Here is a 57,671-nt window from a genome sequence, read left to right on the forward strand (position 1 = left end):
CCACCTTCGTGACCTAAAATAACCGGGAAAATGCCTTCTGGATCATCACCTGATAACGTAAATGCATCGGTATGACATACGCCCGAGGCAATCACCTTCACTAATACTTCACCCTTGCGGGGTAACATTACATCGACTTCTTCGATAGATAACGGTTGCTTAGGACCCCAAGCAATAGCGGCTTTAGATTTAATAAATTTATCTGTCATATTTATTCTCACTTTTAATTGTTGATATTTTAATCGTTTCTTACAAAGGCTAACCTCTACTATGAAGCTAGTCTACTCTTCTTACTTAATGATGATAATACACCTAATAGGCAATTCACTTTTACCAGTAGGTAACAATAAAGCAACATTATTACCTATAACGCTTGCTTACGCCTCTTAACACGCTTATTGACTGGCGAGAGACAAAAATTCGTTTCGCTTAATGACTGTGTCCTTGAGAAATATTAATCATGGCAATGCCAATAGCGACTAATGCCATTCCAAGCCATGTTGTTAAGTCTAGATGCTGACGGTAAATAACGGTAGACAATAACGTCACGGTTATAATGGCTAGCCCTGCCCATAACGCATGCACAATACCAATCGGCATACCTTTCATCGCTTGCCCTAAAAACATAAATGCCGCTAAGTGCCCTAATAAGACTAGCGCACTGGCGCCTGGCTTGGTAAAGCCATCGGTTGCTTTTAACGCCACATGAGACATTGCTTCAGCAATAACCCCTAACAAAAGAAATATCCAACTCATCGCTTCGTCCTCTTATATTTTATGTACTGCAATAACTGCGCTAGCAATACGGTAAATTATTTAACTTTGCTTATACTTACTTATACACGTTCCACTTCAAGATGCAGTTTCGGAGCATATTGAGGTGGAGCCGGTATATGCTTTATTTATGTATGAAGTAGGCTTGACCTTTACTTAAGTAAGTCATGGCAAACTTGTTTTGATGCGGCTATTATATTTGTTTCCTACAAGATGATAATATGCTAATTTGTAAAATCACTTGTACATATAGGTAATAATCATGCAATGGGAAGGTATTAGCGAATTTGTTTATGTCGCCGAAAATGAAAGTTTTACCTTGGCTGCAAAGAAAATGGAAATATCAACCGCGCAAGTTAGCCGCCAAATCAGTGCTTTAGAAAAACGCCTTAATATAAAGTTATTTTACCGTACCACGCGCAAAGTCTCTTTAACGGAAGAAGGACGGGTTTTTTATCAACATTGTCGCAGCGTGCTCGATGGCTTAGATGCGGCAGAGCGTGCAATAACTAATTTACAGTCAAAGCCGCAAGGTAAAATTAAATTAACCGCTCCGGTAACCTATGGCGAGCAACGCATATTGCCACTGGTGAATAACTTTATAAAGCGCCATAGCGATGTGGAAGTGTCGGCTTATTTAAGCAACCGACAAATCGATTTATCAGAAGACGGTTATGATTTAGCTATCCGCTTAGGCAAGTTAAGTGACTCGTCAATGATGGCAAAAAAATTAGGCACACGCAGCAACTATGTTTGTGCATCTCCTCAATATCTCGACACCCATGGCATCCCCCACTCTATATCTGAGCTTAGTAAACATAGCTGTTTATTAGGCACACCTGATTATTGGCACTTTAGCGAATTAGGCAAAGAAAAAAGTGTCCGTGTAAAAGGTCGGCTACGCTATAATAATGGCCATTGTTTAACCGATGCGGCTTTGAAAGGCTTAGGCATAGTACAATTACCCGATTATTATATTGAGGAGCATCTACAAAGCGGTAAACTAGTGGCTTTATTAGACAATTACCGAGCTCCTGATGAAGGTATATGGGCGGTCTATCCACAAAATCGTCATTTATCACCGAGAATAAGGTTATTGGTAGACTACTTGGCTGAGCAGCTGCTTTGATGTTATTTATTTCGAGCCAGCACAATTAACTGAGTCAGTCCGTTTTAATGCACAACATCTCCTATAACATGGCGAAAATCAAAGGCGCGTTTATTTTGACAGCAGTTTAATGCTTGGCTATTGCCATATATAGCCAAACATATTCAGCCGTAAATCAACTCACGTAAATTACAATCAGTAGCTTAACTCCGCTGCCTTTGTCTGCATTAGCTATGGCTAATCTTAGTCTATCTGCAGATGACTCAACCGCTATACCTAAATAGTTACCTCAATAGTTACCTAAACAGTTAACTGTTACTATGCAGTAAAAGTAATTTTACATTTGGTGGGATTATAACTTATTAGAAAAGGTATATGATACCTCCATCGAAACGAACCGTAGCGATTTAAAGAAAATCTATCCGCTATATTCGATCAGAAAATAATTCACTTTTACTTTTATAAACGGAGAAATAAAATGAGCGTATTTACTCATGTAACTGTCGGTACTAAAGATTTAAACAAGGCTCGCGCTTTCTACGACAACGTTTTAAGCACTATTGGCCTAAAGCGCATTGCTGATTTAGATGAAAATGGTTCAATCTGGGGCGTAGACGCACCATCGTTCTTTGTTTTAAAGCCAGCGAATGGCCAACCTGCCAGTGTTGGTAATGGCGTTACGGTTAGCTTTGAAGCACCTAATCGTGCAGCTATCGATGCTTTTCACGCAGCGGCTTTAGCGGCTGGTTGTCCTGATGAAGGCGCACCAGGTACTCGCGATTGGGCACCTCATGCTTATGCAGCTTACACGCGTGATTTGGACGGTAACAAACTTGCTGTTTACTGCTTTAAAGCAGCGTAATTTATAATACTAGATCCAGTTGATCTTACATTATAATGACAACGGTCTGTTAGCCATTCTGGCTTTCAGGCCGTTTTCTCATGAATAAGTTATAGACTTTAGGTTATTTTAAATTATTTTTTAGGACAACATTATGAGTATTAGTACACCTAAAATCGTCATTATTGGTGGTGGTGCTGGCGGATTAGAGCTAGCCACCCAAATAGGCCACAAGCTAGGCAAAAAAAAGCACGCCGATATACTGCTGATTGATAAAAATCGTACCCATATTTGGAAGCCGTTACTGCACGAAGTAGCAACCGGCTCTATTGACCCCGATTTAGATGGTGTTGTTTATTCGGCTCATGCCGCTAAGCATCATTACCGTTTTCAACTGGGTACATTTTGTAATATTGACCAAAGCAATAAAACCATTACCCTCGCGCCACTTTATGACGAGTTAGGCCACACTATTTTACCCGAGCGCAGTGTATCTTATGATCATCTGGTTATTGCCGTAGGCAGCGTAAGTAACGACTTTAATACCCCAGGTATAAAAGAGCATTGCTACTTTTTAGATTCAAATCAACAAGCTGAGCGCTTTCAGCACTCATTACTCGACAGCTTTACTCGCCTACACCAAGACGATAATCAACAACAATCGCTCAATATTGCTATTGTTGGCGGCGGTGCCACAGGTGTAGAGCTTTCAGCTGAGCTCTATCATGTCTCTGAGTTGTTGAAGCTATACGGCTTAACGAATATGTCAGCTAATCGTTTACATATTCATTTAATTGAAGCCGGCCCCCGTATTTTACCAGCCTTACCTGAGCGCATAGCGACCAGTGCAAAACGCGAGCTATTAAAATTAGGCGTTAATGTACGTGAACATACACAAGTAAAAGAGGCGACCGAGCAAGGCTTTATTACCCAAGAAGACGAAATGATTAATGCTGATATTATGTTATGGGCCGCGGGTATAAAAGCACCTGACTTTATCAAAGACTTAGGTATTTTTGAGCTCACTCGCAGTAATCAAATACAAGTAAACCAATTTTTACAAAGCACGGTTGATGACAATATTTTTGTTTTAGGTGATTGCTGCGCCTTTACCCAAGCCGATGGCAAACAAGTACCGCCGCGCGCGCAATCGGCGCATCAAATGGCGCAATGTATTGAAAGAAATTTACTTGCGACATTAAAAAAACAACCTCTTCATGAATTTGAATATAACGATCATGGCTCGTTAGTTAACCTATCGCGCTATAGCACGGTGGGGAATTTAATGGGCAACCTGACCAGTAATAGCTTTTTTATTGAAGGTAAAATTGCTCGCTTTATGTATCTTTCATTATATCGCATGCATCAGCGCGCTATTCACGGCAGTGCTAAAACCATTGCCTTGTGGATCAGCGAAAAAATATTGCGCGTCGTGCGTCCTAAAATGAAGTTACATTAAGGTTATTTTAAAATTCCCTAAACGTTAACTAAACCTAAAGCAGCTTCTAAATAACGCCGCGGTAACTTGATCACCGCGGCGTTAATGCTTAAAAACGGTCCTCACTTTTCTCGTATTTTAACCCACCAGCTAAGCCACTCAATCACTGTACCACTTTATTCCTTGCCAAAATTCCCCCCGTTAACCTGATAAAACCCTGACATTCAATGTTTTTATGATTGTTACCTCCAAGTAAAAGTCATTTGATTTTTATGGTGGTTATCATTTCTCATAAACAATGTAAAGTAGCCGCCATGAGTCAGACAGCAGCAATGCATCGGCTCTATAGTATTAAAATCAACACACGATTTATAGATACTGATTTTTCAGTACACCATATTAGGATTAAAAAATGACTCTGTCTGTAAATGAAAATAATGCGACTAAACTAGCTCAAGAGCCGAGTATTCAACTGTTTAAAGCGGGTACGTTTAAGTTAAACGATCTAGCGGGCTTACTTGAAGTTAATAACCTAAAAAGTCAGATGGCAGAAGTGACTGTCACCGATAATTCAAATGGCTTAACCGTAGGCTTTTTTGCCATGCAACCTGGCGTTGAGTTCGAATTTGTTTATGAATTTGTCGAATATAAAGTCATCACCAAAGGCAAGATTGTGATGCGCGACTTACAAGGTAACAAATATGTAGCAGAAGTAGGTGACGTTGTTCTATTCACCCCTAATGTTACCGTTATATTTGATGCCGAAAGTGATGGTGAAGCCGTTTATACCGCACACCGCACCGCAGATAGCATGTTTACACCTAAATAACTTTTATTAATTTTTCTGAGGAATACACTATGAGCATATATACACATACAACACTTGGCACTAACGACTTAAACAAAGCCCGCGCCTTCTACGACACCGTTTTAAGCACCATTGGTCTTAAGCGCATTGCCGATTTAGATGAAAATGGTTCAATTTGGGGCGTAGACGCACCTTCTTTCTTTGTCCTAAAACCTGCCAACGGCCAGCCTGCAACTGTGGGTAACGGTACTATGGTTAGCTTTGAAGCACCTAATCGTGCGGCTATCGATGCCTTTCACGCCGCAGCTTTAGCGGCGGGTTGTCCTGATGAAGGCGCACCAGGTACTCGCGATTGGGCACCTCATGCTTATGCAGCTTACACGCGTGATTTGGACGGTAATAAACTTGCTGTATATTGTTTTAAAGCAGCGTAACGTTAGCGTAAGTTACTTATAGCTATTAAAAATAGTCGTGAGAAAAAACACCGATTTAATCGGTGTTTTTTACTTTAAAGACATATCATCATTTATACTGACTTATACCAGTGGACCTATATCGGGTATTACAGTGCAAGTCAGTAATTCACAGCGCTGACTTCCTCTTCACTTTGAGTGCCATAACAGCGATTCTTTTCTATTTTCAAATAGCCTAGTTACTTCTCGCACTACGACAACATGAAAGGCGCGGTTCGGCTGGTCTTCGACTTAGCGACTTTCGCTGGTGGACCTTGAGCAACAATCAGCCCACCTTCATCACCAGCGCCGGGGCCAATATCGATAACCCAGTCGCTGTTGCTGGCAACCTGCATATCATGTTCGACCATGATGACGGTGTTACCGGCATCAACGAGTCCGTTCAATTGCGCCATCAACATAGACACATCTGCGGGATGCAAGCCATTGGTTGGTTCATCGAGTACGTAAAGCGTATCACCACGTTGCGTGCGCTGCAGTTCAGTGGCGAGTTTGATCCGCTGCGCTTCGCCTCCCGATAATTCAGTTGCCGGTTGTCCGAGCCGTAAATAGCCCAGTCCAACTTGCAGCAATGCATCTAATGCCCGCAACACTGGCGCTTCATCAGCAAAAAAATGATGCGCAGCTTCGACGGTCAGATCAAGCACTTCAGCGATGTTTTTCTCCCGATAGGTGATCTCTAACGTCTTATCGTTATATCGCTGACCACGGCAAATCGGACAAGGTGAATAGACGCTAGGAAGAAACAGCAGCTCTACGCTAATAAAACCGACCCCTTCACAATTCGAGCAGCGCCCCTTAACCACATTGAACGAAAAACGCCCAACATCATAGCGACGGGCTTTCGATTTTCGGGTCGAGGCAAACAACTTACGCACGTGATCAAACAGGCTAGTGTAAGTGGCAAGGTTTGAGCGTGGCGTCCGACCAATCGCTTTCTGGTCAACGGTCACCAGTCTTCGTACATGCTGCATTCCATCAATAATCTGTCCGTCCGTTATCGTTTCAAGCTCCCGTTCCAGTAGTTCGGCCTCACCATTAGGTGCGTCAACAATATTTTTCTGTCCCAGCGCATCATAAACAAGTTCAACCAGTGCTTGACTCACCAAGCTTGACTTGCCCGAACCTGATACCCCCGTAACAGTCGTCATTACGCCCAGCGGAAAATCAACATTAAGCCCTTGAAGGTTGTTTCGCTCTATACCCGCTAACTTCAACCAATCTGACGGCTGCCGTGGTGTGTGTTTCGCTTTAGCATTAGGCCTGAAAAGGAAGCGGCTAGTGTGTGAGTTACTCATATCTCGAAAACCGTCAAATGGACCACTGTAAATGACTTCGCCGCCATGGCTTCCCGCTTCTGGCCCAACGTCCACAATCCAGTCTGCATGGCGAATAACACTGACGTCATGTTCAACGACGAATAAAGAATTACCTGCAAGTATCAGTTCATCCAACGCACCTAACAATGCTTGAGTATCAGCAGGATGTAAACCTGCCGACGGTTCATCGAGCACATAGACAACGCCGAACAGCTTCGATCGAATTTGTGTTGCCAAGCGCAAACGTTGTAGCTCGCCTGGCGACAAGGTTGGCGTACTGCGTTCGAGTGACAGGTACCCCAAACCTAGTCGCGTGAGTGCTTCAACACGGGATAAAATATCGCGGGAAATTCGCTGAGCAACAATGGCTTTTTCTGGATGTAGTTCACTGTCTGCCGGATTTACATTAGCGGCATCTCCCAACAATCTAGCGAGTTCGGTTAACGTCAACTGCGACAATTCACCAATATCGAGGCCAGCAAACTTCACCGATAACGATGCAGTTTTAAGTTTCTTGCCATGGCAATCTGGACACTCTGAAATTTGCATAAACTGGGCAACACGTTTTTTAGTGCGCAGGCTTTGTGTGGTAGCAAATGATTGTAAAATAAAGCTTTTAGCACTGGCAAACTTGCCCATGTAATGAGGCGCTTCACCGCTTTCTATTGCCGCGTTAATTTGTGCAAAATTGTACTCTGGATAGACAGGTACAACAGGTGCCTCCTCAGTAAACAGGATCCAATCGCGCGTTTTTTTCGGTAACAACTTCCACGGTTTATCAATGTCATAGCCGAGGGTAACCAATATGCGGCTCAGATTTTTACCTTGCCACGCCGGTGGCCAAGCAGCAATGGCGCGTTCTCGAATCGTCTTGGTATCGTCGGGAACGAGCAGCTTTTCCGTCACTTCAAAAACACGGCCAATACCATGGCAACGGGCACACGCACCTTCCGGCGTATTTGGTGAAAACGCATCTGCATACAATATATTCTGGCCACGGGGATACTTCCCCGCCCGCGAGTAGAGCATACGTAGCGCATTAGAAATCGTGGTAACACTACCCACAGATGAACGCACCGACGGCGTACCCCGTTGTTGTTGAAGTGCGACCGCTGGCGGCAGTCCTTCGATGGCATCGACGTCCGGTTCATCAACTTGGTCAATCAAACGTCGCGCATAGGGCGACACAGAGTCGAGGTAACGACGTTGTGATTCCGCAAACAAGGTGCCAAAAGCCAGCGACGACTTTCCTGAGCCAGAAATACCAGTAAAAACCACCAGTGCATTGCGCGGTAAATCAACGTCAATATTTTTCAAGTTATGAACACGCGCACCTCGCACCTGAATACAGTGGTCGGGATCACAGGAAATAGCTTTGATCTTATTTCGTTCGAGGGGGGAATTTTTTTTTGTGATGGCCATAAAACTGTTACTCCGTTTTATTGTGCTTTACAATTTTAATCCGCTTGGCTGCATTAACCAAACTCTAGGACTGATTTAATACGATCTTAACATACCCAAACCACTGTCGATGAATATATCTAGTAGCACACTTATACCAAGGGAATTGATCGCTTGCCTAATTCAAATGATATTAGCGAGTGTTTGTGATGGCGCATGGTAAGCATGACAATCTATTATCAAAATCGCAATTTCTCACCAAAAATCAGACTGTTTGTGGATTACTGAACTGTTGATATAAACTCATTGGATTAAAACATGGGTCATTAGCAAATGCTAAATAGCATGACTCATCATTAAATAATAAAAAAATAATAAAAGGCCAATCAGAGGTTGGCATTGTAATATTAGTTATGTTTTTCCTGATACATCAAAGCATCACCATCTTCAAGCAGTTCCTCTATTGATGCATGTTTTTCAGGGTCGAACATTACAATACCATGTGAAAATGTTATGTTGTACTCAGAACTTTCAGTGCTGTTTACTTGTTCTAATGAGTCCTTAAAACGTTGAATAAACTCTTTTGCAATTAACGTTGTTGTATTTGTTAACAAAACTGCAAATTCATCTCCCCCTAAACGAGCAAAGACATCTGAATCACGGCACGTACTTTTCAATATATCAGTAAATAATATTAAAGCATTATCGCCTGCTGCATGGCCATAAGTGTCATTAATTGTTTTAAATTTATCTAAATCAAAAAATATTAAGGTTGTAGCTGTTTCATGACGAAGAGAACCATATAAAACTTGTTCAGCTAATATCATAAAACCGCGCCGGTTAGAGATATTAGTCAGCTTATCCATAGTTGCCATTTGTAGTGCTGATAACTCACCTTCCACCATCGCAGCTAAGTCAATCAAGGCCTGAATATCATCTTTCTCAAATTTTCTTGGTATAGTGTCAATAAGACAAAGTGAGCCAATATTGCTGCCATTAACTGCTTTTAAAGGACAACCAGCATAGAAACGCACCTTAGGATCTTCAGTAACCCAAGGATTGTTTGCAAAGCGCTCATCTTCCAAGGTATTAGGAATAATGAAAACTTCTGTTCCTAAAATGGCATGCCCACAAAAAGAAATATCGCGCTGTGCTTCGCTAACAGGCAAGCCAACACAGGACTTAAACCATATGCGGTCTTTATCAACTAGGCTAACAACAGCCATTGGCAAATTAAACATTTTTTTTGCCATACGTGTAAGCCTATCAAATCTTTCTTCAGGCTGCGTATCTAAAATATTCAATAGCTGAAGCGTTTCAAGGCGTGCTTGTTCATCTTCAGGAAAGTCAGGCTTTTTCATTCATTGTCCGAAATTTTATTAAAAGTGATAGATTACGAGGAGAAAAATGCCTTTTTCGTAATGTCCTTGAATAATAGGCTATATGAAGCCCCAATCACAATAGCTTAGTGTAAAACATAAGTTCTCCAGTTATTGCAAGATCAGTTCAGCTCTCTAAAGATTAATACACCCTGTATCTAAAACTGAATTAAGTCCATCTGCAATATTATACTTGCTTAGTATTTCTTGGGATATAAAAATCATTAGATATTTCCCTGACTATCAGCACACCAATTATTACTGCTTTAGACCGGTAAATGCGGAAATAACCCTATCGCTTGTTTAATAATTTCGGTTTTTTGACTTTTCGCTAAATAAACAGCAAATATTTCTCGATGATAAACCGGAGCACTTTCTACCACAAATAACTTATTAGCTTCTACCTGTTCAAAAGTCATTTGCCTAGGCAAGTGCGCACTACCACCCGCTTGTAAAATATAATTTAAGGCGATACGTGGTTGGCTCATAAAGTGTTTAGCTGGTGCCCCATCTTGAGATTCACGCATATGTAGGGTATTAACCGACTCGCCATAATCCACCATAATGTAATTATCTACATTTACCCCTTCAATATGTTCAGGATCAGTTGTTACTAGGTGCAGAGGTACCGTGGCTACTTTTTCTGTCACCAAGTCTTCGATAAATGGTGGTTCAAATAAAAATGCAATATCAACGGTGCGGTTGATAACATTCTTTCTTAATTCCATTGGCGAATAAGTACTGGTAAATAAACTCACGCTGTCTAAATTACGATGAATTTTTTGCAACCAACCTTGTAAAACAATATCCCAAATGGAATTCATTGAGCCAATAGCAAGTTGCATAGCATCATGTTCAGCTACGCCAACATCGTGCTTGGTTTTTTGCCACATAAACAGAATTTCATTGGCATGCTTTATTAACCGGTGTCCTTCAGTGGTTAATTTTAAATGTTTATGACTGCGGTCGAACAGCAAAACACCCAAGTCATCTTCTAATAACTTTATTCTTGCGCTAACCGCTGATTGGGTAATAAAAAGATTTTCAGAAGCCACCCTAAAATGTAAAGTTCGGCTTACTTCTAAAAATGTTGTTAATAATTCAAATTTCATAAAAACCCTCTCTAATCAATTTTTTTGATTAAACCAGTCAAAATATTGCGTTTTATTATTTCAAAGCATGACTATACACTCTACTTACACATTTACCTCACTTTATTTATAAAAGTGGGAAAGTCGGACATATAATTATGAAAGTTGCAATTTTATCAAGAAATAAAAATCTATATTCTACAAAACGTTTAAAAGAAGCAGGCGAAGCAATGGGTCATGAAGTTGATGTTATTGACACTTTGCATTGTTATATGGATATCACTAGTAGCAACTCAAAAGTGCGTTATCACGGTAAAGAATTACCGATGTACGATGCTATTATTCCACGTATTGGTGCTTCAGTAACATTTTACGGCACGGCTGTTGCTCGACAATTTGAAATGATGGGCACCTTTAATATTAATGAGTCTGTTGCTATTAGTCGTTCTCGCGATAAATTACGTTCATTACAGTTATTGTCACGTAAAGGCATTGGTATGCCGCGTACGGGTTTTGCTAGCAAGCCAGATAACGCTAAAGATTTAATCAAAAACGTTGGTGGTGCACCCGTTGTAATTAAATTATTAGAAGGTACTCAAGGTATTGGTGTTGTTTTAGCCGATACAGCAAAAGCTGCAGAAGCTATTATCGAAGCGTTCATGGGCTTAAAAGCCAACATTTTAGTGCAAGAGTTTATTAAAGAAGCTGGTGGTGCTGATATACGTTGTTTAGTTATTGGCGGTAAAGTGGTTGCAGCCATGAAACGTCAAGGCGCTGAAGGTGAGTTCCGTTCAAACTTACATCGCGGCGGTAGTGCTGAAGTAGTTAAATTATCAAAAGCTGAGCGCGATACAGCGATTAGTGCGGCAAAAGCAATGGGCTTAAACATGTGTGGTGTTGACTTATTGCGTTCACAGAATGGTCCTATGGTGATGGAAGTTAACTCTTCTCCAGGTTTAGAAGGCATAGAAAAAGCAACAGGTAAAAACATTGCCGGTATGATTTTTGAATTTTTAGAGAAAAATGCCAAGCCACATGCTAATAAAACTCGCGGTAAAGGGTAATCATAATGAAGGACATTTTAAAAATTGGTGAGTTTGAAATATTACCCGGCGAACAGCGTAAAATTGAATTACCTGTCGCCAAGTTATACACCGATGCTAACGTTTCTTTACCTGTTCATATTATTCGAGCAAAAAAACCGGGCCCTACTATTTTTATAAGCGCTGCAGTGCATGGTGACGAATTAAATGGTATTGAAATTATCCGTCGCTTAATCAGCGAGAAGAAATTTAGGATCACCCATGGAACATTAATAGCTGTACCTATGGTCAATGTTTATGGTGTTGTTAACCAAAGCCGCTATATGCCTGACCGAAGAGATCTTAACCGATGTTTTCCTGGCTCAGCAAAAGGTTCACTGGCTGGTCGAATAGCACACATTTTTCTTAATGAAATTGTTAAACATTGTGACTACGGTATTGATTTACACACAGGGGCAATTCACCGTTCAAATTTACCGCAAATTCGCGCTGATTTGTCTTGTGCCGATACTAAAGAGCTCGCCATGGTGTTTGGCGTACCCGTAGTATTGAATTCCAACATTATTGATGGTTCTTTAAGAGAAGCAGCCGTAAAACATAAAACCAAAGTGCTACTTTATGAAGCCGGTGAAGCATTGCGTTTTGATGAGTATTCAATTCGTGCTGGCATGAAAGGCATTACTAACGTGTTAAAACATTTAGGCATGCGTAAGGCGTCAGTTACGCGTAAAAAAGTAATTGAGCCGTTTGTTGCTAACAGCAGTCAGTGGTTGCGTGCGAATGGCAGTGGTATTGTAAATCATCGTGTTAAATTGGGAGACCAAATTAAAAAAGGTGATATTTTAGCTGAAATTGGTAGCCCTTATGGCGATATTTTAGATGTAGTTAAAGCGAGTAGAGCTGGTATATTAATTGGTCAACAAAACATCCCTTTGGTGCAAGAAGGTGAAGCTATGTTCCATATTGCCTATTTTGAAGAAGATGATAAACATATCTCCCAACAAATAGAGAGCTCTCAAGATAACTTATTACCGCAAAGCAGCATGTAAAAGAAGGTAACGTAATATGACTAAAAAGCAAAAAGCAATTATTGGCCGTTTGGAAACTATTGCGCTACCTGAGTTAGCAATAACAGATATACAGGTACGCGTAGATACCGGAGCTAAAACCTCCTCTCTACATGTGGATAACATTGTAAAGTTTAAAAAAAATGGCAAAATAATGGTGAGGTTTGACCTACACCCGGACGCTTACAATGTTGATGAAATAGTTTCTTGTGAAGCGCCGATGCACGATATCAGAAGAGTTAAATCTTCAAATGGTACCTCTGAGCAACGTTATGTAATATCAACACCAGTACAACTGGGTGAAACACTTTGGCCAATTGAAATAACCTTAACTGATCGCTCAGACATGAGTTACTTAATGTTATTTGGCCGAGAAGCCATTGGTACTAAATTTCTAGTTGATCCATCAAAAGTATTTGTAAGTTCTTAACTTACTTCCATTTATTGAGGAGATAGTATGACATTTGAACAGATAGTAGAACAAATAACAGCATTACTGACATTTAACGTAGTTAATGTGTCAGATCAAGCTGTCACTTTGGGCGATATCCTCTTTATACCGCTAATGATTATGATCGGCTTGTTATTAAGTAAATGGCTAATTAAATTAATCAGTAAACGTTTGAGAAGTAAAAAAACTGATCCAAATGTCATTCATTTAATCGAACGTATTTTATTCGTTATCGCCATAGCGGTTATCATTATTAGCATATTAGATTTTATGAATGTGCCGATTGCCGCCTTTGCGTTTTTATCTGGCGCTATTGCCATTGGTTTTGGTTTCGGTGCACAAAACATTATCAATAACTTTATTAGTGGTTGGATATTAATGTGGGAACGCCCTATTCGCATTGGTGATTTTTTAGAAGTTGAAGATACCAAGGGTTTAGTAGAAGAAATAAATACCCGTTCAACACGTATTAAACGTATAGATGGTGTTCATTTACTCATTCCTAATAGTAAATTGCTCGAAAATACCGTTGTGAACTGGACCTTAGTAGACCAGTTTGTACGCTGTTCAGTTTCTGTGGGTGTTGCCTATGGTTCACCCGCAAAAAAAGTAGCTGAATTAATTCTGCAAGCTACTACTGAACAACCTGAAGCACTTACCGAACCTAAACCCTTGGTAACTTTCGATGATTTTGGCGACAATGCGTTAATGTTTCAAGTGACTTTTTGGATTAGTTCGCGTGCTGAAACAGGATTAAGGGTCGCAAAAAGCAATGTAAGATTTCGCTTGGAAGAGTTATTTGAACAAAATGATATCGTGGTCGCCTACCCACAACGTGACATACATATTGACGGTTCGCTAAAGTTAATCAAAAGTGAAGTACAAGCGGATTAACTAACGGATCACATAACGGTTCAAACAAAACGGTTTGACACCGTTTTAAGCACAGCTAATTAATATTTATTATTACCCAATAATTAGCGGTGAGATGAGATTGGTATAAATACATATGACTGTTCATCAGGATTTAATGATGGCCAGTCATATTTAGTTCATATTTAGCTAATAATAACTGAAGTAACTTTAGAACAGATATTGTTACAGGGTCTCAGTTAATCCTTTTTATTTTCGAACCACAATGCCATAAAATCAGCAGTCAATTTCTGCTCTATTCCAAGCGCTTTCTCTGTCGGACAAAAAATTGAAAACACCACCTGAGTATCACCCAGTTCAGAAGTAGATATTTGAATATGTGGCTCAGGGCCAGCAATCTTGATATCTAAACGATTTTCTATTAATTGATTGTAGCGCATAGCCACTTCTTTAAATTCAATACAATATAGATTTGCTTTCTCATGCAGCGTATCAATAAAAACAAAGGGGTTAACGCTGTCATCTCGCACGATGGTGAAGTGATGCATTGCATAGCGTTTTAAGAAGTTAAGGTTCTTTATAACAGAGGTAATTAACTGGCTATTAGGCACATATAACGTTTTACCTGTATATTGGTAATCGTGCTTATTAACCTCTAAAAGCGTCAGTTTTGCCCAGTCACTAGAGTGTACTTCACCATAATACTTACCTACTTGTATCCAATCGCCAATGCGAAAAGGACGACTTGATAAAATATATATAAAGCCAATAAAGCATTGAATAAATTCTCGGGTTGCAAGTACGATTGCGACAATAAAGGCGGCGATTGAAAAAGCAAACTTTTGTATTTCACTCGACCAAATATTAAAAATAAGAATAATAACTAATAACGTAAATATATTATTTACCATATTAATCTTTAATCTTTTACTTTTCTTCGATTTTCTTTTTATCAGTTTGATTATTATTGCTTTTACAGTAAAAAAAACAATAATAAAAAATACTGTTAATGTAAATTTATGTTGGATTAAAAATTCAACTATAGTGTCCAAATATAAAATAATAATGACCTTATCTGTGCTTGATAATTGTTAACGTTATTAACTGCCTAATATGAGTAAGCTAAATTTGTAATCAGCTAAACGTTAACTAACCATCAACCACTTTTTGATTGATTTTTTGTAAATGTAACAAGGTGCCTTCTACACCTAACTTGTTAAAACTTGCGTTTATTTCTGCTTGCTTAGTTTGTAATAAGCTTATGCCTTCAACCTCAATATCAAAAAACAGCCAGTTTTGCTCATTTGACTGTAATAATTTTACAACCGCCTTATTAGTTTTAGTTTTTCCAACAATAGTGACATCAACCATCGCCAATTTGCCACTTTTAGAAAGTGTACTTTGACCGACATTAATAACTTCATTATTGTATTTATTTAATAAGTTACTGTAGGTGTTAATAAGCTGCAGTGATAATTCACTTATAAAAGCTTCTTTGAGCTCATCTGGCACCTTAGGCATATTTTTATTTAGCACTTTGTAAGTAAAGTAACGAGCATCAACCTCGGGTAATAAATACTGACTTAAAACATCTCTAATATTTGCTTTGGTTAATGCTTCAGTTTGCTTTAATTTAATTAGCGAAACTTCAACCTGACTAAATACCGCCTGTACTTTGGATTTAGCATCTTCAGTTGACGCAAAAACAGTCGCAGAGATTAAAAGCGCCATAGTAATTATAACAACACTGATCAGATTAGTATTGATAGCCCGTTTGGATTTCATTTTGTTGCTCAATAAATAATATATACATACAATTATAAAGATTAGTGACACACAAGCAAACGCATTAATTCATTCAAGTTAATCAAATAAATTAATTAAACCATATGATTTAACAAATAAAACATCTAAAGTTTGATTTTAATGTTAAAACTTTCTATATTCCATTAAGTTAGACTTAAAACTGATTAAATAACTAAAAGCTAGGTTCGGGGTTAAGCGTTCTAAAAACAAAAGTAAGATTAATCTTACGCTATTTTTATGATCTTTAAGTTTACTGCGCTCGTACTAGTTATTAATAAAACATGTTAAACGTGTGTTGTGTTCAACATTCACATTCAACATTTACATTCAACAACTGGCAGTAAAGTATCATCAAGGTTAAATATCTCCCTAGCATTGTATTATAAAATCAATATTCTAGTAATACCCTGATTTATATATTATCTTAGTGATATAATTAGCTTTGTTACTGGTCTAATGTAGTCTACAAATTTGGGATTTGACATATCAACATCTTAACTACTCGTTAAGGTAGTCATAGTCATTAAGGTTGCAGTTTATTTATTTTTGTACCAAGGACAGGTGGGTATATTTACCTGAAGTATTTAACACTACATATCGAGAAACAATGAATGAAGAATAACGCGACACAAGTAACGCATTCTGACATTGAGCGGCAGAAACTCATTGACTCTAGCCGTTTTCACGGTATTCATTGGTTAATATTAGCGCTTTCTTCCATATTGACGATTGGTGCCTGGTATGTAGCTTCAGAGCAAGTAAATAAAAAAATAACTGAGCGTTTTGAACGCGAATCTTTACATGTAATATTACTTGTTAAAGAAAGAATGCAATTATACGAACACGCTTTATGGGGTGCGGTTGCTTTTGTAGATGCAAGTGAAGATGATATTACTGATCAGCAATGGAAAAGCTACAGTAATAGTCTTCGTATAGACAAGACCTATCCCGGTATCAATGGCTTAGGCATAATTTATAATGTTAAAACCGAGCAACGTAATAGCTTTATTGAAAAGCATCAGGAAAGCCGACCCAATTTTAGTATAAAACCCCCGCACAACGAACACGAACTTTGGCCGATTACTTATATTGAGCCAATAGCAACGAATATGCAGGCCGTTGGCTTAGACGTGGCGTTTGAAGAAAACAGATATTATGGTGTTAAAAATGCCAGAGATACGGGTATAGCGCAGTTAACCGGCCCTATTACCTTAGTACAAGACGCGAAAAAAACCCCTGGCTTTCTATTTTATGCCCCATTTTACAAAAAAGGAATGTTACATAACTCAGTAAGTACCCGACAAGAATCCATTCAAGGGGTAACATATGCTCCTTTTATCATGTCTAAACTTATTTCTGGTACGTTAGCTGTTGACAAACGTCATGTTAGCTTAAAAATTAGCGATACAGGCCAGTCTTTATACGACGACATGGATAATTCACTGGCTGATAAAATAGATCCAAAGCCTCAGTTTACCGACAAAATTGATGTCAGTTTTTATGGCCGACAATGGCAATTTACCATCAGTTCTAATTTAAATTTTCGTGAGGCTTCAGGTTCAAACCAGCCTTACTTTATATTGGCTGGCGGTATTGTGATTGATCTTTTGCTTTTAGCTTTGTTTGTTGTACTTTCTCGTTCAAACAAGCAAGCTCTTGTTTATGCTGACGAAATTACCCGAGAGCTAAAAATTAATACCCGACGTTTAATTAAGTCGAATCAAGATCTTGAACAATTTGCTTATATAGCATCCCATGACTTAAAGTCACCGTTAAATGCTATGCGAAAATTAGTCAGTTGGATCAGTGAAGATTGTGAAAGTATATTGCCTGATAGTTCTAAAGAGCATTTAAAATTATTAAATAATCGCTGTGAAAGAATGAATAAATTGCTTGATGATTTACTCGATTATGCCCGTATTGGACGCCAAGAATTTAAACCTAAGCCAATAGACTTAAAGGCAATAGCTCAAGAAATATTTAGTCTGCTAGATCACCCTACAACGTTTAATTTATCGGTTGAAAAGCAAGTATTACTTTTACCTCAAACACCAATAGAAATTGTGATACGAAATCTGATTTCGAATGCTATAAAACATCACGATAAGAAAACTGGGCATATCAAAATTCTCTACAAAACCGTTGACGACATGCACCACATTAGTGTGCAAGATGACGGTCCCGGTATCCCTAAAGAATTATTTGAAAAAGCAGTTGAGATGTTCCAAACTTTACGACCTAGAGATAAAGTTGAAGGCAGTGGTATGGGTTTGTCATTATCAAAGAAAACCATTGAACATTACGGTGGCCGTTTAATTATCGAGTCTGACGGTATTACAGGAACCACCATAGTGGTATTATGGCCAATTACCAAGGAACAATGACCACATTAAGCAACACCATTAAAATAAGACAAACGGATAATGAAATGAGTGATACACCAAAAGAAGTTACACTACTCTTGATAGAAGATGATGACATTGACGCTATGTCTGTTACACGGGCTTTTAACAAAATGTCTCTTGCCAACAAGATAATAAGAGCTACTGATGGCCTTGAGGGTTTGGAAATGCTGCGCAGCGGCGCAGTCCCCTCACCTTATATTATATTGCTTGATTTACAAATGCCGCGTTTAAATGGTTTAGAATTTTTAGATGAAATTCGCCAAGATCCTAAACTTGCAAAAAGCATTGTTTTTGTTTTAACCACATCAAAATCTGACGAAGATATGACCGCGAGCTACAAAAAAAATATTGCCGGTTACTTTGTAAAAGAGCAAGTAGGTGAAGGTTTCTTAGATATTGTAAAAATGCTCAAAGGTTATTGGAAGATAGTCCACTTTCCAGAAAATTAAATCAGTTAACTAAATCCCATTCTCATGACTATGACTATGACTAATACAAAAAAGAGAGTTACCTTTGAACATTTTAATTGTTGATGATGATATCGTCGATCGCGAAAGCATCAAACGAACATTAAATCAGTCAACTACCCACTGGGACTTCGTTGAAACTGAGTCTGTTGATGAAGGCTTGGCAGCGTTCGCCAAGCAAAAATTTGATGTAATTTTACTCGATTACCGCATGCCACAGCGTGACGGCATTGAATTATTACTAGAATTACGCAACGCACCATTAGAATATAGTGTTGCTATTATCATGTTGAGTAACTCTGAAGAAACCGAACTGGCATTAAAGTGCGTTAGGGCTGGCGCGCAAGATTTCTTATTAAAATCTGAAGTAACATCTTCAAGACTTAAGCGAGCCATTTTGCAATCTAAAGCCCGTTATGAGTTAGAGCAACAGCTTCATAGCAGTTACCAACAAGCAAAAAAATTAGCAGAGCATGACGCTTTAACTGGCCTAGCAAACCGTTACTCGTTTGAAGAAGCCTTGCAGATGAATATTACACAGAAGCCTCGTGACCAGTCAAAATTAGCCTTGACTCTTTTCGACTTAGATAACTTCAAGTTTATTAACGACACTCATGGCCACGCTGTTGGCGACGAAATATTAAAGCAAGTAGCACAAAGAGTAAGCCTATGTTTGCGTGGTAATGAAGTATTTGCGCGTTTAGGTGGTGACGAATTCGCTATTATATTAAGTAATTTACATTCTGTAGATAATGCGACTAGAGTAACTCAAAGGGTATTAAACAGTTTAGATGAGCCGTTTAATGTCTCAGGTATAGTCATAAAAGTAGGCGCTAGCATTGGCATCGCCATGTACCCTGACAATAGTATCAATGCAAATGATTTACTTAAATATGCCGATATAGCGATGTACCGTGCGAAAAAGCTGGGCAGAAATCAAATATGCTTTTTTGAAGAAGAAATGCAAGAGCAATTTTTACAGCGTTATCAAGTTGAAGCTAATTTAATTGGTGCAGTAGAACGCAATGAGTTTGTATTGCATTACCAACCGATATTTGAAACGGCGACAACTAATGTTATTGGCTTCGAAGCGTTAATACGGTGGAATTTTCAAAATAAACTGTACTTTCCCGAGAGTTTTATTGCAATTGCTGAATGTTCCCATGCCATGCTTGACATTGGCCGCTGGGTAATCGAACAAGCCATCTATCAAATATCAGTTTGGAATTTACGCAACCGTAAATCATTTTCCATGGCGATTAATCTATCGAGCATACAGTTAGCTGATAGAACAATTGTTAGTTACATCAAAAGCATGATGGAAAAATATCACGTACAAGCTGAGCTAATAGAATTTGAATTAACCGAAATTGCTTTACTTGAGAATAGTAAACAAGCGGTTAAAACACTTGAGGCGCTGAGTGATTTAGGTTGTCGTATCTCGTTAGATGATTTTGGTAGTGGATTTTCGTCAGTGGCACATTTACAAAATTTCCCAATTAACACCGTAAAAATCGATAAATCGTTATTGATAGCATCTGAGCAGCCAAAAACACGCGCACTCATAGAAGGTTTTTCTGCTATGTTGCACTCGTTAGCTCTTAATATAGTTGCTGAGGGTATTGAAAGTGAGCCTAGTTTACAGTTATGCCAAAAACTTAACATTCAACGTGCACAAGGTTACTTTTTATCTAAACCAATAGAGGCCGCGAGCATCGAGGAAAATTATCTCTGATACATTTTATTGCCCTATGCCATTGAGGTTATATTTCATCACTTTGGCAGCAATAATTAATTTGCAATTACCGGCACAAAAACATAATCTGAAGAATAAGAATAATTACGTTAAGTATATGATTTAATTTTCCAATAAGTATATTCAAAATATATATTTATTGAAGACTTTACAAAAATCAGAAGTCTTTACAAAAACATTTTTAAAAGGAAGTTATGAAAAATCGACTTTTACATACCTCAAGTATTGCTCTTTCGCTTTTTATGCTCTGCGCACACGCAAACGCCGACTCATTTTTAGTGCAAGATCAACAAGGTTTGCCGCTTAAAAATGTGGTATTAGAGTTTTCGGTACCCGCGCTTTCCACTTCAGCGGTATTAAAACCTAAGACGTTAATTATGGATCAGGTTGATAAACTTTTTAAGCCTGACGTATTGGTTATTCATCAAGGTGACTTTGTTGACTTTCCCAACAGTGACAATATCAGGCATCATGTTTACTCCTTTTCCTCCGTAAACCCCTTTGAACTCAAGCTTTACTCAGGAAGACCAGAAGCGCCGCTACAGTTTAATAATGCCGGTGTGGCTGTTTTAGGGTGTAATATTCATGACTCTATGGTGGGTTACATTTATATTGCCAGTTCAAAACATGTATTAATGACTGATGAGCAAGGCTTAGCAACATTGGACGATGGCATACAATACGACAGTGTTAATGTATGGCATAGCAGCGCTCTGACAAGCGTTAAAAGTATTAATTATGCCGATTTAACTAAAAAAACAAACAACAAAGCCCCATATATTATTAACTTAGTCGTTGACTCGCCAGAGCCAAGAAATACTTTCCAAAGCATATTTAATCAGAATGGCGAGTAATTCTTCCTTACGTAAGCAAATTACTTTACTGGGTGTGTCACTGGTTATTTTAACCGTGACTTGTCTTTTAGCTGTGTCTATATGGAAATCAATAACCTCGCACAGTCAGCAAATAAACCAAAGGATAACCAGTGCCGAACATGTACTCATAGAGTATTTAAAAGCCAAAGAAGAATTACTGCTTACTGCATCAAAAGTACTAACGGCAGACTTTGGTTTTAAGCAAGCGGTGGCGACACGGGACAAAGGCACAATAGCGAGTGTATTAGACAACCATAGTTCTCGAATTAACGCCAGTTTGATGATATTAAGCGACTTAAACGGCAATGTTATTTCTTCAAATAACAATCAAATCACCTTTGACCCGACCTTTACCGAGAAGCTAATTACCGTAAAGCAAAACTTAAATAAAACTCAGTTAATGTTACTCGCTGGCAATTTATACCAGCTGATTGTTTTACCCGTTGATGCACCAAGAACCATTGCTTATTCTATAATCGGTTTCCAGATAGATCAGGCTTTTGTTAATGAATTAAAAAGATTAATGGCGATTGAGGTGAGCTTTTTTTCCCAAGACAACCTGATTATATCGACTTTACAATATACTAATACCAGCCACAGCGATCATTTTAGAAAAACTGATAAATCATGGTTACTGTTCGAAAGAAAACTCTATGAAAATAAACCCATAATATTTACTAATACCCAAGGTCAGGAATATATCGCCCTGCTTTCTGTCGATTTAACACCAAGCTATATTGAACTTGATAAATTAGTTGCTCTTACTTTGTTTATATCGCTGTTGATTATTGCTATTACCGCGTTTGCTTGTAGTTTTATTGCCAGAAGCCTCACCAAACCCCTTTATGAATTAACGCGTTTAACGCGTAATTTTGCACAAGGAAAGTATGAGCATAACGGTATTATGTCTGAAGGCAGTGTTGAAGTTTTAAAGGTTTATTCCAGTTTTATTAAAATGGGTCGTAAAATTGAACAACGTGAAATTAAAATTAACTATCAGGCTAAACATGACTCGTTAACCGATGTTTATAATCGTGCTACCTTTCTGGAAATACTCTCAAAACATATTGAAGAACATGATCATGAACAACAAACTTCATTATTAGTCATGACAATAAACGTACGATATTTTAAACGTATAAACGACAGTTTAGGCTCTGAAATCGGCGATGAAGCACTTAAAGCTATTGCTCAGCGTATTAAAAATATTTATCAAGCAAAAACATTAATGATTGGTCGGTTTTCGGGAACTGAGTTTTGTTTGGTGATTAACTTAGCGCAGAAAGAAAGTTATGACGACATAGTGGAAAACTTTTTATCGCATTTAAAAGCACCTTTACAAGTTAATAAGCTCTGGCTGAATTTAAATTATCGTATTGGTACCTGCCTGTTCCCAGAACGCAGCAGCAACGCTAAAGAGTTAGTCAGAAGAACCACGATTGCCTTGGAAGCGGCAAGACATGAAAACACCACAATAAGAGCATACAAAGATGGTGAAGATGAGGCTTACCTTGAGCGATTAAACTTACTTGAAGAGCTTAGAGAGGCCATGACACGCGATAATGGCGAAATGTTCATGGTTTATCAACCTAAGCTAAATTTAGACAACGGTAAAATAGAAAAAGTAGAGTCCTTAATTCGCTGGATAAAACCTGATGGACAATTTGTTTCACCTGAATTATTTATTCATTTAGCTGAGCAGTCCGGCCTTATTATTAAATTAACCCATTGGGTAATTGATACGGTACTTAAACAGCAACAAGCGTGGCTTGCAAAAGATATAAAGCTCAAAGTAGCCATTAATATTTCAGCACAAGATATTTCTCATGCTGATTTTATTGATTATATTTTCGAAAAAATTTCGCAATACAATGTAGACCCTTATCTTATTACCTTAGAAATAACGGAACGCGACATTATGACGAACGAAGATCTCGTTGTGAGTCGACTTAAGCAGTTAAAACAAACCGGCATTCAAATTTCCGTTGACGATTATGGTATTGGGCAATCTTCTTTAGGTAAATTAAAACAATTACCGATAGATGAGTTAAAAATTGATAAAGCTTTTATATTAGAATTAGATAAATCTGAAAAAGATCAATTTATCGTTAAATCGACCATAGAATTAAGCCACCAACTAGGCTTAAGTGTGGTCGCTGAAGGTGTTGAAAACAAAGCGTCTCTAGATATGCTCAAAGCGATGAAATGTAATCATGTACAAGGTTATTTTATTTCTCGTCCAATTAAATCAGCAGACTTATTAACTTGGTTGAATAGTTATGAATAAATTTACCCCTTTATTTTATGCCTGTATTTTCATCGTATTTTCAGCTAACAGTTTAGCCGAAGGTAAAATTCTTGCTACGCCTGGCGTTTCCCAAATAGAAGGTTCTGGTGGTGGTGGTATTGTGCCTTGGGCACAGTTAGCGGGCTATGCTACTGAAGATAGTATGTCGGTTAGTGCCGCATGTAGCCGCGTAACCGTTAAAGACTTTTCATTAGATAGCTGTGGTGTACAAGCAAACATATATGACAAAATAGAATTGTCGTATGCCAAACAAACCTTTGAAGTCAACCCGCTTAAACTTGATTTAAAACAAACGATTATTGGCGCTAAAATTAATTTATTTGGTGATCTGGTTTACACTAGGTTACCGCAAGTTAGTTTAGGCATTCAGTCAAAAAAATTGAAAACTAGTGATGTCGCATTCGCTCTAGGCGCAGAAAAAGACTCTGGAACTGACGTCTATATCGCCGCGAGTAAACTCCATTTAGGCTTTATTAACGGTTACAACTGGTTGTGGAACATTACAGCAAGGCACACTAAGAGTAATCAAATGGGTTTACTCGGTTTTGGTGGTGCTAATGAAAAGCGTAAAATTCAATTAGAAGCATCTACCGCTATCTTATTAAATCGACACTTAGCTGTTGGCGTTGAGTTTAGGCAAAAGCCTGACAACTTAAATTTGGGCGAAGATCACTGGAAAGATGTTTTTGTTGCCTGGTTTCCAAACAAACATTTCAGCGTTACGTTGGCTTATGTTGATTTAGGCCGTATCGCTGCCATTGACAAGCAAACTGGCTGGTATTTATCAACTATGTGGTATTTATAATGAAAATAAAAAAAGTCACTCAATCGTTAATTTTAATACTTATTACCGGCTGCATATCTTGTTCTTCACCTAACAATATTAGTAGCGACAGCAACCCAAGCCTGTATCAAAAAATAGGCGAAAAGCCGGCAATTGATAAGATTATTGATAACTTAGTCAATATTATTGGTAAAGATAAAGTTATTTTCTCTCACTTCGCCCAAAGTAATGTCACCCATTTTAAAGAGAAACTTTCGGTGTATTTATGCCACATAACCGATGGTCCTTGTGAATATAATGGTGATACGATGCAAGATATTCATCGAGGCATGTATATCGATACCAACCAATTTAATCACTTTGTTGAACTTTTTATCGGCGCTATGGACGCATCAGATATTAGTTACCCTACCCAAAACGAATTATTAGCACGATTAGCTCCGCTAAGAGAAAGCATTTTCAAAATGTAATGTTTAAGCGCTAAAAACGATTTACACGCCAACGATTTTAGCGCTAGCAGATTAAATACCAACTAGTGCTAACTGCACTACAATAGCTGCTTTTTTTAGCACAAAAACACTGCAGTAGCTTGCAATACAAAGTTGATTATCTGCTCAATTACCTGTTCAATTACCTGTTCAATTAACTGTTCAATTAACTGTTCAATTACCTGCTAAATTACTGCTCGCTTTTACCCATTTTATCAGCTTTATCCCCTACATCTAGTGCATTAGTCAATGGGAATGGCTTAGTTGCCGTTCCCGCATATAAACTCACATGAGGGAATGGTATTTCAATGCCCTGCTGATCAAAGGCGTTCTTTATGTCTGTATACATACTATTTTTCAAAGCCAGAAAATTTTCTCGTCTAGCCCATACAGAAAATTGAATATCAATCGACGAGCTACCAAAACCCGTTAATATGAAAACAGGTGCAGGCTCTTCTAGACAAATTAAATTTTTCGCCGCTATATCAAGCAGTATTTTTCGTACCTTTTCTATATCTTCTTTATAAGCAATACCCAATTTTAAATCAGCACGTCTGATCGGATATTTAGTCAAAGTGGTTACGGCACTTTTAATCATACTTTCATTGGGAATACGGACAAATAAATTGTCAAATGTACGTAATTTAACAGAGAGTAAATCGATAGAAATGACTTCACCGGTGATGTCATTTACCTTGATAACATCGGTAATTGAAAATGGCCGCTCAATCATCAGGAATAAACCACTGATTAAGTTTGAAGCTGATGTTTGCGACGCAAAGCCTAAGGCCACGGTAAAAATACCCGCAGCACCTAGTAATATGCTTAGATCAATACCAACGTTGTCTAATGCTGAAAAGGTTACCAAAACTAAAATACTGTAAAAAATTGATCTTTTCAAAAATAATTGCCCATGAGCAGTCATTTTATGTTTTACCACTTTTACCACAGCAGTGCTTATTAAGCGTGCAAGGATAAAACCTATAATAAATAATAAAACTGCCTGGCACAGGGCAAATAAATGTGAAGATTTAAGTAGTTCGATAAACGCTATGATGTCTTTCACTATATTTCTCTTTGTTAAGCAAATAAACTACTGATACTACGTATCAGTATACTTTGTCCGGATGCGACTCTTGGGTTGCTAATTAACGTCGAAGATAACGCTTCAACCGGTGCATGTTTATCAAGGTGCAATTCAACATTGTCAACATGACTGCCTCGATGTACTGAAATCCCCGTTGTCCAAAGTTGTTGCTCTTCATCAGCATACAAATGCAATAAGGTGACAGGCACATTAATGCGCTCTATTGTTAAAGACTGGTCATGATTATTAATAACAGTAATTGGGGTAATTGCCCGGTGTGGCCGTTTTTCTATATTGGACAGTTCAATGCGCGCCGCGGTATATTTTGCATAACATACTTGCCCCACACGTGTAGATGGACCAAACCATGAGTCAGAGGGTCGCCAAAAAGGTAAATCTAGTAAACATTCACCTTTAGGTAATAATTTAGCCGAGAACCAAACAGGCGTACTAACGTACAGTCGTGCTTTTTCTCCTGCGAGCAAAGTTAGCGGTGTATCTGGTCGAGCCACGACCGAACGATCGGCTAACAGGGGTAATATCTGTACTTTTTCTGAGGTGCCTTGTTGTAAATAGCGGCCAAACTTTGCTTGTTCTATACAGTAATCATCGTCAAGATCGCCAACAATCATGGCTTCGTCATTTTCAGTAACGGTTTCTAAGTTCCAACTGTTCCATTCATTTTCTAAACGCTTTAAAATAATAGTTCGTTCGCCAATTCGCCAGCACTGTTGTTGTTGTAGGCTAAAAGTAAACTCGCCCCACCATGCATTCTCAGCCATTTTACTCTTCTCAGTTTTTGTTTATGCGTTAACTAACTTAAACGCAGTTAATCGATCATTAAATGCTACAAACTCAGCTTATTTGTCAGTTGTTTCAATATCATAAATAATTAAATCGTTATCGCTGTATAGAAACAGCTACATATTGCTCTACACAACGAGTTATACCCATTTAAATAAATAATGACTTGCTAACGTAGGCTAAATGTTAACATTTACGTTGCCTGTATCGCCCTTTTTAGGTTCTATAAAGTCGAACACCGCATTAACGTAATAGGTATAACAATGTCTTTCAACAATACCTTTCTATATTTATAGATTATGCTATCTTAAGTCACTTGTGTATATACCCAATGCCGCTTATAAACTGGCCTTCATCGCTATTAATTATTCAACATCCAAGGAACGCTTCATGACAACATTACATATTGTTTTGTCAGATTTGGAACTCACTCATGCCATTCTTGCTAAAATAACCATTCTGCAGAATAAATTTTCAGCAAATGTTGTGTGGTATTTACATCACCATCAACGTTTTTTTGATCGCCGTTATTTCTCTAATGAATTCGCTACTATTTCAGATGATTTACAAACTAGCCATCAAAATAAAGTGGCTAAAATTGAGCTTAAAATAAAAAAATATTTCCCAACAAGTAGTATTAATATCTGTAAGGAAAAATACTGGTCGAAACAGTTGAATAGCAACGCTAACACGCTCGATAAAACCGTTATTATTCGCGCTAAAACAGGCCTTACCTCGGCTGATAATCAATATATTAGTCACAATAAAAGTACGATATTTATATTAAATCAAGAAAAATGGTTTTCTGATGGTAAAGCAATAGGGGCAATTGACCCTTTTCATGAAGATGATGAAGAAAATAAATCAGACGGTAAAGTGGTTAACTTTATGCGGCATTGGAGCCTATCTACCGAGCAAACAGAGCCGCTTTTATTACATGTGATTCACATTCCGCCTTTAGCGATTGAATATGAAAAAAAGATTGAAGCACTGCATAAAGAACAAGTTTATCGTTTCGCTAAAACAGTAAAATGTCCAAAAAGTTTATTAACCTTTACGCGAGGAACCCCCGAAGATGCTTTGCTAACTTATGCTGACGACAATAAAATTGATTTAATCGTACTAGGTTGTAGAGAGCACAGTTTATTTGATAAGTGGCTCAATGGCTCAACAATTTCGGCGCTGATCAGCCATCAGCATTGCGATTTAGTTTTAATTAATACGCCTTAAGTTATCAATAACTGTGACTGATGAATAAACTAATGGTTGTTCATCAGTCATATCAATTATTGCTCATTTAAATGCTCTAACTCTATATATTCAATATAAAAAATAAATCGCCAAAACCCCACAACAAGGTACCGGTAATAAGTAAAGAAACCTCAAGAATACCAAGTTGTAACCTGACTGCTTGTAGAATTTTATCGCTTTTTTCTTCAAAGTCGTCTTCTAAGGTTTGAATTTCACTTTCTATATTTTCGTTTGATACCTTTAATTTTCGCAGGTTTCTTTTCGCGCGAGCCAGTGATATACGATGATGAAAATTAAGTCGGCCAATTAAGAGACGTTCTTGTATTATGCCACCTAATCCAGACCAAACACCCAGTACTGCAATTAAACAACCACTGCGAGAAAGCCATTCCAAACCAGCAAATTGTATTATCGATAAATAGACCCCAAGCGCCGTGATTAAAATGGCTAGTAACCAATTGATAAAAGGGTGACGTTTAGGAATAGTTACCGCGGTGACTAAAACTTCGGGGGTCGAGTCGGCTGAATCAGATGACATAAGTTACCTTTTTATTTTTATTTTTATTTTTATTTGGCACATTAATCATTATCCTTTTTTGTATCTTTGGCTGGTGAAAACTGCTTTTTATAGTTAATATTAGCACTTATTTCATCGCCACTGATTGCTTCAAAAGATATGCTCGGCGAAAGTTTATATTCTATGCTCCAACCTGCTTGAACGCCACTGTCAGAATCAATACTGGTGCCATAGCCAACATTTAAGCGGTCATTAATCTTCGCAGCAATATCAACACGGGTACTGTTGCCGTTATTACCACTTTTACTGGTAAATTCGACATCTTTAAGTCCTAATTGCTCGCCAATTTTCTGGACTAATTTATTAACGCTCCCTACGCCTAAGCTGATAGCTGCACTTGTCAATGCATTGCCTTCTTGTTGCGATAAAGAGTCTAAATTACGGCCGGTAATGAGCAGTGACAATACATTTTCATCTGCCATTGTCGGTTCTGAAAACAAAGTTAAACGTGGGTTCTGTATGGTACCATCTGCAATAATCCCTACCTTTATATCATCAACCATTCGAATGGCTCGAAATTGAATGCTTGGGTTTGCTGCTGTACCAAGAAACAATATCTGTCCCTGTTCAATAGTTAAGGCTTGTTTGTAAGCTTCAAATTTACCATCTTTTAAATCTAAACGACCATTAAGGGTTAAAGGGTGGCCCGAGAGCAGTGTTGAAGATAAGTTGCCCTGTATTTCACTTGATAAACCAAAGCCGCTGATTCTTACGTTATCACCTGCTGAAAGCGTTAGCGAAATATTATAGTCAAACGGAGATTCTTTAACGCTTAACTCTTTTTCATCAACAATAACTTGGTCTTCAGAGACATTAATAGCCGGTTTTGGCAAAGATGCTATTTTAATATCAGCTTGATCAACAACCAAATTACCGTTAACCGTTAAGCGCTTGTCTTGATAATTTGCCTTCAACGTCGGCGAAACAATTAATTTATTATCACTATTATTGACCAGAGTAACTTGTTGACCTTCAATAGTTAAATTTGCTTTTATTGGCGCAGATAACTTTGCATCGCCAGCAATGGTTAATGCTCCTTGCGGGTTTTGTAGCTCACCCAATAATATAATACTGTCTTGTTGGCTGCTTAATTTTATTTTGCTGTTACTAATATCTAAACCATATTCATCAATAATTAATTGATTAATGGCAAGTGAACCCTCGCCATCAAATAACGGTTTTTGCCAAGTACCTGCTAACGTAAAATTTTGCGTTAAACTGATATCTATTTTATCAATTCCTTTTTGCCATTGCTTGAGCCAGTCAAACTCTTTTAAATTAAGTGATAAGTCACCGCCAATGTTAGCAGAGTCAACCAATGGCCAATCACTGTTTAATTCGGCGTTTATTTCATCTTCACCCGGTAATATAATATTTAAACGGCTACTGACTTTGTCTTGCTGCCATTTACCTTGCAGCTTGACCAGGGCAATAGTTAATAAACGTTTCGTTAATGCCGTTTCATCTTTATTGCTTTTATCAGGAATACTTAGACTAATATCAGTTTGTTCTAGATCAAAATCGACTTTAAAGTCCGGCGTAATCGACATCAAAATCTGGCCATTAGGCATAGCAATATCAGATTGCCACTGTGGTAAATTTACCAAGGTATTTATCGTTTGCCATTGTGTGGTTATTGCAATCTTATCTTGCTGCTGCTGGGTATTTAGCGTTAACGCTTTTGCATGTACTTCAACTTCTGAAGATTGCCATTTAACACTAGGAATTGTTATATCGGCAGTTACCTTTTCCAATTTTTTACCCGAACCGGCCAAAGCTAAGGTGCCCGTCACAGTTCCTTCTACTTCCTGCAACTGACCTTGAGGTTGTTTAAGTAGGATTGATTGCCATGCTTGAACTTGCTCAAAAACCGGGCTCATTGCCCATTGGTCGAAAAGTAAATCTGCCGACCACTGCTGATTTATATTCTCAGCGTTAAGACATAATTTACCACTACCGCTCAGGCATAGATTTTTAATGCGCTGCTTTTCAGCACTCAGCCGAAGTTGATCGGCCGCGACTAATAATGTTTCTTTTTGATTTTGCGCCTTAAACTCAAGGTTATCGACTTGCCAAATAGTTGTAGCTAACTCACTATCAAGCGTCAAAGGCTTGGTATTGTTTTGTAACAGTTGACCATCAACGGTTAATTTAACCGATGTGTTTTCTGCTAATTTTGCGCTGACTAGTAAGTTATGCTTTTCTGGTAATCCAGAAAATTTTAGTAAGGGTACCGCCACAGCGTTTTCATTTATATTGAATGAGTCCGCTGTAATATCCGCCAACCAGCGTTTACCAAAATCAATTGACCATTGAATATTTTTACCGTCAAAACCTGCTAAGGCTAGCTGCTTAATTTTACCTTCGCTGGTTACCAACCATGTAGCGCTTTGCTTTTCTATTTGCCAATCTGCTTTGATATCACTTACCTGTAGCGCATTTTCCAATATTAATGATCGACCTTCAACGTGCCCTTTTAGCGATAAGTTTTCAGTGCTTGGATTATCAATATTGAGCTCACCTTGTAAAGCCGCAGAAAGCTCACCGAATATAATTTCATTACTTTTAAACTTAAAAGCGCCCTGCTCGATGTTCATATCTAGATTGGCCAGAACTGGCCATGATTGCTTTATCGCTGCACTTCCGTTATTAATCGTATCAGGAAATACTTGCTGTAATGATGAGGTTATTTGTGCTTCTTTAAGCTCACTTTTTAATAACAAAGTCGCTGCGGTACTTGTTCGCCAATCAAGCACATTAATCAGTTCTGTACTAACATCTAAGGTAATAGGTTCAAACGCCTGCCAAGTTGCTTTTGCTTGCACGTTAGCCGTTAATTTAGGCCAAGTAAGCGCAAAGTTTGCTTTAACTTGTTCAACAATAAGTTTTTCACTAGCCAATGGTACTTGCTGTTTTTCTGCTGTTAATTTGCCATTTTTTAAAAACAACCCTTGATTATAAAACCAATCACTAGTTACCAGTAATTGATTAGGCGATTGCAATTTTAAGGTTAATTTTGATGATTCGCTTATACGCCCTTTGGATTTTACGTTGGCAGAAAGCTTTGGTCCTTGAACATTAATTACCAGCTGATGTTGCCATTTTTTACGCATATCGATATCGCCAGATACCGCAATATTATGTTCATCAATGGTAAAGTTTAAGGCCCCTACACTTGCTTTGCTGCCTGCTAGTGCTATTTTTGTTAACGCTAACGCAGTAATAGTGTATTGGACGCTTTCTTCGGGTATATTTTCACTTGCTGTCGTTATTTCAGGTGTTGTTGCTTGATAGCTTATTGCGGCAATACTAATTTGCTTAACCTTAACTTCGACGGGTAATTTTACCGTGTTAAGTTCTGGTAAAGCGGCTTGTGAATTAGGGGCTTTTTTATCGCTCATTATCGACACATCTAACGCGCCTAGATTGATGTTATCGCAAGTCACTATCTTGTCAATTAAGGTCAACCACTGGCAGTCAACTGCGATATCTTTAACGCTTAAAGTTGTACCTGGCTCTTGCCAATTAAGTTCTGTTAAATATATACGCGAGCTTAATGTGCCGCTGACTTTACCTATACTCAGCGCTTGTGGTTGAAATTGTGCCCCGCGTTTAACTAACCACTGCAAACCTGATTCAGTAGTATAAAGCCATGTCAGCATTAACAGCACAATAGCAATTAACACTGTTGACACTAGGCTGAACCACTTTAACAGTGCTTTCTTTTTGATGTAGTTCATAGATCAGGCCCAATAGTAATATGAAAGCGCCACGCCTTGTCACCATCAAGTGCCTTAGCAATATCAAGTCGAATAGCACCAATTGGTGTTACCCACCTTAAACCTGTACCCACTGACTTTTCCAACTCCCAATCTTTCCAGTCATTAAAAGCATTACCTTGGTCAGTAAATACCGCCCAACGAAAGCTTTCATAAAACAAATAATCTACTTCAATACCTGAGGTGAATAGATGTTTACCGCCGATAGAAATTTCATTATCAAGGGGTGATAAACTTTGATGTTCATAGCCTCTGACTGAGACATCACCACCCGCAAAAAAACGATAGGTAGACGGCATGGAACGTTTAAAGTCTTCAGTATCCATCCAAGTTGTGCCTATACGGGCACGCACCAATAAGCGCCAGTCGTCATTTAGCGACCAAATACGCTTTACCTTTTGGTCAGTTTGTAAGAATTTTATATCAGGAGTGCTCATCTGTTCACTACTGAAACGAATAGTACTTTGCCAACGCCAACCTTCAATGGCTGAAAAGGGATCGGTAACACTGTAATAGTTTAATTGCCATGAGGGCACAATATATTTAAGGTTCTGATTTACATCCGCCTCAGACTCTAATTGCTCTTGTGCCATCGCGATTGACCACTGACTAGACCAATGGGGATCAATTTTATTCGCTAAAATAGACTCTAACGTGAGTATTTTGCTACGGCCTATTTCCTCATTTTTAATTTCATAGCTCAGTTGGTTTATCCACTTGCTGCTGGCTTTATCTAAAGGTATTTCATATTGAAACGTTGCGTGTATATCAGCATTGTCTAGTTTTACTTGGTTGAAGTCGACCGAGGCAACGTATTGATGAGCTCTATTGTTTACCCGTCTATTTCTCCAACTAACACCTAGCTTTCCTCCACTGTCAGTACCATAACCCAATAGCGTTTTTAGTTCATATTTCTCAGTATCAAGTATTGAAAGGTTAACATCGACCTTTTGGGTTACATGGTTAACAGACTGATCAACAACCACTGATTTGAAAAAACCCGATCGATTAAGTGCTTGCTGGCTTGCAATGATATCGAGCTGACTATATACGTCTCCTGTGCGAATAGTTGAATAACTATTAACTAAGTCATGAGATAAAACAGTCCCTTCAATGGTAATATTATTAATGGTATAGCGGGCCCCACAATTAAAAGTCCAATCAACATTCGCTTGTAGCTTTGCAACATCAACATTTAATGCACTTGCGGTAAATGATGCGTTCAACAAACCTAACTCTTGTGCTACACGCTGTATCGTAGATTTAAATTGACTGTATTCGCCATGATTAATCACTTTACCTTTTAAAAACGGATGTTTCGCAACAAGCTTGGATACTTCCTCAATTTCACTCTCACAGTTGAGCAAAATACGGGTATTGTTCCAGCGCACAGGCGCTTGTAATTCAATGGTTAATACTTTGCCTTGTTTATCGTCGGCCAAGGTTAACGTTGGTTGGTAATAGCCCAACGCTTGCAATGCGCTGCGAGCTTTATTTAAAATATACGTGTCAGATTGCGGAAAACCAAGCAAAGACAAGGGAATAATATTTTCGTTAGTACTTAAATTACGCAAAATATTAGTTTTAAAGGCCGCTTCAACACCGATAATATTAAGGTGGGTCCCGAGCTTAACATCGGGCTCTGCTGACTGCACTTTAAAGGCACTGAGCAACATAAACACAGAAACTAAGCTATAAATTACGCGAGTACTGCGAGTACTGTAGGGATAATTCAGATATTTCAATATTTTTCCATGGTTGTTTAACTGATAAAAATTGCACAGCAGATGATAATTATGACGACTTTGTAACATGAGATCATTAAATAAATACTATTTGCTTCAAATTGGAAGAAAACGTAGCCGCTATAAAATAAAGTGGTTTACAATAACGTTAAAATCACTGATTTCTGGCCCTTAACTTTATCAAAAACCATCGACATATATAACCAGAAACTCTACATGTAAATTTACCTATTTACTCTCAATACTAATTTTAAAAGGTTAACACCTATGCATATGGACCCATTTTTACCGCAAGCGGTTGGCGCTATTTTCTTTATATTACTGCTAGGTTTTATTTTGAAGTTTTTTCGCCAACCGCATGTGGTTGCTTACTTAATTGCTGGCATTGTTATTGGCCCCTGGGGCTTTGGTTTAGTCACCGACATTGAAAGCATTTCGCGTTTAGGTACTGCAGGTGTGGTTTTACTGCTATTTTTTGTCGGCATGGAAACTGACATTCATAAATTAGTTGAAAACTGGAAGCTCATTATTTTCGGCACACTGATGCAAATTTTATTAAGTGTGGGCTGTGTTTGGTTACTAGGGCTTTGGTTTGATTGGAGCTTAGCTAGAATTGTATTAATTGGCTTTGTTATTAGCCTGAGTAGTACCGCTATTGTTATTAAATTATTACAAGATAATGGCATGCTTTCATCGAGCTTAGGTCAAAGCGCTTTAGGTATTTTACTGGCACAAGACCTAGCGATTATTCCTATGCTGATCATCATAGGTTTGCTAGGTGCCGGTAATATCGATAATGTTCAATTAGTTAAGCAAGGTGTAGGTACCATATTCGCCATCGTGCTATTTGGCTTTATCATCACTCGTAAACAGGTGCACTTACCGCTGTCAAAATGGCTAAAAGATGATAGAGAATTACAACTTTTTGCTGCATTAGGTATTTGTTTTGGCTTGGCAACGCTAACAGCATGGTTTGAATTATCGACGGCTTTAGGCGCTTTTATTGCCGGTATGTTAGTCGGCGCAGCGAAAGAAACACTGTGGGTTCATCGTACATTAGACTCTTTTAAAGTACTATTTGTCGCGCTATTTTTTGTCTCTGTAGGTATGTTGCTTGATGTTAGCTTTCTGATCAGTCATTGGCAGCAAACCGCTATTCTGGTCATGGCTGCTCTGGTCACCAATATTTTTATCAATGCTATTATTTTAAAACTGTCTAAATTTAGTTGGAAAGAAAGTCTTTATGCTGGGGTGTTGTTGTCACAAATTGGAGAGTTTAGTTTTGTCTTGGCAGCGGTTGGATATCAGGCCAATATTATTAATGAGTACGGCTATCAATTAGCCTTATGTGTTATTTCATTGTCTTTACTCACGAGTCCTGTTTGGATTGGCATGAGTAAAAAATGGCTTAAATTCAATCATAACCCGGCTAAAGAGCCCGTTTAAAATAAATATTTGGAGTTTTGTAACATCAGGAGTTATCTCGTTAAACACGGTATAACTCCTGATTCATAGGCTTAAGGCTTAGGCCTTAAAGTTTAAGATCAAGGTTAAGGTTGCTATAACCAACGTTTTTTCTTAAACACTACAAGTAATACTACCGAAACCACAGCCATTACACCTAATAAAATGAAATAGCCATTATCGGCTTTTAGCTCAGGTATATACTCAAAGTTCATGCCATAGATACCGGCGAGAAAGGTTAAAGGCACAAATAATGCCGTGATCACCGTTAATACCCGCATGGTAGCATTCAGTTGATGAGAAGTTACCGACATATAACCGTTAATTAAATCACCACAAATATCGTAATACATTTGTGACAAACTTAGTAGACGATCTAAACGTTCACGCAAATCAGTAACCGTGTGAGTTTCTTTATCGGTGATTAAGTCTGTATCTTCATCTTCTACATAGGCTTTTAAGGTTTCGCCCATGTTAACGTGGTAATTAAAGGTACGTCTTATTTTTACCAATTGTGAGCGGTATGAGGTAATTTGCTTCATCATCTGGTCATTACCGCTTAACTGGAAGTCATCTTCAATTCTTTCTAGTTCAGCTTCAAAATTAAACATTTCCTTAAGATAGAACCCACAACTGCTGTGAAAAAGTTTAAGCGCCAAATGTATTGGGCTGCGTTTAAGGTGTTTCTCACCCACTTCGTTAAATAATTCGTTAATCGCTAAAGAGCTTTTTGGGTGTCGAGTTATTAACACGCGTTTACCGATAAACAAGCTTACTTGTAAATGGTTAAAATTAAGGCTGTCTTCATTAGCCACTATGCCGCGATACAGCATAAATATATAATCTTTAAACAATTCAATTTTAGGAGGATGGCGTTCACGAAGCGCATCACTAATCGCAAGGGGGTGACAATTAAACTGTGTTAATATTTTTTTTTCTTCTTCTACTTCAACGTTATCAAGATCAATCCACAGTGTAGTATCATCATTTTCTTGCCATTGGCTAATTAATTCACTACTACCAATTACGGTTTTTTCCGTTGGTGATATCAACATACATTTTATCATTATATACTCTCTATATGCCCCGCATTAAACGGGATGTTTTATTAACCCTGGCCTTGAATATTTTGATATTTTAATATTTAGGCACAAAGTCAGTAACAAAGAAAACTTTCAAAAGAAGTTAACTATTTTCCACTTGATTGTAATACAATTAGCTATAAATACGAATAAAATTAATATCATAATAGCTAATCACACATGATATACAGATACTCAACTAATAAAGATCATATCCCGTTATTAAAACGGTTTTAAGGATAAACGAATGTTAGAAAATGCCATTGATAAATTATCCTTAGTCATCGACGATATTCTCATTGCAGAGCACGAGCAAGACATTGCTAGTATTATGCTTGCTGCAAATGAAACACTAGTGGCTGAACAATTTGCCTTGTTGATTGAAGCCCTACCGCAAGATAAACGCTTAAGTGTTTGGGCTACTTATCCAGAAGAAACGCAAAGAGCTGCTTTTGTCGATATGGGGCAAGGCACAAGAACAAGTTTAATACAGGCATTAAGCGATGAAGAATGTTTCGATTTACTTGCTCAACTTGACGTTGATGATGTAATTGAAATAGCAGAAGAAATACCCAGTCGCTTACTAAAGTATGCCATAAAAAGCTTAGACGATTCACAACGCAAGTTATACCAACAGGCACAGCAATTTACCGTTGATGAAGTCGGCCATTGGTTAGATTACAATTATGTCCGCATTTCGGAAAAGCTTAAAATAACCAGTGCTCAGTTGCTATTACAAAAAGGTTTATCGCCCTATACCGAAGATTTTTATGCGGTAAATAAAGAAGGTGTTTTAACCGGTACGGTCGACATCAACAGTTTGATCCAAAGTGACGGTGAAAGCACTTTAAAAACGCTTTTTTCGCCTGAAATAATTCGACTTAATGGTCATGAAGAGTTAACAGCAGCCGCTGATGCGGTAATTTTATCGGGCAAAATGTCGTTACCTGTCGTTGATGAAAACGATCATTTTCTTGGCCGTTTTACCGTTGAAACAGCTTATCAAGTAAAACAAGAAACGCAGACAGAGCAAATCAATAGTGCTGCGGGTTTAACTACCGACGAAGACTTATTTTCTAGCGTTAGAACTAGTGCGAAAAACCGTGGTATTTGGCTTGGCATTAATTTACTGACCGCTTTTTTAGCTTCTTGGTTTATTGGTTTTTTTGAAGCAACACTACAACAAGTGGTCGCTTTGGCCGTTTTAATGCCAGTAGTTGCATCTATGGGTGGGGTTTCTGGTAGCCAAACCTTAACCGTTATTGTTCGAGGTATGGCATTGGGCCAAATAACAGAACAAAACAGAAAGGTGCTACTGCGAAAAGAATTAAAAGTCGGTGGGCTAAATGGCATAATTTGGTCTGTTGTTATTGGTGCTATCACCTACTTTTGGTTTGACAGTGCAGAGCTAAGCTTAGTGATTGCCTTAGCAATCTTATTAAATTTACTGACGGCATCGGCATCGGGCGTTATGATCCCGGCTATATTAAACAAATTGAATATCGACCCGGCTTTATCTGGCGCAGTTATTTTAACCACAGTAACTGATATTGTTGGTTTTGTTGTGTTTTTAGGATTAGGTAGCTTACTGCTACTATAGAAAAGTAAAAGAGGATTTAAGTAATGCCCGTAGAAACTATCACCTGGATTGCTATTGTGTTTTGTATTTCACAATCGGCTATTTTTTCAGGATTAAATTTAGCCTTTTTTTCGCTCAGTAGATTACAGCTAGAAGTTGAAGCAAATAAAGGCAATAAAGCAGCAAAAATTGTTTTAACACTGAGAAACGATTCTAACTTTTTACTGGCCACTATTTTATGGGGTAATGTTGGAATTAATGTTTTATTAACCATGTTGTCAGATTCAGTATTGGCCGGTGTTGGTGCATTTTTATTCTCAACAATAGCGATAACCATTATTGGTGAGATAACACCACAAGCTTACTTTTCTCGTAATGCTTTAAAAATGGGTAGCATGCTGGCACCAATAATTCGCTTCTATCAATTTGTGCTTTACCCTGTTGCACGTCCAAGTGCTTTAATACTTGACGCTTGGTTGGGTAAAGAAGGTATTACCTATTTAGGCGAGAGTGAATTAGGTAACATCATTAAAGAGCATATACGTGCTGAAGAAGCAGACTTGAACCATGTTGAAGGTATTGGTGCATTAAACTTTTTTGCGCTTGATGAAATTAAAGTGACTGAAGAAGGTGAAGTGATAGACCCTCATTCTATTATCGCCTTACCGACAAAACTTGATTTGCCTATTTTGCCCGATACTTATACCGGTCCGAACGATCCGTTTTTAACCATGCTTAACCAGTCAGGTCATAGTTGGGTGGTGATTACAAATCTTGAAGGTACCCCGTTGTTGGTTATTGATGCAGATGGCTTTTTACGAAGCGCACTGTTTCAGTCAGAAAATTTTGACCCTTACAACTTTTGCCATCGCCCAGTTGTTATTACCGATGAAACAACCTCGTTAAATGAAGCTATTTTAAAAATGAAGGTGAATACGTCAACTGATAAGAACTTTGATGGCGTGATTGAGCACGATGTGCTGTTGGTGTGGGGTGAAACTAGACGAATTATTACCGGTGCTGATATTTTTGGACGCTTGCTTAAAGGCATGCTGCCGCTAGTGCAGCATAACGAAAAAGTAGCAGAACTAATTAACGCTGAAAAGTCATAATTCAGCGCTAGAGCACGTTATCAAAAAATGAACTTCGGCTATGTATTTAGCCGAAGTTTTTTTATCATTTTTATCAAAAATAGCAAAACAACAATTGAGTGATACTTCGGTTATAGTTTAATGACCTAGTACCTTTTATCTATCACCTTTTATCTATCAACTAGCATCTATTATCTGCAGCCTGTTACTTAGCTATATTTTAGTTTGGTAATGACTTATTTACTCAGGTTTTAAAGCTAGCACGTCTGATTTTAACAAGCTTAAAATCTTCTCTGCGGTATTACCTAACACTTTCGCTTTTAAACCTTTACGTCCAACGGTGCCGATAACCACTACACCTGCTTTTTCCTTTGCCGCAATACTCGGAATTACCTTTTCTGGGTCGCCTGCTTTAATGAAAAAATTAGCGACGGGAATATCATATTCAGCGGCCAATTTTTCAACTTCACTCTTTAAGGTTTTCTTTGCTTTACTTTCTAACTCATCTTTATAATGTATGCCTAAATCACGTAATACTTTTGAAAACATTACGGTGTAACACACAAAGAGCTCAGCGTCGTTGGTTTCGGCAAATGTTTTTGCTGCTTTTAATATTTGATGATTAAGTGCTTGTTTGCTTTTACGTTTTGTTTCTAGGTCAATAGCGGCTAAAACATTGGGCGATTTACGCCATTTATTATCGCTAACAATAAATACCGGTGCAGGGCATTCGCGCAATAATTGCCAGTCGGTCGAAGTGTATAAAAAGGTCTCACTACGATGTGCAGTTTTTACTACCATGAGAGGGTTATGCTCTTTTGCGTAGCTGTTTATCCAATTGTAAATACGCTTTTCCCACACAACTTCAAAGCTGTAGTTAATGCCGTTAGGAATTAAATCAGCAAGTGCTTTTTTTGCATCATCGCTCACAGCATCAAGTATCGCTTGTTGTATTTTTTGTGGATCATCTTGAATAAGCCGTAAACTTTGATAACAAAAATAGACAATATGTAAAGAATTACTGGTATTTTTAGCCAGTTCACAAGCGCGTTGAATGGCGACTGGTTTGCTATCCGATAAATCGGCGACAACGAATATACTGTTCATAAAATCCTCTTTTATTGATGTGTATATAATAAAAGTAGCATACAAAATCTATATTTTCTTTGATATAAAACAAGTATTTAATAAAAATAATGTTTACGTGTATTATCGCGATATAACTTAACGAATTTACACTTACATACTCAACGAACAAACAGTAGTTTTAAAAAAAATTTTAGCGCTAGCTTGGCAATTTTTTAATGATCAAGCCCGTTAACGCAACCGGCAATAAAGACACCAAACCAAAAATCCAACTACCGCTGATAAAAATGAGTATACTCGAAAGTAAAAAGCCCAAAGCAACCATGGTAGCGCCTATCAACTTTGCGCTTTGATGAGAAAACAAGCCCCCTACTGAGAGTAAAACAGCCGCTAAAATTTGCATGACACCATAAAGTGTAATCGTGAAATCATTGAACAGGAAGCTTTGCAGAAATTTTACTTCTTGAGGACTGTGAGTAACTTTAGCAATGCCAGCAGCTAGACTTAATAATGCGATAATGACGATCAGTAAATTAATAACAGTTTTCATCTAAACTCCGTTCACCAACATTTGTTACAAGGCTCTATATTACAAAGTTCTATATTTCAAAGTTCTTTTATTACAAAGTACTTGTTAATTTATGTGCTAAACAATGGTGTTAACTCAACTCAACCGCATAAATCAACGGTTAAGTCTCGATGCATTATTAACGTCACACTAAAACTAACTGCCACACTTGAGCTAACTGTCACACTCAAGCTTCGCTTTATATTTTTTACTGGCATAGATATATAAAAAAACTGCAATAACGATATTGAATATACAGCGTAATATTTCAGCTAATTGAAAGTTCAAGGTAACTAAAGAATAGAGCAAATCAATCGTTGACCCCAAACCCAATATAATGGCTAAAATCATAAATATTTTTTCTAAAGACATTGAGTTAGACATAATGACCAAAATTTGTGTACGTACCGAATATTATCGAACTATACACTTTATAGTTTTTAAATGAAAATTGAACAAATGCTTAATGCCTTACAGTATTTATAACTCTGTGAATACACAGAATTAGCCTACCAATTTACTTACAACTTTTACATTGTTATCCAAGGTTTTATGAACTGGACATTTGTCTGCTATTTCTAAAAATCGCGTTTGTTGGGCGGTGTCTAACTCTCCAACAAAACTAATTTCACGTATAATAGCTTCAATGCCTTGGTTTTTTTCCTCACAGTCTTGGCAGTCTTGTTGATAATCTCGGCTATGTTTTAGCTCAACTTTGATATGCTTTATGGCAAGTTTTTTACGTGTCGCGTACATACGAAGTGTCATGGCAGTGCAAGCGCCTAAACCGGCAAGTAAATGCTCGTAGGGATCAGGTCCCATATTATCGCCGCCTGCACTTTGCGGTTCATCTGCAAGCCAATAATGACTATTCGTGCTTACGTGTTGGGTAAATTTATGATTTTTTTCTTCGACAATAACATGCCCTTTAATCACTTCGACTTTTTCCTGGGCGCAATTGTTATCACCCGCATTGATTTCAGTACTATTTTTAGCATTGCTTGGGACTGAAATATATCGCCCTGCCCATGCAGCTATTACGTCTGCAGCATATTCGGCGTCACGTTTTTTGGTTAATAAGTGATCGGCACCATCTAAACTGACAAAGCTTTTGGGGTGCAATGCCGCTTGATATATTTTCTCCGCTTCACTGATATTGACTGTGCTGTCAACCGGAGAGTGCATGACTAAGAGCGCCTTTCTTAATTGACCAATATGGCTGGTATCGTAGCGTTTAATATCATCTAAAAATTGTTTTTCGATCGTAAACACACGCCCTGCTAAGTTGACTTCAGCTTTGCCATTTTTTTCAATATCATCAATTTGTAGGGCAAAGTTATGAGCAACATGCTCTGCATCTGACGGCGCCCCAATAGTAACAACGGCCATAGCCTCTTCAACATGCTGAGCAACATTAAGTACCGCCGCACCACCTAAGCTATGGCCAATGAGTAGGCGAGGCGCTTGATATTCTACACGGAGAAAATTCGCTGCAGCAATTAAATCTTTTATATTTGAGGAAAAGTTACTATTCGCAAAGTCACCATCACTATTGCCTAAACCGGTAAAATCAAACCTTAACACTGCAATACCTTTACGCATTAAAGCTCGACTAATTCTTGATGCCGCTGCAATGTCTTTGCCACAGGTAAAACAATGCGCGAATAAGGCATAAAATTTCACATCAGATTCTGGCGTTTCCAGTAATCCACTCAGTTTGTGTTCACCGCTGATAAATTCAACTTTTGTGCGCATATATAACCCTTTTTGTAAGTTCGTCAATTAGTCACATTGCTGCGCTACTCATATTGACCGTAAGGTTTTAATAAAAATTTCTTTTATCATAATACTAGTTAAATTTTTGCGATACATTGCATATTATTTTGTATAAAATATACCGATGTTAATCAAATTTTTTAAGGAACAAGTATGACTATAGGTGTGGGCGGCTCTACCGCAAAAATTGAACTTGAGAAGTTAGTCAATATGACTGGTCAAGTCCAAGCAATAACTGAGGCTGAATTAAATCAGCGCATTGCGAAAGCGCAAAAAATTATGGCTAAAAATAATATTGCGGCCACCTATATCGACGCTGGAACCAACCTATATTACTTTACCGGTACGCGATGGTACGCCAGCGAACGTATGGTGGGCGCTATTATTCCTCAACAAGGAGAAATTAAATATATTACACCCTTCTTTGAAGTGAATACGCTTAGTCAATATATGACGATTAAAGGCGAAATAAAAGGTTGGCAAGAACATGAAAGCCCTTATCAGCTCGTTAAGCAAACCTTAACACAATTGGGCATTACTTCTGGCCGATTAGCCATTGATGAGTCTGCCGCTTTTTTTATTGCTGATGGTATTAAAAAAGCCGCTCCCGAGTTAGAACTCGTTGATGCAAAATGTGTAACTGCAGGTTGTCGTGCAGAAAAATCAGACACCGAAATTGCCTTATTGCAACAAGCAAAAGATATGACCATAGAGGTTCATAAAGCTGTAGCACGTATATTACATGTCGGTATTACTACACAAGAAGTTACTAATTTTATCGACCAAGCACATCGTAAAGTGGGTGCACCTGCTGGCTCATATTTTTGTATTGTGCTCTTTGGTGAAGATTCATCTTATCCACACGGTGTTAAATCACCAAAAACCTTAGAAAAAAATGACATTGTATTAATTGACACTGGCTGCCAGGTTGAAGGATATAACTCTGATATTACTCGTACTTACGTTTTTGGCGAGCCAAATCAGCGCCAACGTGACATGTGGCAAATAGAAAAACTAGCACAGAAAGCCGCCTTTGACGCTGCCAAAATTGGCGTAGCTTGCGGTGATGTGGATGTTGCAGCAAGAGATTATTTAGCAAGTCAAGATTTAGGCCCCGATTATCAAACACCTGGCTGCCCGCATAGAACAGGACATGGTGTAGGTTTAGACATTCACGAATGGCCATATCTCGTGCGAAGCGATAGAACACCTCTTGCTAAAGGCATGTGTTTTTCCAATGAACCTATGTTGGTAATACCTAATGAATTTGGTATTCGATTAGAAGACCATTTTTATATGACTGACACAGGCGCTAAGTGGTTTACTGAGCCTTCATATTCGATTGACGACCCGTTTGGCTATCAACAAGCTTAAACAAAACACAAACCACATTGGTTGTTTTTTATGCTAGAAGTCAGGACTAAATGTCTCGTTTATCCTGACCTCTAAAAACTAATACACTTTGTAGCAGCAAATAGATTGGCGTATGTCTTTGGCTTTGGATAGAATCAATACATTATAATTTTTGATATCGAGCTTATGCACGCATTTTTAGAATACATTCCGTTAGTAATTTTTTTCGTTTTTTATAAGTTTGCCGATATTTATTGGGCAACTGCCTCATTAATCGTTGCATCTGCTATACAAATAGCCTATTTCTTAATACGAAAACAGCCAATTCCAAAAAGAAATCTAATTTTCTTTGGTTTAATTGCCGTATTTGGCGGCCTTACTATTTATATGCATGACGATACCTTTTTAAAATGGAAGGTAACTATTATCCAAGGTATTTTTGCTATTGCGCTGATCGTTAGTCAAAAAGTATTTAATAAAAATATTATGAAAGAGTTTTTAGGTGAAGCCTTAACCTTACCCGAAAACATCTGGAATAGATTAAATCTTGCTTGGGCGCTGTTCTTTGCCCTATGTGGTTTCCTCAATTGGTACATTGCCTTTAACTTTAGCTTAGAAACCTGGGTTAACTTTAAAGTATTTGGCTTAACGGCGTTAACTTTTGTGTTTGCTATTGGCTCGATAATATCATTGTATAAATATATGCCGGAAGAAAAAGAAGAAGAAAAGCAAGAATAGCTTGGCATGCGTTTTTCGCGGCTGTTAATTAAATAATAATTTTTTGGATGTAAAATGTTTTATCTTATCTATAGTGAAGATGTTGAAAATAGCTTAGCGCTACGTATGAGTGTACGCGAAAATCATTTAGATCGTTTACGAGTGTTGCAAGATCAAGGCAAGCTACTTGTAGCGGGTCCTTGCCCTGCTATTGATAGTGAAAATCCAGGTGATGCAGGTTTTACGGGTTCACTTATTATTGCAGAATTCGACAGTTTAGTCGCTGCTCAGCAGTGGGCTGACCAAGACCCTTACATAGCCGCGGGCGTTTATAAGAACGTTACCGTTAAACCGTACAAAAAAGTACTTCCAGCATAAGTATTGATTTTTAGCCATGAATAATAAAAATGTGAGTAAATACATATTGGCAAGCTTACTACTATTTTCTAATGTGGTGTTGGCTAAAAATAACGTAGAAATGTGTGAAACAAAAATGGACACTTTATCCGAAGTGTCCCGTTGTTTGGATGGCACTAAAGAAAAGAAAGATCGAGAGTTACAAACTTGGGTAAATAATCAAATTTTTATCTTAGAAGAGTTAGCGGCACACAACGGTCGCCGCACGTCGCTCGACATGTTTAAGCGATCACAGCGCAATTTTATTAGCTATCGGGAAAATAACTGTCGGTGGCAATATTTAGTCGTTGCGCCAGATGAAGGCGCCGCTGTTGCTTATAAAAAATGTTATATAACATTGACACAATATCGCATTGAAGAATTATCCAACCTTAATAAATAGTTAATTTTATCTCATTATCTCTGGTTAAAAAAACGTCTTATCATCATGATAAAACGCCATAACTTACGTTCATTCATAGACTAAGTTATTTCTAGATTAAGTTATTCATCGCTTGATATACAACATGTTGTTAACATTATGTAATCATGACAAACTAGCTCCACTTAATTTAATGGAGTAAATTTATGTCCGCACATAAACACATCTATCTTTACACGCTCCTCACGTTATTATTTATTAATCTTGTTGGCTGTGCTTCAAAACCTATCGGCACCTCTGATCAGTTAACACTAAAAACAGCGCGCTATGGCCATGGGGTTGTTAATGACGGAGATAAAATATACGTCATTGCTGGTGCTAATCAGTCTGGCTTCCTATCAGATATAGAGATTATTGATCCGTCTACGAATGAAATTAATGTCTTGGCTAATAAAGTTATTCCAAGAAGGTATTTTTCTGCGGTTTGGGACGGCAAGCATTCGATATATATACTCGGTGGTGTTAGCCTGAAAAATAAAAAGTTTCGGTATGAAAAACGAGTGGAAGTATTTAATACCCAAACAAATACCGTAAGCTTTGCCAAGCCTTTGCCTGCGCCAACACGAATAAACAGCGCGGTATTATTGCATGATAGAATTTATGTTCTAGGTGGTGCATATCCTAAAAATGCTAAGTTATCACCTACTGCATTAGTAGCTGTGTTTGATATAAAAAATGACAGTTGGGTGAGAGCAGCTAATATGCCTACGGCAAAGACTACTCGCGCGTTTGTTAAAGATAATTTTGTCTATGTTGTTGGCGGCTATGACAGGGTTTCTTCTCTTGATGTATTTGAACGTTTTGACCCGATAAAAAACCAATGGCTATCGCTCCCCTCCCTGCCCGCTAAAATCAGCGCCCACAGCATAAGCCTCATCGAAAATAAATTATTTATTTTTGGCGACTATAACAACTTAACCTCTACTTATAGTTATGATTTTGATGCGACCAAGTGGGAAAAACTAGCTATAGACTATAAAGCTAGTCGCCATAATGCCACAACAACGCTAGGTGAAAGCACCTATGTTATCGGCGGTAATACCGGTACAAAAGGCCCGTTCCTTGATTATATTCAAGTATTTAAGCTGTAATAGAAAACGTGACTATCGGTTTATATAAAGCTTTATTAATACTTTATAAGTAAATTAAGGCTAAAATTTATTTTTAGCCTTTCATATTTTATATTGTTATTTTTACAACTATAAATGTAGTTTTTGGTAAGATAAGCGTCGTAATAAAGCTTGATATACAGTGCAATTTACCCTAGATTATGGATATATTACACATTAATGATTAGATTCAATATTTACGATAATAAATCACACTGATCATTAAATCTTTAAAGTCACTTTTACAGTCACATGCTATTCACTGAACTATTTTGTAAGGTATACCACAGCCTAAAATTCAGCCTTTGCATAAATTAATATGTTATTGATATTTTTATTTTTTATAATATCAAATGACACAACTTACAAGCTATTAATTGAATTACCTTATGGAAATATTATCAAGCCTTTCAGTTTATTTAAGTAATCCACGCACCTCTTTAAATAATAAATTATTAAAAATTTGCACGACCATTAAGGCTGCTATTCCTGAATGTGATCGCGTAAATATTTGGCTATTCTGTAGCGACTATTCTGAAATGCTTACATTGATGTGTGTCGATGAAAAAGGGCAACAATCGATAGGTGAACATTTACTTGCAAGTGATTATAACGATTACTTTACGCATATTATAGAGAATGAGTTTTTAGTTGCTTCTGATGCAAGAGATAACGAGATATCAAAATGTTTTAACCATGGCTATTTTAAAGCGCACGACATCCGATCTTTATTGGATATTACCTTCAAAAAAGACTTTACCCCTTTAGGCATAATTTGCTGTGAACGTACAGGCAATAAAACAGAGTGGCAGCCAGAAGATATAAAGGTACTTAAAAGCATTTCTGTAAAGGCATCGTTATTCATTAGTGATAATGTTTCCGATACTTACGCGAGTAAATCCAAAGAAAGTATCATTAAACTGCTAAATAGTTAGTTTTTATTTATGAACAATTAAATCTAAATAAAAATCTCATTAACACGGCTATAAATCACATATACTCTGTAAAAATTAGCTTTTAATTTGGTAACGACTTAAAGCAGCATCAATAATTCCGGCTACTATCAAAGCGACTAAAAGTAACTGACCGGCAATGGCAGCAAAAATATCGGGCGCTTTCATTAAAGTTGACATCAGCGACTCTTCGTAATAAAAAAACCACTGATGATCGCCAGGAAATATCACCGTGTGCAGATAATAGAATATCTGTGTAAAGCCCCATACTCCCAGCATAGAAACTACCAAAAAAACCAAACAAATTAACGATGCTAACTTTTGTTTTCCTGTTGGCATTCGCCTTATTGAACTCACACTTAATAGCTTTAACTTACTAAAATATAATAGTAAAAAACTAAGCATGAAAATTAAATTTATCCACCAAATATATCCAACTTTATCGAGTAAATTAGCAACATCTTGTAAGTGCTGAACTTCACTTTTAGTTAACAGCTTTTGTATTTCAGCCTGTTCGTTCACATAACTTATTTCGGCTAAACCATCACCGTGTTTGTGAATAGATTGAACAATATCGGCAAACTTTGTTGCATGTAATTTAATATCACTGATCGGAAAGTCACGTTTACCTTGGGTATTCTTAGGCACATTAGTGCTAATCACCTCATTAATTTGTAATGTGGAATACCAAAAGCCGTATAAAAAGTTAGTTGCTTTACTCGCTTGCCAACTTATACCTAAAGAAAAAATGAGTAATGTTAAAGCAAAAATACACCAAATAAATTGTCGAATGAATAGCGGTTTAAACATGGAGATTATAAAGCCTTTTTGATCATTGAGCGGGAAGTTTTTGTCCATCTAACTTGATATATAAGCATGCGTTTTACCGAGAAACTGTTGTTCGCATCACTGAAAATAAAGTCATGTTAAAACACATAATAACAGTAGCATAACGCAATAAAATAAAACTGTATTCATTACATATTTCTTATCTATATTTCTTACCTATATTTATAATAAACCATGGTCAATTGTCTTGTCTCAGTACTAATCACATACAGTAGTGAACAACTTATTAGCTATGAAAACAGCATTATAATTGAAAAATTTAACGCTGGATTTATGATTATCTATTTGCCTGATAACAAATTATTTATTCTCTTTATCTCTCTCACTAGTCAATTATTAAGTATGGCGATAAAACCATTCATCAGCTGGGCTTCGCTAGTCAAAATAAGCATCGATAAACAGATAAGCTGTTAATTATTAGCGCTGTAATTAAATATTTTGACCCTGAATAATGAGCAAAGCACGAATGAGTTAGGTATAAATCGCAGGCAACAAAAATAGATAAAATAATACTTGAAATAACAGCTCAACCGATATACTGTATGTTTATACAGTATATCGAGGTCGGTACTATGATTAACATTAACAAAATAGATTTAGAAATAAATAACAGTAGCTTAGCTATAAATAACGCGATTGAAAGTCCGCGTGAAATAAGTTTATCTTCTACATGGTGTAATATAGTACCGGTGAATAGTCCTTATGACTTATCTGAAAAATACCAAGATATTTGTCAAAATCATCATGATGATAACAAATGGATTTTAATGATTAATCCTGAAAACAATTCGCTAGAACAACTCTCTAGTATGGGTAAAATTAATCCTGAAAAAATACTAAGAGTTAATGCAAATAAGGTTAATGTCAGCCTAGAGCATATTAAAAATACGTTATTAAAAGGCACTTGTTCTGCGATGATTTTGTCAGATACTGATTATAATCAAGCTCAAATAAGAGAAATATCGCGTTGTGCTGCTTTAGGAAAAACTCACTGTATTTTATTGCAAAAAACAAATTTTCAACAAACAAGCCAGCTTCATTAATTTACTACAGCAGGCCACTACAGTAGTTCACTGCGAGTAAGCTATCGATAAGTTAATCTGTAGATAGCTTAACCTTTAGATTACTTATTCTGTTGGTTAGTAATTCTGTAAATATTAATAGTATCCGCATTGCTGTTATCAATAAGGCCTTAGAAAAGCTATAAATGATTAAAACCCTATTGGCGGTCATGATAAGCTAGCTAAAATTTTAATTTAATAGTAATAGCTTATTTACATGTTATGTCCATGCGGCTCAGAACAAGCCTACAATCAATGTTGCCAACCTTTTATAATGGCAAGCAAAGCCGTTAATACCCCCGAGCAACTCATGCGTTCACGCTACTCTGCCTATGCAAATAAACAAGCAACGTATATTTACCTCACTTATGCAAAATCTAGCCAAGTTGAGCAATCAGTTGAAGATATTGCACAATGGGCTGCACAAACAACATGGTTAAAGTTAATCATTCACTCTGCCAGTGATCATAAAAAGAATTTAGCTAACAATGAGCATGCTCAAGTAGAATTTTCCGCCTTTTATCAGCTCAACGGGAAAATTTGGCTAATGCGAGAAAAATCTAATTTTGCAATAGAAGACGGCAAGTGGCGATATCTTGATGGTGATGTGTCAGATAGCAAAGCGTATAATAAACCCAAAAGAAATGAGTTTTGCTTTTGTGGAAGCCATAAAAAATTTAAACAATGTTGTGCAAAAAACCTTTAAGCAACAGCATCCATCAATGGTGCTTTCACAATCGTTGTTTGCACTGCAGCTAACCAAGCCTGGGCATTAAAATCAGCCCTTTGCTGTGTTTTTTCTATCGATTTGTTTTGGTGTTTTTGTTGGCAATACAAACTTGTATTAGTCATAACAGACTGGCTTATATGTTTGGCATCGTCACGAAATACTAAAGGTCTGGGATTAAGCGAGTTAGTTAACCGTAGGTGTTCTAACTGCTGTAATTCTATCAAGCTGGCCTGATTGTACATAGTTATATCTTCAACGTTGTTTAACGCGATAGGCGCTTCATTGGGTAATTGAAAATATTTTCTTAGCTGTTCTGATGTCGTGATTTTTTCAGTAGTTTGTGAAAGTGGTAACTTAAATTGGCTATGTGCTCTAACATCGTCTGTTAGCATAGCAAGTAGAAGAGAAAAATCAGCACGACGATCATGATCAACACTTTCGCTAAGCTGCTCGCCTAACTGAAGTTCATGAACAAGTATGTCGTTTGATAAAGCGTCTAGTGTCAAAATAATCTACTGTTTTACTGCCGATAATATTACTATCGGCAGTGTGGTAAATTACTTTAATATTTCAGGTAATTAATAATTAATTTTTATAATAATTACAATCTATTGGACAATTATTATGCACTAAGCAGTAACATGCTTAATGGGCCAGCTAAGGATAAAAGTCGCACCGCCATGTTCACTGTCAACTACAGAAGCACTTCCGCCATGCCATTCCATAATTCGACAAACAATGGCGAGACCTAAACCAAAACCACCTGTTTCTCGATTACGAGATGTATCGCCACGAGAGAAAGCGTCAAATATAGTACATTTAAAGTCATCTGACACGCCTTCGCCATTATCAGTTACTTTTATTTGACAGTGATCATCTTTTTGCATGATGGTGATGTCTATTTCACCTTTACCGTATTTTATAGCATTTGAAATGTAGTTATTTAGCGCACGTGCGATAAATTGACGATCAGCCTGAACGCTAACATCTCCAAGCATATTATTAATATTAAATTTTTGATCAAATTGTTGATAATTACTGACCTGCTTTTCAACAATTTCAACCAATGACTCTTCATTGAAGTTCAGTTCAGGTCTGTCATTATCAAAACTAGCGTAAATCAACATTTCATTAATTAATTGTTCTAACTCACAAATATCTTTGCTAATAGCATTACGATACTTTTCTTGTTTAGCTTTATCATCGGTGCAGGCTAACATCTGCAAAGCAAATTTAGTGCGCGCTAAAGGGGTACGTAATTCATGTGCAACCGCAGTTGATAACTCTTTATGAGCATCAATTAAACGCTTGATTCTACTCGCCATAGTATTAAACGCAGTTACCATGGGCTCAGTCATCTTAGAGCTTGCTTTAGGTGCTACAACATCAAAACTTTCTTGACCAAAGTCGATAGCTGTTTTTCTTAATTGATCCAAGTCACGAGATAGAGGCCGTAACCAAAAGAACAATATACAGGCTAAACATGCTAGCAAAATAACGCGAATTAATGCTTCTACTCTTGGCCTAGTAGGCATTTTAGCTGGTCCTAAAACAATCATCGTGCCAGCACTGTTGATTCTGTGATGAATTTCTACTGCGTCATTATCATAATATATATGGGTATTATCTTCTTTAATAACGTCATTACGTTGATGATTAATTACTTTTTCTTGTTGTTCTGATATTAACTTTAACGGTAACTGCCATTGCTGTGCAGCACCCGAAATTATCTCTGGCCATTCATTTTCTGGATGTTTTTCTAAATAATTAGAAAGTGATAACAACATGCTTTTATAGCCAGTATATGATTCAATATCTTGTTCAAGATATGAACTCCATACTTCATCTAGCATCCAAGAGAATACGATAAAAATAGAGATAATAAGAAAATATAAGCTGAAGAATGAGCGACCAAGTTTCATCAAAATGCCTAAAAAGAGAGGAAAAGTACTGATGAGATGGCGTAGCACCCCATCAGCTTACACAATATAAAAATGATTAACTCCACGCATCTGGAACAAATAGGTAACCCTGTCCCCAAATGGTTTTAATACGAAAAGGTGTTTCATTACTGTCATGCAATTTTTTACGTAAGCGCGATATACGAACATCAACACTTCTATCCATGCCATCGTACTCACGACCAACAACCGCTTTATAAATATAATCACGATTTTGTACTTCGCCAGAGCGGCTAGCTAATAACCAAAGTAAATCAAATTCTTGGCTAGTAAGATCAACATTTTTTCCGTGCAATGTCACCTGTCTAGAGCCACGGCTAATATGTAGTTCGCCACAATCAATTTCAGCGTTTTCTTTACCTTCAGAAGGCAGTTGACCACGGCGTAAGAGCGCATTAACACGCGCTAATAATACTCTTGGCTCTACTGGCTTAATTACGTAGTCATCAGCACCAATTTCTAAACCTAGCACTTGATCAAAGTCAGTGCCTTTAGCAGTAAGCATTAAAATAGGACCTTTGTATCCAGGTCGTAAGTCTTTACATACCGCAAAACCATCTTTACCGGGTAACATAATGTCTAAAATGATCAAGTCTGGCACGAATTTATCAACGCGTTTTTCGACCGTGTCACCTCTAAATTCTTGCTTAACGTGATAGCCTTCACTTTCTAAAAACTCAGCGACTAAATCCGACAACTGGCGGTCATCCTCAACGAGTAATATCTTCTTAACTGACAATTTACTATCTGACATTAACTTGCTCCTACTTTGTTACGCTGTATTAACAGCACTTCATGGTTGTATTATCAACACGGTTCAATGTATACGCTGGCTAATAAAAAACAACCATTGAAAGTATGAATGACTCTAATATTTATAAGCTTAAAATGTTTATGGTAAATTAACAACGCCATGTACAAGGTGTTACGGCAATAGCACAACTTATTACCCGGTGATTACATTTAATTACAACAACAATAACAAGCTGATTTTATTGTTTTTTTATAATAAAAAGGACAAAAATACAATATAAGTGTGTTGATATGAACACAAATTTTTACTTAGTTGCGATCGCAATTTATTATATAATTAATTTGCCTTCTACTCAGTGTAAAACCTAAATAATCGTTATGCCGACTCACGCCGCTAAAATAAAAAAAACACCTATAGAGCACTCAATTTCCGAAGAGTCAAAAGCCAAGAAATCGCTATTTTCTGTCATGCTTGTCGTGCTATTTAGCAGTGCGGGGATCGCCTTACCTTACCCGATATTAGCACCTATTTTTCTCAATGAAATAAGTCCATTAACTACCTTCTATGATTTACCCAGCAAAATATTACTCGGTATTATTCTGGCTATATATCCTTTAGGTGTTATTTTAGGAAGCTCAGTGCTCGGCGCTGCATCAGGAATTTATGGACGAAAGAAAACCTTAATCATCACCTTAGTATTAACTGCCATCAGTTATGTCTTATCGGCTTTAGCCGTTATTGCTGAGAGCTTCCTGCTGCTAATTTTAGCGCGATTTCTTACGGGTATTTTTTCAGGCAACATTAGCATAGCCAAAGCCGTCGCGGTAGATTTATCACCAACGCTTGATAAAACTTACACCTTTAACCTTGTTAACGCTACCGGTTATTTAGGTTGGTTACTTGGCCCTTTAGCCGGCGGATTACTCGCCGTATATGGTTTGGAAACAGTTTTCTATTTCGCAGCCATTGCCATAATTATTGCTCTTATCAGTGTTGCATGTTTACTACATGCTGATGCCATTAACCCAACCATTAACAAGATAAAATTTTCACAACTGTTTAGTAAACAGAACTCATTCGCCCTACTGGCCAATGATAAAATTAGGCGTATCTTTATAATTTATTTATTGGCAACGCTCGGTTTAAATGCATATTACGAGTTTTATCCGGTTTGGTTGGTTGAAAAATTTGACTTCAACAGCCCTGACATAGGGTATATCACGGTAGTGTTAACTTTGTTTATGACCATAACCAGTGTCTTTTTTGTTAAAAAGTTAAAATACTTGCTAGGGCTGAAATTTGGCGCAATTGTAGGCATGGTATTAATGGCTGCGTTATTTAGTTTGCATCCTTTACTAACAGAAACGAATGTCTGGCCCATCTATGCTCTAACAGGCATAGCTATAGCTATTTTCAATGGTTTATTACCTGTGTATATTTCTGAGCAATATGCTGATATCGAGCAAGGACAACTCATGGGATTAATTACCACCACATTTAGTGTGGCAAACGTGCTTATGGCACTTATCGGTAGTCTATTGGCATTGCTTGGTGCCCATTGGGCAATATTATTTGGTGCAGTTTTACTTATCATAGCTTCTGTCGACTTTCATTTTAGTCAGGAAGATATTCGTTAAGTGTTATTACCCCTATTTCAGCGATACTTTAAGTTAAATGTTTTCTCTAATAGATCGTTCTGTCTCATAGTTAACAACCATCGTGAAAATTAAACCAATAAAATTAAACCAATATAGATAGGCTATAATTATACTTTATATCCACTGTTTAAATTTTCTGCCAGTGATATTTAATCTTCGAGATAAAAGTACTTTCCCTATATCAAACCTCGCGCTTAACGTTGAATTTCATCGCAATATCACTACTGCTAATGCGTAAGTTCTGGTAGCATAAGCGCAAAATAATTATCGAGCTTCCAAATGAAAATCATCTCTTTTAATATTAATGGTCTGCGTGCACGTTTACATCAATTGCAGGCAATTATCGACAAACATCAACCTGATATTATTGGCCTGCAAGAAATTAAAGTCCATGATGAAGTTTTCCCGTTGGCGGATGTTGAAGCCATGGGCTATCACGTATATTTTCATGGCCAAAAGGCACATTATGGCGTTGCTATGTTGTGTAAAAAAGCGGCTGATGTTGTCACAAAAGGCTTTCCAACCGATGATGACGAAGCACAAAAACGTATGATCATGGTGCAAACAACCGACGAAAATGGTGAAAAAGTAACTGTATTAAATGGTTACTTTCCACAAGGTGACAATATTGCCCATGAAACTAAGTATCCTTATAAGCGCCAGTTTTATAAAGACTTAATGCAATACTTAAATGAAAACCATACGCCTGATGAAAATGTTGTAGTGATGGGAGATATTAATATTTCACCTACGGATTTAGACATAGGCATTGGCGAGCCAAATAAAAAACGTTGGTTAAAAACTGGAAAATGTAGCTTTCAACCAGAAGAAAGAGAATGGTTAGCTACGTTAATGAATTGGGGCTTTACTGATACCTTTAGAGCTTTGCACCCGAGCCGTGAAGAAAGATATTCCTGGTTTGATTATCGCTCACGTGGCTTTGATGATAATCGCGGTTTACGCATTGACGTTGTACTAGCAACAGAGAAACTTGCTAAACGTTGTATAGAGTCCGATGTTGATTATGAACTTAGAGGCATCGAAAAGCCTTCTGATCATGCCCCGATTTGGTCTACGTTTAGTAAATAAAAGTTTTCTAACCTACAACTTAAAGGGCGTATGCCCTTTTCTTATCTAAAAACATAGTATTGATAATTATGACTATAGCTGACTATGCTTGCCCATTATGTAGTTTACCCCTACTCAATCAAGCGAAAATATTTCGCTGTGACAATAATCATAGCTTTGATCTTGCAAAAGAAAACTATTTAAATTTACTGCCAGTACAATTTAAACATTCAAAAAATCCCGGTGACAATAAGGCAATGGTAAATGCTAGACGGGCATTTTTAGAAAAAGGTCATTATCAACCGCTAGTGGACAGGTTGGTCGCCCTATACCAGGAAAAAATAATTACTGTCCCCGAAAAGCCGACTATTGTGCTTGATGCTGGCTGTGGTGAAGGGTTTTATACGCATCAACATAAAACGGCTGAAAATACCGTTTACGGTGTTGATATTGCCAAAGAAGCCATAAAAAAAGCCGGTAAAAAATACCCACAATGTCATTTTAGTGTCGCGACATTATCAAAGCTGCCTTTTGCTGACAGTTTGTTTTCTTGGATTGTATCGGTTTATGCGCCAATTTTAGAGCAGGAATTCACCCGAGTTTTATCCAATGGTGGTTTTTTGTTAACCGTTACACCAGCGAAACAGCATTTGATGCAACTAAAACAGCATATTTATGATGACGCAAAAGAGCATGATGTAGATAAATTACCAATTGAACACTTAGCACTGGTGCATCAAGAAAATATTTCTTATCAAATGCACTTAAAAACCGGTCAAGACACGCTAAATTTATTAGCTATGACACCTTTTGCTTTTAAGGCGAGTGAAGAGGTTAAGCAAAAATTATCAAATCAAGATGACTTTATCTGTCAGGCTGATTTTCTTATTCGCCTTTATCAAAAACAGGGCTAAAAAAAAGCGATACAGGTTCACTGTATCGCACTTTTTTTATCGCTCTATCAACAAGTTAATTTCTGTTAAGAAGTTTTGTAACGATTTTGAAAAGTTAAATTCAATAGTTGCGCTAGGTCTAAATAACGTGGACGCTTAGTCGACAGCTTAATATCACCACCACTTTGATTAACGCGAGCAACACTTTCTTTGTACCAATTTTCAAGACCAGGAGGCAGGAACTTATCGGCTTTAATCCCCATAAATATCAAAGCTTGTAATGGAAAACTTAAAATACAAAGGGTATATAGCAGTGCTTGCGGTAAAACAGCCATAGTGCCCAAATACACCTGCATAATTAAGCAAAAAAGCGCTAGGCCTGGCATGATTTTACAAACCAAACGACTAACTTTTACGGCCTGATATTCAGCAAAATATTCACCGAGTTCAGCGCGAGATGGCCATAAATTAATGTATTTTCGGCCAAGCAATATAATTTCTAATATAGATAACTTCATAACCGATACACTACATCAGGGGTTAATTAAAAGATAGTACAAACTTGTTACCCATTCGCAGTACAGATGTTCTAAGAGGACCATTATTGCTGACGTTTTATTGCATAATAGCAATATTTCAATCACTTGTTAGTTAAGTCGTTCCGATCGTGACATTACTTACATACCAAAATAAACTATCAATGGTAATTCACTATGTTATTTCTGGGTTATATTAGCATAGAAAATTAATGAATTAGTTAGCCAAACTTAGCAATAGGAAACGGTTAGATATCTTTTAACCCGTAAAAATGAACAGATAAATTTTACTGTTAATACTAGCATAGCCTCAGATGCTGATAGTTAATTACGTGTTATAAAAACGC

Annotated in this window: 53 protein-coding genes (1 of these 53 cut by a window edge); 31 read left to right on the top strand and 22 right to left on the bottom strand. The window is 37.5% G+C overall.

Features of this window, described 5'->3' with window-relative positions; genetic code table 11:
- Both A3Q33_RS19755 and A3Q33_RS19760 read right to left on the bottom strand, forming a co-directional pair.
- Nucleotides 1–209: the beginning of an S-(hydroxymethyl)glutathione dehydrogenase/class III alcohol dehydrogenase gene (locus A3Q33_RS19755; protein ID WP_081181749.1), read on the bottom strand. 922 nt of this gene lie to the left of the window's left edge; the window shows 209 of its 1,131 coding nt (coding positions 1–209); the start codon lies at nt 207–209; its stop codon lies off the left edge, out of view.
- Nucleotides 210–429: 220 nt separating this feature from the next.
- On the bottom strand, nt 430–756 hold the full coding sequence (locus A3Q33_RS19760) for a DMT family transporter (RefSeq protein WP_081181752.1): 327 nt from the start codon (nt 754–756) through the stop codon (nt 430–432).
- Between the two features lie 280 nt (nt 757–1,036).
- Between A3Q33_RS19760 and A3Q33_RS19765 the strand changes: the two genes are divergently transcribed.
- From A3Q33_RS19765 to A3Q33_RS19785, 5 genes are all read left to right on the top strand, one after another.
- On the top strand, nt 1,037–1,903 hold the full coding sequence (locus A3Q33_RS19765) for a LysR substrate-binding domain-containing protein (protein ID WP_081181755.1): 867 nt from the start codon (nt 1,037–1,039) through the stop codon (nt 1,901–1,903).
- A 457-nt stretch (nt 1,904–2,360) separates the two neighbouring features.
- On the top strand, nt 2,361–2,744 hold the full coding sequence (locus A3Q33_RS19770) for a VOC family protein (RefSeq protein ID WP_081181758.1): 384 nt from the start codon (nt 2,361–2,363) through the stop codon (nt 2,742–2,744).
- Between the two features lie 133 nt (nt 2,745–2,877).
- A complete protein-coding gene (locus A3Q33_RS19775) occupies nt 2,878–4,182 on the top strand; it encodes an NAD(P)/FAD-dependent oxidoreductase (RefSeq protein WP_081181760.1) in 1,305 nt (434 codons plus the stop codon).
- A gap of 391 nt (nt 4,183–4,573) precedes the next feature.
- Complete coding sequence (locus tag A3Q33_RS19780; protein WP_024591393.1) at nt 4,574–4,990, top strand: EutQ-related cupin domain-containing protein; 417 nt, start codon at nt 4,574–4,576, stop codon at nt 4,988–4,990.
- Between the two features lie 29 nt (nt 4,991–5,019).
- Nucleotides 5,020–5,403 carry a VOC family protein gene (locus A3Q33_RS19785; RefSeq protein WP_081181763.1) on the top strand — a complete coding sequence of 128 codons (384 nt, stop codon included), beginning with the start codon at nt 5,020–5,022 and terminating at the stop codon, nt 5,401–5,403.
- A 230-nt stretch (nt 5,404–5,633) separates the two neighbouring features.
- On the opposite strand, the gene A3Q33_RS19790 is transcribed toward A3Q33_RS19785, so the two are convergent.
- The 3 genes from A3Q33_RS19790 to A3Q33_RS19800 all read right to left on the bottom strand — a co-directional run bounded on the left by A3Q33_RS19790 (nt 5,634) and on the right by A3Q33_RS19800 (nt 10,653).
- Nucleotides 5,634–8,183, bottom strand: coding sequence for an excinuclease ABC subunit UvrA (locus A3Q33_RS19790; RefSeq protein ID WP_081181765.1), 2,550 nt, complete (start codon nt 8,181–8,183; stop codon nt 5,634–5,636).
- A gap of 386 nt (nt 8,184–8,569) precedes the next feature.
- Nucleotides 8,570–9,523, bottom strand: a complete 954-nt coding sequence (locus tag A3Q33_RS19795) for a sensor domain-containing diguanylate cyclase (RefSeq protein ID WP_081181768.1) — start codon at nt 9,521–9,523, stop codon at nt 8,570–8,572.
- Nucleotides 9,524–9,807: 284 nt separating this feature from the next.
- A complete protein-coding gene (locus A3Q33_RS19800) occupies nt 9,808–10,653 on the bottom strand; it encodes a LysR family transcriptional regulator (RefSeq protein ID WP_081181771.1) in 846 nt (281 codons plus the stop codon).
- Between the two features lie 137 nt (nt 10,654–10,790).
- Between A3Q33_RS19800 and rimK the strand changes: the two genes are divergently transcribed.
- Genes rimK through A3Q33_RS19820 form a run of 4 tightly spaced genes read left to right on the top strand, consistent with a single transcriptional unit; the run spans nt 10,791 to nt 14,087 of the window.
- On the top strand, nt 10,791–11,696 hold the full coding sequence (rimK, locus tag A3Q33_RS19805; RefSeq protein WP_081153956.1) for a 30S ribosomal protein S6--L-glutamate ligase: 906 nt from the start codon (nt 10,791–10,793) through the stop codon (nt 11,694–11,696).
- Between the two features lie 5 nt (nt 11,697–11,701).
- Nucleotides 11,702–12,724, top strand: a complete 1,023-nt coding sequence (locus tag A3Q33_RS19810) for a succinylglutamate desuccinylase/aspartoacylase family protein (RefSeq protein ID WP_081181773.1) — start codon at nt 11,702–11,704, stop codon at nt 12,722–12,724.
- A 16-nt stretch (nt 12,725–12,740) separates the two neighbouring features.
- On the top strand, nt 12,741–13,172 hold the full coding sequence (locus A3Q33_RS19815; RefSeq protein WP_081181776.1) for an ATP-dependent zinc protease family protein: 432 nt from the start codon (nt 12,741–12,743) through the stop codon (nt 13,170–13,172).
- A 27-nt stretch (nt 13,173–13,199) separates the two neighbouring features.
- The gene (locus A3Q33_RS19820; protein ID WP_155866816.1) at nt 13,200–14,087 is read left to right on the top strand and encodes a mechanosensitive ion channel family protein; all 888 of its coding nucleotides are present in this window, start codon (nt 13,200–13,202) and stop codon (nt 14,085–14,087) included.
- Nucleotides 14,088–14,305: 218 nt separating this feature from the next.
- Here A3Q33_RS19820 and A3Q33_RS19825 read toward each other — a convergent pair whose 3' ends face one another.
- Together A3Q33_RS19825 and A3Q33_RS19830 are read right to left on the bottom strand one after the other, a co-directional pair.
- Nucleotides 14,306–14,977, bottom strand: coding sequence for a mechanosensitive ion channel family protein (locus A3Q33_RS19825; protein ID WP_155866817.1), 672 nt, complete (start codon nt 14,975–14,977; stop codon nt 14,306–14,308).
- Nucleotides 14,978–15,215: 238 nt separating this feature from the next.
- The gene (locus A3Q33_RS19830; RefSeq protein ID WP_081181778.1) at nt 15,216–15,851 is read right to left on the bottom strand and encodes an MlaC/ttg2D family ABC transporter substrate-binding protein; all 636 of its coding nucleotides are present in this window, start codon (nt 15,849–15,851) and stop codon (nt 15,216–15,218) included.
- Between the two features lie 632 nt (nt 15,852–16,483).
- Between A3Q33_RS19830 and A3Q33_RS19835 the strand changes: the two genes are divergently transcribed.
- The 7 genes from A3Q33_RS19835 (at nt 16,484) to A3Q33_RS19865 (ending at nt 24,937) form a co-directional block, all read left to right on the top strand.
- A complete protein-coding gene (locus A3Q33_RS19835; RefSeq protein WP_081181781.1) occupies nt 16,484–18,256 on the top strand; it encodes a CHASE domain-containing protein in 1,773 nt (590 codons plus the stop codon).
- A 44-nt stretch (nt 18,257–18,300) separates the two neighbouring features.
- Nucleotides 18,301–18,726, top strand: coding sequence for a response regulator (locus tag A3Q33_RS19840; RefSeq protein ID WP_081182824.1), 426 nt, complete (start codon nt 18,301–18,303; stop codon nt 18,724–18,726).
- Between the two features lie 64 nt (nt 18,727–18,790).
- On the top strand, nt 18,791–20,479 hold the full coding sequence (locus A3Q33_RS19845; RefSeq protein ID WP_081181784.1) for a putative bifunctional diguanylate cyclase/phosphodiesterase: 1,689 nt from the start codon (nt 18,791–18,793) through the stop codon (nt 20,477–20,479).
- Nucleotides 20,480–20,694: 215 nt separating this feature from the next.
- Nucleotides 20,695–21,354 carry a methylamine utilization protein gene (locus tag A3Q33_RS19850; RefSeq protein WP_081181786.1) on the top strand — a complete coding sequence of 220 codons (660 nt, stop codon included), beginning with the start codon at nt 20,695–20,697 and terminating at the stop codon, nt 21,352–21,354.
- A complete protein-coding gene (locus tag A3Q33_RS19855) occupies nt 21,344–23,662 on the top strand; it encodes a bifunctional diguanylate cyclase/phosphodiesterase (protein WP_081181789.1) in 2,319 nt (772 codons plus the stop codon). Before A3Q33_RS19850 ends, A3Q33_RS19855 begins: the two co-directional genes overlap by 11 nt.
- The gene (locus A3Q33_RS19860; protein ID WP_081181792.1) at nt 23,655–24,488 is read left to right on the top strand and encodes a DUF3034 family protein; all 834 of its coding nucleotides are present in this window, start codon (nt 23,655–23,657) and stop codon (nt 24,486–24,488) included. Before A3Q33_RS19855 ends, A3Q33_RS19860 begins: the two co-directional genes overlap by 8 nt.
- A complete protein-coding gene (locus A3Q33_RS19865; RefSeq protein WP_081181795.1) occupies nt 24,488–24,937 on the top strand; it encodes a group I truncated hemoglobin in 450 nt (149 codons plus the stop codon). The genes A3Q33_RS19860 and A3Q33_RS19865 overlap by 1 nt, the downstream gene beginning before the upstream one ends.
- Before the next feature lie 208 nt (nt 24,938–25,145).
- Here the strand turns inward: A3Q33_RS19865 and A3Q33_RS19870 are convergent, their stop codons facing one another.
- Nucleotides 25,146–25,856, bottom strand: coding sequence for a mechanosensitive ion channel family protein (locus tag A3Q33_RS19870; protein ID WP_353615511.1), 711 nt, complete (start codon nt 25,854–25,856; stop codon nt 25,146–25,148).
- Between the two features lie 179 nt (nt 25,857–26,035).
- A complete protein-coding gene (locus A3Q33_RS19875) occupies nt 26,036–26,824 on the bottom strand; it encodes a DUF432 domain-containing protein (protein WP_081181800.1) in 789 nt (262 codons plus the stop codon).
- 412 nt (nt 26,825–27,236) lie between these two features.
- Between A3Q33_RS19875 and A3Q33_RS19880 the strand changes: the two genes are divergently transcribed.
- Entirely contained in the window at nt 27,237–28,076 is an 840-nt protein-coding gene (locus A3Q33_RS19880; protein WP_081181804.1) for a universal stress protein, read from the top strand.
- Between the two features lie 82 nt (nt 28,077–28,158).
- On the opposite strand, the gene A3Q33_RS20915 is transcribed toward A3Q33_RS19880, so the two are convergent.
- The 3 genes from A3Q33_RS20915 to A3Q33_RS19895 are packed head-to-tail and all read right to left on the bottom strand — an operon-like array spanning nt 28,159 to nt 34,198.
- Nucleotides 28,159–28,635: a hypothetical protein gene (locus tag A3Q33_RS20915; protein ID WP_081181807.1), complete on the bottom strand. Its 477-nt coding sequence runs from the start codon at nt 28,633–28,635 to the stop codon at nt 28,159–28,161.
- A gap of 41 nt (nt 28,636–28,676) precedes the next feature.
- Entirely contained in the window at nt 28,677–32,414 is a 3,738-nt protein-coding gene (locus A3Q33_RS19890; RefSeq protein ID WP_081181809.1) for a translocation/assembly module TamB domain-containing protein, read from the bottom strand.
- Nucleotides 32,411–34,198: an autotransporter assembly complex protein TamA gene (locus A3Q33_RS19895; RefSeq protein WP_196798012.1), complete on the bottom strand. Its 1,788-nt coding sequence runs from the start codon at nt 34,196–34,198 to the stop codon at nt 32,411–32,413. The genes A3Q33_RS19890 and A3Q33_RS19895 overlap by 4 nt, the downstream gene beginning before the upstream one ends.
- Before the next feature lie 267 nt (nt 34,199–34,465).
- Between A3Q33_RS19895 and A3Q33_RS19900 the strand changes: the two genes are divergently transcribed.
- Nucleotides 34,466–35,644, top strand: coding sequence for a cation:proton antiporter (locus A3Q33_RS19900; protein ID WP_081181814.1), 1,179 nt, complete (start codon nt 34,466–34,468; stop codon nt 35,642–35,644).
- 113 nt (nt 35,645–35,757) lie between these two features.
- Here A3Q33_RS19900 and A3Q33_RS19905 read toward each other — a convergent pair whose 3' ends face one another.
- On the bottom strand, nt 35,758–36,729 hold the full coding sequence (locus A3Q33_RS19905; protein ID WP_081181818.1) for a magnesium transporter CorA family protein: 972 nt from the start codon (nt 36,727–36,729) through the stop codon (nt 35,758–35,760).
- Nucleotides 36,730–36,991: 262 nt separating this feature from the next.
- On the opposite strand from A3Q33_RS19905, the gene A3Q33_RS19910 reads away from it, so the two are divergent.
- Together A3Q33_RS19910 and A3Q33_RS19915 are read left to right on the top strand one after the other, a co-directional pair.
- Nucleotides 36,992–38,344, top strand: a complete 1,353-nt coding sequence (locus A3Q33_RS19910) for a magnesium transporter (RefSeq protein WP_081181821.1) — start codon at nt 36,992–36,994, stop codon at nt 38,342–38,344.
- A gap of 23 nt (nt 38,345–38,367) precedes the next feature.
- Complete coding sequence (locus A3Q33_RS19915) at nt 38,368–39,435, top strand: DUF21 domain-containing protein (protein ID WP_081181825.1); 1,068 nt, start codon at nt 38,368–38,370, stop codon at nt 39,433–39,435.
- Between the two features lie 219 nt (nt 39,436–39,654).
- Here A3Q33_RS19915 and A3Q33_RS19920 read toward each other — a convergent pair whose 3' ends face one another.
- From A3Q33_RS19920 to A3Q33_RS19935, 4 genes are all read right to left on the bottom strand, one after another.
- Nucleotides 39,655–40,521 (bottom strand): universal stress protein, encoded by an 867-nt coding sequence (locus A3Q33_RS19920; RefSeq protein WP_081181828.1) that lies wholly within the window; start codon nt 40,519–40,521, stop codon nt 39,655–39,657.
- A 178-nt stretch (nt 40,522–40,699) separates the two neighbouring features.
- On the bottom strand, nt 40,700–41,050 hold the full coding sequence (locus A3Q33_RS19925; protein WP_081181832.1) for a DoxX family protein: 351 nt from the start codon (nt 41,048–41,050) through the stop codon (nt 40,700–40,702).
- 192 nt (nt 41,051–41,242) lie between these two features.
- Entirely contained in the window at nt 41,243–41,452 is a 210-nt protein-coding gene (locus tag A3Q33_RS19930; protein WP_155866818.1) for a hypothetical protein, read from the bottom strand.
- Nucleotides 41,453–41,572: 120 nt separating this feature from the next.
- Nucleotides 41,573–42,823: a bifunctional alpha/beta hydrolase/OsmC family protein gene (locus A3Q33_RS19935; RefSeq protein WP_081181854.1), complete on the bottom strand. Its 1,251-nt coding sequence runs from the start codon at nt 42,821–42,823 to the stop codon at nt 41,573–41,575.
- A 174-nt stretch (nt 42,824–42,997) separates the two neighbouring features.
- Here A3Q33_RS19935 and A3Q33_RS19940 point away from each other — a divergent pair, with 174 nt between their 5' ends.
- The 6 genes from A3Q33_RS19940 to A3Q33_RS19965 all read left to right on the top strand — a co-directional run bounded on the left by A3Q33_RS19940 (nt 42,998) and on the right by A3Q33_RS19965 (nt 47,796).
- A complete protein-coding gene (locus A3Q33_RS19940; protein WP_081181857.1) occupies nt 42,998–44,218 on the top strand; it encodes a M24 family metallopeptidase in 1,221 nt (406 codons plus the stop codon).
- Nucleotides 44,219–44,383: 165 nt separating this feature from the next.
- Nucleotides 44,384–44,935 carry a septation protein A gene (locus A3Q33_RS19945; RefSeq protein ID WP_081181860.1) on the top strand — a complete coding sequence of 184 codons (552 nt, stop codon included), beginning with the start codon at nt 44,384–44,386 and terminating at the stop codon, nt 44,933–44,935.
- 54 nt (nt 44,936–44,989) lie between these two features.
- A complete protein-coding gene (locus A3Q33_RS19950) occupies nt 44,990–45,292 on the top strand; it encodes a YciI family protein (protein WP_081181863.1) in 303 nt (100 codons plus the stop codon).
- Between the two features lie 16 nt (nt 45,293–45,308).
- Nucleotides 45,309–45,713: a lysozyme inhibitor LprI family protein gene (locus tag A3Q33_RS19955; RefSeq protein ID WP_081181866.1), complete on the top strand. Its 405-nt coding sequence runs from the start codon at nt 45,309–45,311 to the stop codon at nt 45,711–45,713.
- Between the two features lie 185 nt (nt 45,714–45,898).
- A complete protein-coding gene (locus tag A3Q33_RS19960; RefSeq protein WP_081181868.1) occupies nt 45,899–46,843 on the top strand; it encodes a Kelch repeat-containing protein in 945 nt (314 codons plus the stop codon).
- A gap of 407 nt (nt 46,844–47,250) precedes the next feature.
- The gene (locus tag A3Q33_RS19965) at nt 47,251–47,796 is read left to right on the top strand and encodes a GAF domain-containing protein (protein WP_081181872.1); all 546 of its coding nucleotides are present in this window, start codon (nt 47,251–47,253) and stop codon (nt 47,794–47,796) included.
- Nucleotides 47,797–47,871: 75 nt separating this feature from the next.
- On the opposite strand, the gene A3Q33_RS19970 is transcribed toward A3Q33_RS19965, so the two are convergent.
- The gene (locus tag A3Q33_RS19970; RefSeq protein WP_196798013.1) at nt 47,872–48,624 is read right to left on the bottom strand and encodes a lipoprotein intramolecular transacylase Lit; all 753 of its coding nucleotides are present in this window, start codon (nt 48,622–48,624) and stop codon (nt 47,872–47,874) included.
- A 611-nt stretch (nt 48,625–49,235) separates the two neighbouring features.
- Between A3Q33_RS19970 and A3Q33_RS19975 the strand changes: the two genes are divergently transcribed.
- Nucleotides 49,236–49,706 carry a hypothetical protein gene (locus A3Q33_RS19975; RefSeq protein WP_081181878.1) on the top strand — a complete coding sequence of 157 codons (471 nt, stop codon included), beginning with the start codon at nt 49,236–49,238 and terminating at the stop codon, nt 49,704–49,706.
- 235 nt (nt 49,707–49,941) lie between these two features.
- On the top strand, nt 49,942–50,430 hold the full coding sequence (locus A3Q33_RS19980) for a YchJ family protein (protein ID WP_081181881.1): 489 nt from the start codon (nt 49,942–49,944) through the stop codon (nt 50,428–50,430).
- On the opposite strand, the gene A3Q33_RS19985 is transcribed toward A3Q33_RS19980, so the two are convergent.
- From A3Q33_RS19985 to A3Q33_RS19995, 3 genes are all read right to left on the bottom strand, one after another.
- Nucleotides 50,427–50,960 (bottom strand): VC2046/SO_2500 family protein, encoded by a 534-nt coding sequence (locus A3Q33_RS19985; RefSeq protein ID WP_231295735.1) that lies wholly within the window; start codon nt 50,958–50,960, stop codon nt 50,427–50,429. The two genes, A3Q33_RS19980 and A3Q33_RS19985, sit on opposite strands and share 4 nt — an antisense overlap.
- A gap of 123 nt (nt 50,961–51,083) precedes the next feature.
- Nucleotides 51,084–52,376 (bottom strand): ATP-binding protein, encoded by a 1,293-nt coding sequence (locus A3Q33_RS19990; RefSeq protein ID WP_081181887.1) that lies wholly within the window; start codon nt 52,374–52,376, stop codon nt 51,084–51,086.
- A gap of 76 nt (nt 52,377–52,452) precedes the next feature.
- Nucleotides 52,453–53,169, bottom strand: coding sequence for a response regulator (locus A3Q33_RS19995; RefSeq protein ID WP_081154034.1), 717 nt, complete (start codon nt 53,167–53,169; stop codon nt 52,453–52,455).
- A 377-nt stretch (nt 53,170–53,546) separates the two neighbouring features.
- Here A3Q33_RS19995 and A3Q33_RS20000 point away from each other — a divergent pair, with 377 nt between their 5' ends.
- The 3 genes from A3Q33_RS20000 to rlmA all read left to right on the top strand — a co-directional run bounded on the left by A3Q33_RS20000 (nt 53,547) and on the right by rlmA (nt 56,809).
- Nucleotides 53,547–54,806, top strand: coding sequence for an MFS transporter (locus A3Q33_RS20000; protein WP_081181889.1), 1,260 nt, complete (start codon nt 53,547–53,549; stop codon nt 54,804–54,806).
- Between the two features lie 300 nt (nt 54,807–55,106).
- The gene (gene xthA / locus A3Q33_RS20005; RefSeq protein WP_081181892.1) at nt 55,107–55,916 is read left to right on the top strand and encodes an exodeoxyribonuclease III; all 810 of its coding nucleotides are present in this window, start codon (nt 55,107–55,109) and stop codon (nt 55,914–55,916) included.
- 68 nt (nt 55,917–55,984) lie between these two features.
- Nucleotides 55,985–56,809, top strand: a complete 825-nt coding sequence (gene rlmA / locus A3Q33_RS20010) for a 23S rRNA (guanine(745)-N(1))-methyltransferase (RefSeq protein WP_081181895.1) — start codon at nt 55,985–55,987, stop codon at nt 56,807–56,809.
- 65 nt (nt 56,810–56,874) lie between these two features.
- On the opposite strand, the gene yfbV is transcribed toward rlmA, so the two are convergent.
- The gene (yfbV, locus tag A3Q33_RS20015) at nt 56,875–57,306 is read right to left on the bottom strand and encodes a terminus macrodomain insulation protein YfbV (RefSeq protein ID WP_081181897.1); all 432 of its coding nucleotides are present in this window, start codon (nt 57,304–57,306) and stop codon (nt 56,875–56,877) included.
- Between the last annotated feature and the right edge of the window lie 365 nt (nt 57,307–57,671).

Origin of the sequence: Colwellia sp. PAMC 21821 (assembly GCF_002077175.1) — a bacterium.
Taxonomy (GTDB): Bacteria; Pseudomonadota; Gammaproteobacteria; order Enterobacterales; family Alteromonadaceae; genus Cognaticolwellia.

Bases quoted from the DNA above. Each gene is read 5' to 3' on its own strand.
- A3Q33_RS19970 (WP_196798013.1), bottom strand. From the start codon at position 48,624: ATGTTTAAACCGCTATTCATTCGACAATTTATTTGGTGTATTTTTGCT.
- A3Q33_RS19825 (WP_155866817.1), bottom strand. From the start codon at position 14,977: ATGGTAAATAATATATTTACGTTATTAGTTATTATTCTTATTTTTAAT.
- A3Q33_RS19780 (WP_024591393.1), top strand. From the start codon at position 4,574: ATGACTCTGTCTGTAAATGAAAATAATGCGACTAAACTAGCTCAAGAG.
- A3Q33_RS19775 (WP_081181760.1), top strand. From the start codon at position 2,878: ATGAGTATTAGTACACCTAAAATCGTCATTATTGGTGGTGGTGCTGGC.
- A3Q33_RS19830 (WP_081181778.1), bottom strand. From the start codon at position 15,851: ATGAAATCCAAACGGGCTATCAATACTAATCTGATCAGTGTTGTTATA.
- A3Q33_RS19980 (WP_081181881.1), top strand. From the start codon at position 49,942: ATGTTATGTCCATGCGGCTCAGAACAAGCCTACAATCAATGTTGCCAA.
- A3Q33_RS19975 (WP_081181878.1), top strand. From the start codon at position 49,236: ATGATTAACATTAACAAAATAGATTTAGAAATAAATAACAGTAGCTTA.
- A3Q33_RS20915 (WP_081181807.1), bottom strand. From the start codon at position 28,635: ATGTCATCTGATTCAGCCGACTCGACCCCCGAAGTTTTAGTCACCGCG.
- A3Q33_RS19815 (WP_081181776.1), top strand. From the start codon at position 12,741: ATGACTAAAAAGCAAAAAGCAATTATTGGCCGTTTGGAAACTATTGCG.
- A3Q33_RS20000 (WP_081181889.1), top strand. From the start codon at position 53,547: ATGCCGACTCACGCCGCTAAAATAAAAAAAACACCTATAGAGCACTCA.
- A3Q33_RS19875 (WP_081181800.1), bottom strand. From the start codon at position 26,824: ATGGCTGAGAATGCATGGTGGGGCGAGTTTACTTTTAGCCTACAACAA.
- A3Q33_RS19820 (WP_155866816.1), top strand. From the start codon at position 13,200: ATGACATTTGAACAGATAGTAGAACAAATAACAGCATTACTGACATTT.
- A3Q33_RS19880 (WP_081181804.1), top strand. From the start codon at position 27,237: ATGACAACATTACATATTGTTTTGTCAGATTTGGAACTCACTCATGCC.
- A3Q33_RS19995 (WP_081154034.1), bottom strand. From the start codon at position 53,169: ATGTCAGATAGTAAATTGTCAGTTAAGAAGATATTACTCGTTGAGGAT.
- A3Q33_RS19765 (WP_081181755.1), top strand. From the start codon at position 1,037: ATGCAATGGGAAGGTATTAGCGAATTTGTTTATGTCGCCGAAAATGAA.
- A3Q33_RS19960 (WP_081181868.1), top strand. From the start codon at position 45,899: ATGTCCGCACATAAACACATCTATCTTTACACGCTCCTCACGTTATTA.
- A3Q33_RS19925 (WP_081181832.1), bottom strand. From the start codon at position 41,050: ATGAAAACTGTTATTAATTTACTGATCGTCATTATCGCATTATTAAGT.
- xthA (WP_081181892.1), top strand. From the start codon at position 55,107: ATGAAAATCATCTCTTTTAATATTAATGGTCTGCGTGCACGTTTACAT.
- A3Q33_RS19850 (WP_081181786.1), top strand. From the start codon at position 20,695: ATGAAAAATCGACTTTTACATACCTCAAGTATTGCTCTTTCGCTTTTT.
- A3Q33_RS19770 (WP_081181758.1), top strand. From the start codon at position 2,361: ATGAGCGTATTTACTCATGTAACTGTCGGTACTAAAGATTTAAACAAG.
- A3Q33_RS19930 (WP_155866818.1), bottom strand. From the start codon at position 41,452: ATGTCTAACTCAATGTCTTTAGAAAAAATATTTATGATTTTAGCCATT.
- A3Q33_RS19860 (WP_081181792.1), top strand. From the start codon at position 23,655: ATGAATAAATTTACCCCTTTATTTTATGCCTGTATTTTCATCGTATTT.
- A3Q33_RS19950 (WP_081181863.1), top strand. From the start codon at position 44,990: ATGTTTTATCTTATCTATAGTGAAGATGTTGAAAATAGCTTAGCGCTA.
- A3Q33_RS19865 (WP_081181795.1), top strand. From the start codon at position 24,488: ATGAAAATAAAAAAAGTCACTCAATCGTTAATTTTAATACTTATTACC.
- A3Q33_RS19790 (WP_081181765.1), bottom strand. From the start codon at position 8,183: ATGGCCATCACAAAAAAAAATTCCCCCCTCGAACGAAATAAGATCAAA.
- A3Q33_RS19955 (WP_081181866.1), top strand. From the start codon at position 45,309: ATGAATAATAAAAATGTGAGTAAATACATATTGGCAAGCTTACTACTA.
- A3Q33_RS19785 (WP_081181763.1), top strand. From the start codon at position 5,020: ATGAGCATATATACACATACAACACTTGGCACTAACGACTTAAACAAA.
- A3Q33_RS19835 (WP_081181781.1), top strand. From the start codon at position 16,484: ATGAAGAATAACGCGACACAAGTAACGCATTCTGACATTGAGCGGCAG.
- rlmA (WP_081181895.1), top strand. From the start codon at position 55,985: ATGACTATAGCTGACTATGCTTGCCCATTATGTAGTTTACCCCTACTC.
- A3Q33_RS19965 (WP_081181872.1), top strand. From the start codon at position 47,251: ATGGAAATATTATCAAGCCTTTCAGTTTATTTAAGTAATCCACGCACC.
- A3Q33_RS19900 (WP_081181814.1), top strand. From the start codon at position 34,466: ATGCATATGGACCCATTTTTACCGCAAGCGGTTGGCGCTATTTTCTTT.
- A3Q33_RS19760 (WP_081181752.1), bottom strand. From the start codon at position 756: ATGAGTTGGATATTTCTTTTGTTAGGGGTTATTGCTGAAGCAATGTCT.
- A3Q33_RS19915 (WP_081181825.1), top strand. From the start codon at position 38,368: ATGCCCGTAGAAACTATCACCTGGATTGCTATTGTGTTTTGTATTTCA.
- A3Q33_RS19945 (WP_081181860.1), top strand. From the start codon at position 44,384: ATGCACGCATTTTTAGAATACATTCCGTTAGTAATTTTTTTCGTTTTT.
- A3Q33_RS19795 (WP_081181768.1), bottom strand. From the start codon at position 9,523: ATGAAAAAGCCTGACTTTCCTGAAGATGAACAAGCACGCCTTGAAACG.
- A3Q33_RS19840 (WP_081182824.1), top strand. From the start codon at position 18,301: ATGAGTGATACACCAAAAGAAGTTACACTACTCTTGATAGAAGATGAT.
- A3Q33_RS19855 (WP_081181789.1), top strand. From the start codon at position 21,344: ATGGCGAGTAATTCTTCCTTACGTAAGCAAATTACTTTACTGGGTGTG.
- A3Q33_RS19990 (WP_081181887.1), bottom strand. From the start codon at position 52,376: ATGAAACTTGGTCGCTCATTCTTCAGCTTATATTTTCTTATTATCTCT.
- A3Q33_RS19890 (WP_081181809.1), bottom strand. From the start codon at position 32,414: ATGAACTACATCAAAAAGAAAGCACTGTTAAAGTGGTTCAGCCTAGTG.
- A3Q33_RS19935 (WP_081181854.1), bottom strand. From the start codon at position 42,823: ATGCGCACAAAAGTTGAATTTATCAGCGGTGAACACAAACTGAGTGGA.
- A3Q33_RS19910 (WP_081181821.1), top strand. From the start codon at position 36,992: ATGTTAGAAAATGCCATTGATAAATTATCCTTAGTCATCGACGATATT.
- yfbV (WP_081181897.1), bottom strand. From the start codon at position 57,306: ATGAAGTTATCTATATTAGAAATTATATTGCTTGGCCGAAAATACATT.
- rimK (WP_081153956.1), top strand. From the start codon at position 10,791: ATGAAAGTTGCAATTTTATCAAGAAATAAAAATCTATATTCTACAAAA.
- A3Q33_RS19920 (WP_081181828.1), bottom strand. From the start codon at position 40,521: ATGAACAGTATATTCGTTGTCGCCGATTTATCGGATAGCAAACCAGTC.
- A3Q33_RS19940 (WP_081181857.1), top strand. From the start codon at position 42,998: ATGACTATAGGTGTGGGCGGCTCTACCGCAAAAATTGAACTTGAGAAG.
- A3Q33_RS19810 (WP_081181773.1), top strand. From the start codon at position 11,702: ATGAAGGACATTTTAAAAATTGGTGAGTTTGAAATATTACCCGGCGAA.
- A3Q33_RS19800 (WP_081181771.1), bottom strand. From the start codon at position 10,653: ATGAAATTTGAATTATTAACAACATTTTTAGAAGTAAGCCGAACTTTA.
- A3Q33_RS19905 (WP_081181818.1), bottom strand. From the start codon at position 36,729: ATGATAAAATGTATGTTGATATCACCAACGGAAAAAACCGTAATTGGT.